General features: G+C 53.5%; 45 protein-coding genes, 2 tRNA genes, 1 pseudogene and 1 CRISPR repeat array (2 of these 49 only partly in view). Of the genes and pseudogenes, 37 read left to right on the top strand and 11 right to left on the bottom strand.

What is annotated here, in order from left to right:
• The 4 genes from WG929_RS05615 to WG929_RS05600 form a co-directional block, all read left to right on the top strand.
• Positions 1-568, top strand: the 3' portion of a protein-coding gene (locus WG929_RS05615) for a TetR/AcrR family transcriptional regulator (RefSeq protein ID WP_369857804.1). 74 nt of this gene lie to the left of the window's left edge; the window shows 568 of its 642 coding nt (coding positions 75-642); the start codon falls outside the window, past its left edge; the stop codon is at positions 566-568.
• Between the two features lie 32 nt (positions 569-600).
• Complete coding sequence (locus WG929_RS05610; RefSeq protein WP_416205237.1) at positions 601-1,152, top strand: L,D-transpeptidase family protein; 552 nt, start codon at positions 601-603, stop codon at positions 1,150-1,152.
• Positions 1,134-2,195, top strand: a complete 1,062-nt coding sequence (nagZ, locus tag WG929_RS05605; RefSeq protein ID WP_416205236.1) for a beta-N-acetylhexosaminidase — start codon at positions 1,134-1,136, stop codon at positions 2,193-2,195. The genes WG929_RS05610 and nagZ overlap by 19 nt, the downstream gene beginning before the upstream one ends.
• Before the next feature lie 74 nt (positions 2,196-2,269).
• On the top strand, positions 2,270-3,016 hold the full coding sequence (locus WG929_RS05600; protein ID WP_416205235.1) for an S-methyl-5'-thioinosine phosphorylase: 747 nt from the start codon (positions 2,270-2,272) through the stop codon (positions 3,014-3,016).
• Between the two features lie 110 nt (positions 3,017-3,126).
• On the opposite strand, the gene WG929_RS05595 is transcribed toward WG929_RS05600, so the two are convergent.
• Positions 3,127-3,972 (bottom strand): CsiV family protein, encoded by an 846-nt coding sequence (locus WG929_RS05595; protein ID WP_416205234.1) that lies wholly within the window; start codon positions 3,970-3,972, stop codon positions 3,127-3,129.
• A gap of 3 nt (positions 3,973-3,975) precedes the next feature.
• Entirely contained in the window at positions 3,976-7,431 is a 3,456-nt protein-coding gene (mfd, locus tag WG929_RS05590; RefSeq protein ID WP_416205233.1) for a transcription-repair coupling factor, read from the bottom strand.
• A 618-nt stretch (positions 7,432-8,049) separates the two neighbouring features.
• Between mfd and WG929_RS05585 the strand changes: the two genes are divergently transcribed.
• From WG929_RS05585 to WG929_RS05490, 20 genes and pseudogenes are all read left to right on the top strand, one after another.
• The gene (locus WG929_RS05585; RefSeq protein WP_416205232.1) at positions 8,050-9,498 is read left to right on the top strand and encodes a glyceraldehyde-3-phosphate dehydrogenase; all 1,449 of its coding nucleotides are present in this window, start codon (positions 8,050-8,052) and stop codon (positions 9,496-9,498) included.
• A 411-nt stretch (positions 9,499-9,909) separates the two neighbouring features.
• Complete coding sequence (locus tag WG929_RS05580; protein ID WP_416205231.1) at positions 9,910-11,244, top strand: Na(+)-translocating NADH-quinone reductase subunit A; 1,335 nt, start codon at positions 9,910-9,912, stop codon at positions 11,242-11,244.
• 2 nt (positions 11,245-11,246) lie between these two features.
• Positions 11,247-12,458 carry an NADH:ubiquinone reductase (Na(+)-transporting) subunit B gene (locus tag WG929_RS05575; protein ID WP_303431980.1) on the top strand — a complete coding sequence of 404 codons (1,212 nt, stop codon included), beginning with the start codon at positions 11,247-11,249 and terminating at the stop codon, positions 12,456-12,458.
• Positions 12,448-13,245 carry a Na(+)-translocating NADH-quinone reductase subunit C gene (locus tag WG929_RS05570; protein ID WP_416205230.1) on the top strand — a complete coding sequence of 266 codons (798 nt, stop codon included), beginning with the start codon at positions 12,448-12,450 and terminating at the stop codon, positions 13,243-13,245. The genes WG929_RS05575 and WG929_RS05570 overlap by 11 nt, the downstream gene beginning before the upstream one ends.
• 1 nt (position 13,246) lies before the next feature.
• Positions 13,247-13,909 carry an NADH:ubiquinone reductase (Na(+)-transporting) subunit D gene (locus WG929_RS05565; RefSeq protein ID WP_416205229.1) on the top strand — a complete coding sequence of 221 codons (663 nt, stop codon included), beginning with the start codon at positions 13,247-13,249 and terminating at the stop codon, positions 13,907-13,909.
• On the top strand, positions 13,909-14,523 hold the full coding sequence (gene nqrE, locus WG929_RS05560; RefSeq protein WP_416205228.1) for an NADH:ubiquinone reductase (Na(+)-transporting) subunit E: 615 nt from the start codon (positions 13,909-13,911) through the stop codon (positions 14,521-14,523). The genes WG929_RS05565 and nqrE overlap by 1 nt, the downstream gene beginning before the upstream one ends.
• A gap of 12 nt (positions 14,524-14,535) precedes the next feature.
• On the top strand, positions 14,536-15,759 hold the full coding sequence (gene nqrF / locus WG929_RS05555) for an NADH:ubiquinone reductase (Na(+)-transporting) subunit F (RefSeq protein ID WP_416205227.1): 1,224 nt from the start codon (positions 14,536-14,538) through the stop codon (positions 15,757-15,759).
• Between the two features lie 256 nt (positions 15,760-16,015).
• Positions 16,016-17,197: an acyl-CoA desaturase gene (locus WG929_RS05550; RefSeq protein ID WP_416205226.1), complete on the top strand. Its 1,182-nt coding sequence runs from the start codon at positions 16,016-16,018 to the stop codon at positions 17,195-17,197.
• A 214-nt stretch (positions 17,198-17,411) separates the two neighbouring features.
• Positions 17,412-18,086, top strand: a complete 675-nt coding sequence (locus WG929_RS05545; RefSeq protein ID WP_416205225.1) for an SDR family oxidoreductase — start codon at positions 17,412-17,414, stop codon at positions 18,084-18,086.
• 79 nt (positions 18,087-18,165) lie between these two features.
• Positions 18,166-18,534 (top strand): hypothetical protein, encoded by a 369-nt coding sequence (locus tag WG929_RS05540; RefSeq protein WP_416205224.1) that lies wholly within the window; start codon positions 18,166-18,168, stop codon positions 18,532-18,534.
• Between the two features lie 836 nt (positions 18,535-19,370).
• Complete coding sequence (locus WG929_RS05535; protein ID WP_416205223.1) at positions 19,371-20,750, top strand: capsular polysaccharide export protein, LipB/KpsS family; 1,380 nt, start codon at positions 19,371-19,373, stop codon at positions 20,748-20,750.
• 166 nt (positions 20,751-20,916) lie between these two features.
• A pseudogene (locus WG929_RS05530) lies at positions 20,917-21,555 on the top strand (methyl-accepting chemotaxis protein); the annotation flags it as partial.
• 117 nt (positions 21,556-21,672) lie between these two features.
• The gene (locus WG929_RS05525; protein WP_416205308.1) at positions 21,673-22,011 is read left to right on the top strand and encodes a CZB domain-containing protein; all 339 of its coding nucleotides are present in this window, start codon (positions 21,673-21,675) and stop codon (positions 22,009-22,011) included.
• Between the two features lie 77 nt (positions 22,012-22,088).
• On the top strand, positions 22,089-23,609 hold the full coding sequence (gene gltX / locus WG929_RS05520) for a glutamate--tRNA ligase (protein ID WP_416205222.1): 1,521 nt from the start codon (positions 22,089-22,091) through the stop codon (positions 23,607-23,609).
• A gap of 108 nt (positions 23,610-23,717) precedes the next feature.
• Positions 23,718-23,793, top strand: a tRNA-Ala gene (locus WG929_RS05515).
• A 15-nt stretch (positions 23,794-23,808) separates the two neighbouring features.
• Positions 23,809-23,884: transfer RNA gene (locus WG929_RS05510), tRNA-Glu, on the top strand.
• 251 nt (positions 23,885-24,135) lie between these two features.
• Positions 24,136-24,702, top strand: coding sequence for a KdsC family phosphatase (locus WG929_RS05505; protein ID WP_416205221.1), 567 nt, complete (start codon positions 24,136-24,138; stop codon positions 24,700-24,702).
• On the top strand, positions 24,702-25,709 hold the full coding sequence (locus WG929_RS05500) for an NAD-dependent epimerase (RefSeq protein ID WP_416205220.1): 1,008 nt from the start codon (positions 24,702-24,704) through the stop codon (positions 25,707-25,709). Before WG929_RS05505 ends, WG929_RS05500 begins: the two co-directional genes overlap by 1 nt.
• An 87-nt stretch (positions 25,710-25,796) precedes the next feature.
• The gene (gene kdsB, locus WG929_RS05495) at positions 25,797-26,573 is read left to right on the top strand and encodes a 3-deoxy-manno-octulosonate cytidylyltransferase (protein WP_416205219.1); all 777 of its coding nucleotides are present in this window, start codon (positions 25,797-25,799) and stop codon (positions 26,571-26,573) included.
• 81 nt (positions 26,574-26,654) lie between these two features.
• Positions 26,655-27,128 carry a DUF3429 domain-containing protein gene (locus WG929_RS05490; protein WP_416205218.1) on the top strand — a complete coding sequence of 158 codons (474 nt, stop codon included), beginning with the start codon at positions 26,655-26,657 and terminating at the stop codon, positions 27,126-27,128.
• 21 nt (positions 27,129-27,149) lie between these two features.
• Here the strand turns inward: WG929_RS05490 and WG929_RS05485 are convergent, their stop codons facing one another.
• Both WG929_RS05485 and WG929_RS05480 read right to left on the bottom strand, forming a co-directional pair.
• Entirely contained in the window at positions 27,150-28,094 is a 945-nt protein-coding gene (locus WG929_RS05485; RefSeq protein ID WP_416205217.1) for a GNAT family N-acetyltransferase, read from the bottom strand.
• A gap of 42 nt (positions 28,095-28,136) precedes the next feature.
• Complete coding sequence (locus WG929_RS05480; RefSeq protein ID WP_416205216.1) at positions 28,137-29,294, bottom strand: cupin domain-containing protein; 1,158 nt, start codon at positions 29,292-29,294, stop codon at positions 28,137-28,139.
• Between the two features lie 246 nt (positions 29,295-29,540).
• On the opposite strand from WG929_RS05480, the gene WG929_RS05475 reads away from it, so the two are divergent.
• Positions 29,541-30,536: a cytochrome-c peroxidase gene (locus WG929_RS05475; RefSeq protein ID WP_416205215.1), complete on the top strand. Its 996-nt coding sequence runs from the start codon at positions 29,541-29,543 to the stop codon at positions 30,534-30,536.
• Positions 30,537-30,651: 115 nt separating this feature from the next.
• Here the strand turns inward: WG929_RS05475 and purB are convergent, their stop codons facing one another.
• Positions 30,652-32,016 carry an adenylosuccinate lyase gene (gene purB / locus WG929_RS05470; protein ID WP_416205214.1) on the bottom strand — a complete coding sequence of 455 codons (1,365 nt, stop codon included), beginning with the start codon at positions 32,014-32,016 and terminating at the stop codon, positions 30,652-30,654.
• Between the two features lie 240 nt (positions 32,017-32,256).
• On the opposite strand from purB, the gene WG929_RS05465 reads away from it, so the two are divergent.
• Positions 32,257-32,844: a DedA family protein gene (locus tag WG929_RS05465; RefSeq protein ID WP_416205213.1), complete on the top strand. Its 588-nt coding sequence runs from the start codon at positions 32,257-32,259 to the stop codon at positions 32,842-32,844.
• A 41-nt stretch (positions 32,845-32,885) separates the two neighbouring features.
• On the opposite strand, the gene WG929_RS05460 is transcribed toward WG929_RS05465, so the two are convergent.
• Together WG929_RS05460 and WG929_RS05455 are read right to left on the bottom strand one after the other, a co-directional pair.
• The gene (locus WG929_RS05460; RefSeq protein WP_369857832.1) at positions 32,886-33,236 is read right to left on the bottom strand and encodes a RidA family protein; all 351 of its coding nucleotides are present in this window, start codon (positions 33,234-33,236) and stop codon (positions 32,886-32,888) included.
• Positions 33,237-33,314: 78 nt separating this feature from the next.
• Positions 33,315-34,175 (bottom strand): 6-pyruvoyl trahydropterin synthase family protein, encoded by an 861-nt coding sequence (locus WG929_RS05455; RefSeq protein ID WP_416205212.1) that lies wholly within the window; start codon positions 34,173-34,175, stop codon positions 33,315-33,317.
• 538 nt (positions 34,176-34,713) lie between these two features.
• Between WG929_RS05455 and WG929_RS05450 the strand changes: the two genes are divergently transcribed.
• The 3 genes from WG929_RS05450 (at position 34,714) to cas3f (ending at position 42,286) form a co-directional block, all read left to right on the top strand.
• Positions 34,714-37,638 carry a hypothetical protein gene (locus WG929_RS05450; protein WP_416205211.1) on the top strand — a complete coding sequence of 975 codons (2,925 nt, stop codon included), beginning with the start codon at positions 34,714-34,716 and terminating at the stop codon, positions 37,636-37,638.
• A 293-nt stretch (positions 37,639-37,931) separates the two neighbouring features.
• The gene (gene cas1f, locus WG929_RS05445; protein ID WP_416205210.1) at positions 37,932-38,912 is read left to right on the top strand and encodes a type I-F CRISPR-associated endonuclease Cas1f; all 981 of its coding nucleotides are present in this window, start codon (positions 37,932-37,934) and stop codon (positions 38,910-38,912) included.
• On the top strand, positions 38,909-42,286 hold the full coding sequence (gene cas3f, locus WG929_RS05440) for a type I-F CRISPR-associated helicase Cas3f (RefSeq protein WP_416205209.1): 3,378 nt from the start codon (positions 38,909-38,911) through the stop codon (positions 42,284-42,286). Before cas1f ends, cas3f begins: the two co-directional genes overlap by 4 nt.
• Positions 42,287-42,300: 14 nt before the next feature.
• Here the strand turns inward: cas3f and WG929_RS05435 are convergent, their stop codons facing one another.
• Positions 42,301-42,603 carry a type II toxin-antitoxin system RelE/ParE family toxin gene (locus WG929_RS05435; RefSeq protein ID WP_416205208.1) on the bottom strand — a complete coding sequence of 101 codons (303 nt, stop codon included), beginning with the start codon at positions 42,601-42,603 and terminating at the stop codon, positions 42,301-42,303.
• Positions 42,600-42,881, bottom strand: coding sequence for a type II toxin-antitoxin system Phd/YefM family antitoxin (locus tag WG929_RS05430; RefSeq protein WP_416205207.1), 282 nt, complete (start codon positions 42,879-42,881; stop codon positions 42,600-42,602). The genes WG929_RS05435 and WG929_RS05430 overlap by 4 nt, the downstream gene beginning before the upstream one ends.
• A gap of 134 nt (positions 42,882-43,015) precedes the next feature.
• Here WG929_RS05430 and csy1 point away from each other — a divergent pair, with 134 nt between their 5' ends.
• Genes csy1 through cas6f form a run of 4 tightly spaced genes read left to right on the top strand, consistent with a single transcriptional unit; the run spans position 43,016 to position 46,941 of the window.
• Entirely contained in the window at positions 43,016-44,323 is a 1,308-nt protein-coding gene (csy1, locus tag WG929_RS05425; protein WP_416205206.1) for a type I-F CRISPR-associated protein Csy1, read from the top strand.
• Positions 44,320-45,333 carry a type I-F CRISPR-associated protein Csy2 gene (gene csy2 / locus WG929_RS05420; RefSeq protein ID WP_416205205.1) on the top strand — a complete coding sequence of 338 codons (1,014 nt, stop codon included), beginning with the start codon at positions 44,320-44,322 and terminating at the stop codon, positions 45,331-45,333. Before csy1 ends, csy2 begins: the two co-directional genes overlap by 4 nt.
• A gap of 15 nt (positions 45,334-45,348) precedes the next feature.
• Positions 45,349-46,377 (top strand): type I-F CRISPR-associated protein Csy3, encoded by a 1,029-nt coding sequence (gene csy3 / locus WG929_RS05415; protein WP_416205204.1) that lies wholly within the window; start codon positions 45,349-45,351, stop codon positions 46,375-46,377.
• Positions 46,378-46,389: 12 nt separating this feature from the next.
• Positions 46,390-46,941, top strand: a complete 552-nt coding sequence (cas6f, locus tag WG929_RS05410; RefSeq protein WP_416205203.1) for a type I-F CRISPR-associated endoribonuclease Cas6/Csy4 — start codon at positions 46,390-46,392, stop codon at positions 46,939-46,941.
• Between the two features lie 129 nt (positions 46,942-47,070).
• A CRISPR array of direct repeats spans positions 47,071-49,969; the repeat unit is 28 nt; unit sequence GCTCACTGCCGAACAGGCAGCTCAGAAA.
• Positions 49,970-50,070: 101 nt separating this feature from the next.
• Here the strand turns inward: cas6f and WG929_RS05405 are convergent.
• Complete coding sequence (locus tag WG929_RS05405; protein ID WP_416205202.1) at positions 50,071-50,832, bottom strand: response regulator transcription factor; 762 nt, start codon at positions 50,830-50,832, stop codon at positions 50,071-50,073.
• Between the two features lie 13 nt (positions 50,833-50,845).
• On the bottom strand, positions 50,846-53,860 hold the full coding sequence (locus tag WG929_RS05400) for a cache domain-containing protein (RefSeq protein ID WP_416205201.1): 3,015 nt from the start codon (positions 53,858-53,860) through the stop codon (positions 50,846-50,848).
• 291 nt (positions 53,861-54,151) lie between these two features.
• On the opposite strand from WG929_RS05400, the gene WG929_RS05395 reads away from it, so the two are divergent.
• The 4 genes from WG929_RS05395 to WG929_RS05380 all read left to right on the top strand — a co-directional run.
• Positions 54,152-55,444: an ABC transporter substrate-binding protein gene (locus WG929_RS05395; RefSeq protein WP_416205200.1), complete on the top strand. Its 1,293-nt coding sequence runs from the start codon at positions 54,152-54,154 to the stop codon at positions 55,442-55,444.
• A gap of 32 nt (positions 55,445-55,476) precedes the next feature.
• The gene (locus WG929_RS05390; protein ID WP_416205199.1) at positions 55,477-55,635 is read left to right on the top strand and encodes a hypothetical protein; all 159 of its coding nucleotides are present in this window, start codon (positions 55,477-55,479) and stop codon (positions 55,633-55,635) included.
• The gene (locus tag WG929_RS05385) at positions 55,632-56,840 is read left to right on the top strand and encodes a DcaP family trimeric outer membrane transporter (RefSeq protein ID WP_369857850.1); all 1,209 of its coding nucleotides are present in this window, start codon (positions 55,632-55,634) and stop codon (positions 56,838-56,840) included. Before WG929_RS05390 ends, WG929_RS05385 begins: the two co-directional genes overlap by 4 nt.
• A gap of 158 nt (positions 56,841-56,998) precedes the next feature.
• Positions 56,999-57,671, top strand: the beginning of a protein-coding gene (locus WG929_RS05380) for a fatty acid--CoA ligase (RefSeq protein WP_416205198.1). Its footprint extends 980 nt past the window's final position; 673 of the gene's 1,653 nt are visible here — the first part of the coding sequence; it begins with the start codon at positions 56,999-57,001; its stop codon lies off the right edge, out of view.

Genomic DNA, 57,671 nt, shown 5'->3' with positions numbered 1-57,671 from the left:
AACATCGTTACGCAATATCACCACTCGGGCGGGTGTGAACCTGGCGGCGGTGAATTATCATTTTGGCTCTAAAAAAGAGCTGATTCAGGCGGTATTTGCCCGTTTTCTGGCGCCGTTTTGTGATGATCTGGGCAAGGCGCTGCGGGGCTACGAACACGGTCTGGCAGGCCAGTCGCCACAACTGGATGCGCTGTTACGCTTGCTGGCCGAAACCTCGATGGCCGCCGGTGGCGGCAATGCGCGCCGCCTGGGAATTTTTATGCGTTTGCTGGGGTTGGCCTATTCCCAGGAGCAGGGGCATTTGCGCAAGTTTTTACGTAACCATTACGGCGCTGTGTTTGAGCGTTATATGCAGCTGGTGACGGCAGCGTCACCGGAGTTGAGTGATGAAGAACGTTTTTGGCGTATCCACTTTATGTTGGGGGCGACCGTGTTTACCCTATCGGGAGTGGAGTCATTGACGGCGATGGCGAAACACGATCTCGGTGTCAGTACCGGGATTGATGGCGTGGTGGACAAACTGGTGCCCTTTTTGTCGTCCGGTTTTCAGGCGCCCCATCAGGAATGATATTCGACCGTTCTAACGCCAGGAGGCCAGTTATGCCACAGCAGTTGCCACCGTCTCAGCCTGTGTATGATGAAACACGGATTGACATTTCAATTGCGGATCAACAGTTACGACTGACAACCGCTCAGGTTTGTATTATCTATCCGGTATCGACAGCCTTGAATGGGGCAGGGGAGCAGCAAAACTCCGGTTGCACCCCACGGGGGTGGCACCGCGTGGCGGCCCGTATCGGTGCTGGTTTACCAGCAAACTCGGTATTTATCGGTCGGCGTTTTACCGGCGAAGTGTACTCCGCTGCGTTGGCCAAGGATTTTCCTGCCCGTGACTGGATTTTAAGCCGTATTCTCTGGTTGCAGGGTCTGGAAATCGGGCGTAATCGCATGGGGCAGGTCGATTCCATGCGCCGCTATATTTATATTCACGGCACTCCGGATTCCGAACCGATGGGCGTGCCCGGCTCCCATGGCTGTATCCGCATGCGTAATCATGATCTGTTGGCGTTGTTTGATCTGATCAGTACCGACACCCTGGTGTGGATTCAGGAGCACAGTTTTGCGAGGATTCCATGTCGCAACCTGTCTTGATGGATACCGCAGCCATTGGGGTGATTGCTGATCTGCTAGGCCCGCAACTGCTAAAAGAAGACTGGCCAGTGCTGGAATCGGAGGCGTTAAGCGGTCTGATTCTGTTTACTCGCAACTATCAGAACCCGCAACAGCTGCAGCAGCTGACGGCGGATGTTCGTCATATTCGGCGTGATATTCCCTTGTTTGTTGATCAGGAAGGCGGGCGTGTACAACGCTTTCGAGAGGGGTTTACCCGCTTGCCGCCGATGGCGCTGCTGGGCGAAATATTCCAGACCCGGCCTGAATCGGCGCTGACACTGGCTCGGGACATCGGCTGGCTGATGGCAACGGAGCTGGTTCGTGGTGGTGTGGATGTCAGCTTCGCACCGGTACTGGATATTGAACGTGGTTGTTCGCAGGTGATTGGCAATCGTGCCTTTGCTACTGATGCGGCTGCGGTCAGCTTGCTGGCTGCTGCCTTTGTTGATGGCATGGCAGCCGCTGGTATGAAAGCGGTGGGCAAACACTTTCCGGGGCATGGTGCGGTCGTCGCCGATTCTCACCGCGAGTTGCCGGTCGATCACCGCAGCCTGGCGCAGCTGGATTACGACATGCGGCCTTTTCACTACCTGATCGCAACGGGGCGAATGGCAGGGGTGATGCCCGCACATGTGGTTTATCCAGCGCTGGATAACGCGCAGACGGCTGGGTTTTCCTGTCACTGGCTGACGCTGTTGCGGCAGCAGCTGGGTTTTACCGGCGTTGTCTTCAGTGATGATCTGACCATGGAAGGTGCCGCCCGCTATGGTAGCTACCGCCACCGGGCAGAACTGGCGATGGCCGCCGGTTGCAACGCGCTGGTGGTGTGTAATCGCCAGTCGGGCGAGTTGGAGGTGTTGCAGCATGTCGAACAGGCCTTGGCCCAAGGACGGCCCCGGCTGGATCTGTCGGGCTGGCAATATCAGCCGCCGCCGATGGCAGCAGAGGCGGCAGCCGTGACAGAGATAAACAAATCACTTGAACGTATTCGCTCCGGGTTAGCGGCGCTGACAGCGTCCTGATGGATATAAGATTTTTTCTGGCGTCCTGAGCTGGGGCGTACTCCCTCTTTTCATTTGTTAGCAGGAGCGCTTGTATGCCTTATCAGCGTATCGGCATTATTGGTGGTACTGGTCTTACCCGTCTGGAGGGGCCAAATATTACGGTGCGTCACGACATCAATACGGTGCTTGGCACACCGTCGGGCAGTATTCATGAAGGTTTCTGGCAGGGACGTGAAGTGCTGTTTATGGCCCGTCACGGCCACCCTCATGCGGTTCCGCCTCACAAGGTGAACTACCGTGCCAACCTGCTGGCATTGCAGGAAGCAGGAGCCGAAGCGATTCTGGCAGTGAATGCGGTAGGGGGGATTCACGCCGACATGGGAGCGGGCGCGCTTGTTATTCCAGATCAGCTGATTGATCTGACCTGGGGGCGAGAAAGCACCTTTTTTGATGGCAGTTACCAACCGCTGGATCACATTGATTTTACCGAGCCATTTGACGCTGGATTACGCCGGGCGCTGGTTGCGGCGGCGGCGGCACTGGCCTTGCCGGTGAGTGATTTTGGTGTGGTCGGAGTGACTCAGGGGCCGCGATTGGAAACCACTGCCGAGGTGAATTATCTCGAGCGTATTGGTTGTGACCTGGTCGGCATGACCAGTATGCCGGAAGCGGTACTGGCACGTGAGTTAGGCATTCCCTATGCCAGCGTGTGCTTGGTGGTGAACCCGGCTGCGGGTCGCAGCGACACCGAAATTACCATGGCAGATATTCAGGCCGTGTTGGATAGTGGTATGGATAAAGTCCGTGACTTGCTGGCGGCAGTACTGCCGTCGCTGTAGTTTTGCAGGAATAATGGCATGTTAGCTGGCTTGCGTGGCATGCTGCGGCCTACCGTTGCATTACCACGCGGAACGTGGGACGAGAAATCTTCTGGCGTCAGGCGGCTGTATCAGCCCTGTGGGTCAAGCGCTGCTTCAGCCGTCAGATCTGGAAATTCAACCGGTGTCAGTATCACCACAATCCCCAGCATGGGGTGGTCTATATAGTGTAATTCCTTGCTGCGCATGCGGCGTTTCTGCCGTACTTCGGTGGCCCGTATCGGGTAGCGGCCGTGAATGGTCAGCGGCGCTTCGGTGGCTTGTATGACGGGGAACGACGTAGTACTGGTGTTGGCGAGGCTACTGTTGAGGGTTTTCAGCTGCGGATCTGTTGGCATTTGGCTGCTGAGATGCTGAACATGCAAATCGGTGGATATATGCAGATAGCGGCTAAGGTAGAGGCTGAAGCCGCCGGTAATCTGTATTTCCGGTTCGCCGCTATCGGTCAGGTTGACTGCATGGACGATGACTCCGGCGTCATCCTGCACCGGTTCAAGCCAGCTCTGGTGCCAGACCACGTCCATATCCGCTTGCGGGTCGATGCGGTTGGCTTCCCGTTTCAGCTGGAGTGTTGACAGCGGTGCCAGTGGTTGCCATAGCTCATCGGACATAACGATTGGCAATTTGAGGGCAGCAAGCCATTGCCTCTGGAGTTGGCGGTAACGGTAGAGAGCGACCACTGGGTTAAATCTTTTGGGTCTGGTGGTTGGCGCTGGAAATATCGATTCGCTGTTGATGATTATTTTGGGCCAGTGTTCCTGGTCGATGTCGCTGGCATTGCGGTAAGCCACCAACATCACTTCTGCCCGGTACCAGTTGTCGCCAAACGGTTGCCGGTTATCGGCGCTGGCGGGGAATGATAATAGTGTGGCGAGGCTCAAAAATAACGCCATTTGGGCGGAGTGAAACAGGTTCAAGGGTCAGAGTTCCTTTTGCAGTTCGGTCAGCACCTGGTCGATGACGTTAAAGCGCCGGTCGATAGTGTCCATGTTGAAGTAGAAACGCAAGGTGTGGCCACCTTCAAGCTTGTAGCTGTGGGATTTGCTTTGTACCAGCTTGACCAGGGTGAAGGGGTTGATTTTGGTGTCGGCGCTGAACTCCAGTCGACCGGAGTCGGGACCTACATCGAGTTTGGCAATACCCAGCGGGTTGAGTTGCAGTTTCAGCGATGTCTGGCGGAACAGGTTTTTTACCGCATCCGGCAGCAGTCCGAAACGATCGATCATTTCTACTTGCAGTTCTTTTAATTCGTTATCATTTTGGCCGTTGGCAATCCGTTTGTAGAGCGTCAGTCGGGTGTTGACGTCGGGCAAGTAGGTGTCAGGAATCAGTGCCGGTATGTGTAAATTGACATCGGCCATCTGTTTTGGGGTCAGGTCGTCAGACGGCATTTTGCCGGAGCGCATGGCATTGACGGCTTGTTCGAGCATTTCCATATAAAGGGTGAAACCGATGGTCTCAATTTGCCCGCTCTGCTCTTCACCCAGGAGTTCACCCGCACCACGGATTTCCAGGTCGTGGGTCGCAAGCATAAAACCGGCACCCAGGTCTTGCGCTGATGCAATGGCTTCCAGACGTTTTTCGGCATCCTTGGTCATGACTTTGGGCGGCGGCGTCAGCAGATAGGCATAGGCTTGATGGTGCGAGCGGCCAACACGACCACGCAGCTGGTGCAGCTGGGCCAGACCAAACTTGTCGGCCCGTTCAATGATGATGGTGTTGGCGGAAGGAATATCGATACCGGTTTCAATAATGGTGGTACAGACCAGCACATTAAAGCGTTTGTGGTAAAAATCGCTCATGACGCTTTCCAGCTCGCGTTCTGACATCTGGCCGTGGGCAAAGACGACCCGGGCTTCCGGCACCAGCTGATCCAGTTCGCGAGTGAGTTTTTCGATGCTTTTGACTTCGTTGTGGAGGTAGTACACCTGACCGCCACGGAGGATTTCCCGCAGAATGGATTCTTTGATGGTGGCTTCGTCGTATTGGCGCACAAAGGTTTTGACGCTCAGGCGTTTCGCCGGTGGTGTAGCAATAATCGACAGGTCGCGAATACTGGCCATGGCCATATTCAGTGTCCGGGGGATCGGCGTTGCCGTGAGAGTAAGGATGTCGACATTGGCCCGCAGGGCCTTGATACGCTCTTTTTGTTGTACGCCAAAGCGGTGTTCCTCGTCGATCACCAGCAGCCCCAGATGCTCAAAGCGGACGTCTTTTTGCAGCAGCTTGTGGGTGCCGACCACGATATCGGTTTTGCCATCCAACATGCGTTCGAGTGCCAGCTGGGTCTCTTTGGCGGATTTGAAACGTGATAATACATCGACCTTGACCGGCCATTCGGCAAAGCGGTCGGCAAAGTTCTGGTAGTGCTGTTGCGCCAGCAGAGTGGTAGGTACGAGTACGGCGACCTGCTTGCCACTCTGAACCGCCATAAAGGCCGCCCGCATAGCCACTTCGGTTTTACCAAAACCGACATCGCCACACACCAGACGGTCCATTGGCCGTGGTGAACACATATCGTTGATTACGGCATCAATGGCGGTTTGCTGGTCGGGGGTTTCTTCGTAGGGGAAACCGGCGGTAAAACGTTCGTATTCTTCGTCCGGGCCATTAAAAGCGAAGCCTTTGCGGGCTTCCCGGCGAGCATAGATTTCCAGTAACTCGGCGGCCGTATCGCGGATTTTCTCAGCGGCCTTGCGTTTGGCAGTGGCCCATTTTTCAGTGCCCAGACGGCTGATGGGGATGGCGCCGTCTTCGGCACCGCCATAACGTGAAATCAGGTGCAGCGAAGAAACCGGTACGTACAACTTGCTGTTGCTGGCGTATTCGAGCACCAGGAATTCATTCAGCTGACCACCGGCATCCAGTGCCTGTAACCCCTGGTAGCGGCCAATGCCGTGATCCAAGTGAACGACCGGGGAGCCGGGCTTCAGCTCAGACAGATCACGAATAATGTTGTCGGCGTCAGTTTTTTGTTTATTGCGACGGCGGGTCTGACGAATACGTTGACCAAACAGTTCATTTTCGGTGATCAGCGCCAGCGCCGGGTTACCGGCGATCACGACCCCTTTACCGAGCGGTGCAATGGTCAGCATCAGGCGATCATTGCTGCCGATGGCTGTTATCCAGTCTGGGTGTTCATTGGCTCGAACCTTGATCCGGTTAAGCAGTTCCTTTAACGCTTCCCGGCGACCAGCTGATTCGGCGCAAAACAGGATACGGGTGTTGGGGTTGGCCTGCAGCCAGGATTGCAGCCGTTGTAACGGTTGTTCCAGCCGTGAGTCAACGCTGATGTCGGCTGCTGGGCTGGTATCAAAATGAATCGCACCGGCACGGGCGGGCATCTCTGTTTCGTACCACTGGATGCGTGGGTAGTCATTGAGGTGACTGAACAGCTGTTCGGTGGCAATAAACAACTCGCCAGGTGTCAGGATCGGGCGGGTGCGATCGTAGCGACGGCTTTCATGGCGTTGCTCCAGATCGCTGCGAAAATGTTTGGCACCTTGTTCGATAGCGGCATCGTGGATGATCAGCGTGTTGCGTGGCAGGTGATCAAAAAAGTTGCCCAGATCATCGGCAAAAAACAACGGCAGGTAGTATTCGACCCCCGCTGGTGCAATACCCTGAGTGATGTCGACGTAAACCGAACAGTCGTTCGGGTTGTGTTCAAAAAAGTCGAACCAGCGCTGCTTGAACATCTTGATCGCCGCTGCATTGAGCGGGAATTCCCGGGCGGGCAGAATCCGGATGCTATCGACTTTATCTAGCGTGCGCTGGTTTTCGGGATCAAAGGTTCGCAGGGTTTCGATTTCGTCATCGAACATGTCGATACGAAACGGTAATTCCTGACCCATTGGATAAATGTCGACAATAGCGCCCCGAACGGCAAATTCGCCGTGTTCATACACAGTGTCAACGCAATGATAGCCAGCTGCCTGTAGCTGTTTGCGGGTGTTCTCGACATTAAAGTGCTGACCGACATCCAGTGCAAAACTTTGGCCCTGATAAAAGCTGGTGGGTGGCAGGCGGTGTAGCAGGGTGGTGACCGGAATAATCAGTACCGCCTGACGAATATCCTGTAACTGGCTGAGCGTGGCAATCCGTTGGGAGACGATGTCCTGGTGCGGGGAAAACACGTCGTAGGGCAGGGTTTCCCAGTCGGGAAATAACAGTACCGTCACGTTGGCTGCAAAAAAACGGATGTCTTCTTCCAGCTGTAGTGCGCTGGTGGTGTCGTTACAAACCACCAGGGTCAATCCCTTGTTTGACGATGCGGCCTGAGCAATGGCCAATGCCAGGCTTGCTCCCTCAAGATTGCCCCAGAAGCGACGTTCGGCAGCTTTGGTTGGCAGGTCGGGAGTCATCGGACTGGTCATGCGTTCTCCGGGCAGGTGTGATTGGCTGAGGATCAACAGGCAGCTAAGTGTAATCAATGGCTTACAGGGTGTCACAGGTTTCCCGCTGGGCCGCTGTGGTTTTGCTGTGAGCGAGGTTGTTGAAACTGAATGTTGGCGTTGGATCCGGGATGGATCGGAATGAGCTGATTTGGTACTGGTCGTTGGCGATTGTTATCCGACTGGCAGGTATTGAGCGATAGCGCACAAATTGAGGGTCTGCTGTTGCCAATGTATTGAAAGTGTCACATCAAACCGGATTTTTCTGTAAAAAATGTCGTAAAACAGCGTGCTTGGGCGTTCCTGTGCTGCAAAAACCAGGCGCTAAAAGGGGATAAAGCCGGTAAATTTTCTAATAAGCATGGTTTTTTGTTGGAAATTTACTACGTTAATCGACTAGCTTGATTTGTTTGGTAGCAGTTTTAGTTATTTTACTGGTGGATGATGGGGCTGGGTTCGTAATATTTCGTAAGTTGTTTTGAGATGTAGGTAGGTTTTCTACAAAGCAGGTTGCTTTTTGGCCGGATTGTGATCTCAGGTCTGCGCGTGCATAATCCGCACCGTAATGATCCCTCGAATAATTGAATGGAAGGTTTGCCTGTGACCCAAGATATGCGCGACACCTGCTTGCAGGAATGGATGGAACGCGAAACGATCGCTGAATCCATGATTCCCCTGATTGGTGGTTTGTACCGCACTCACAATGTGATCACATCCTTGTATGGCCGTGCGATCATCAATCGTTCTGTGATTGATATTCTGAAGGCTCACCGTTTTGTCCGTCATATGGAGAAACAGGAAGTTTCTGTTCAGGATACCTTTCCGATTCTCCAGATCCTGGCGGAGCTGGACGTTAACCGCGTGCACGTCGATATTGGCCGTCTGGCCGTCAAGTTCCGTACCGAAGCGAATGGTCGTGACTTGCGGGCATTTGTAACGGATGAGTTGGGTGATGCGATTGGTCAAAGTACTGAAGATGGCGAAAACCGCGATATCGTATTGTATGGTTTTGGTCGTATTGGACGTTTGCTGGCGCGTATCTTGATTGAAAAATCCGGTGGTGGCCGAGGTTTGCGTTTGCGTGCGATCGTGGTTCGTCGTGGCAAGGGTGATGACCTGGTCAAGCGCGCCAGTCTGCTGCGTCGCGATTCGGTTCACGGTACCTTTCGTGGCAGCCTGTCGGTTGACGAAGAGAATGAATGCCTGATTGCCAATGGTAACGTAATCAAGATTATCTACGCTGGCAGCCCGACTGAGATTGATTATGCCGATTACGGTATCAAGAATGCGCTGGTGATTGATAATACCGGTGTGTGGCGCGATGAAGATGGCCTGAGTCAGCACCTGAAGTGCAACGGTGTTGCCCGTGTGCTGTTGACTGCGCCAGGCAAGGGCGATATCAAGAACATCGTCTATGGCATCAATAACGGTGATATTGCCGAAACCGACAAGATTCTGTCTGCGGCTTCCTGTACCACCAATGCCATCACGCCGGTTCTGAAGGTGATGAACGACCAATACGGTATCGTCAGTGGCCATGTGGAAACCGTTCACTCTTATACCAATGACCAGAACCTGATCGATAACTACCACAGTGGTGATCGTCGTGGCCGTTCCGCGCCGCTGAATATGGTGATTACGGAAACAGGTGCCGCCAAGGCCGTTGCCAAGGCGCTGCCTGAACTCAAGGGCAAGTTGACCGGTAACGCTATCCGGGTTCCGACGCCGAATGTGTCGATGGCGATTCTGTCATTGAATCTGAGCAAAGACGTCAGTGTTGATGATGTTAACGAGTACCTGCGTGAAGCTTCCTTGCGCTCAGACCTGCATCGCCAGATTGACTGGGTAAATTCACCGGAAGTGGTTTCTACTGACTTTGTCGGTAACAGTCATGCCGGTATCGTTGATGCCAAGGCCACCATTGTGAATGGCAACCATGCCAACCTCTATGTCTGGTATGACAATGAATATGGCTACAGCCGTCAGGTGATCCGTATTGCTCATCAGTTGTGTGGTGTGGAATATCCGACCTATCCGGTAAAAAACTGAGTGTTTGCCCGTCGGTTGCTGTTTTGATCGGGCAATCTGACGGGTAATGCCTCTGCGCTGGCCGGGAGAGAAGAATGTTTCTCTTCCGGCTGAGTTGCTTTCGATTGATCCCTGTCATTGTTTCTTGTTGTTGTACCCCGTCAATTTATACTCTTTTGGTATACAGCGTTCCCTCTAAAGCATCGTCTTCAGATCCCCTTGATCGCTAGATTATTCGGGTGCGCATCTTTATACTTACCGCCGATTTTTCACTTAGTAAACTTAGCAAACGAGTATCCAAGTGCTTGTTTCCCAATGCAAATTGCAAGTAATACGGGCCTGCTTCCGATGTCAACGATGATTTTGGCGGCATTTTCGTGTGTTTGTGTTGAGGATCTGGCACGTCGGCACTCATGTGATTAGGCGAGGCATATGATCAAAATTAAAAAAGGTCTCGACTTACCTATCACCGGAATTCCTGAGCAAACCATCACACCGGGCCAGAATGTAACGGAAGTTGCGATACTGGGCGCGGACTATGTTGGTATGAAGCCAACGATGGCTGTTCAGGAAGGTGATTTGGTTAAGAAGGGGCAAGTCCTATTTACAGACAAGAAAACCGAAGGTGTGCAGTTCACCTCACCGGTTGCGGGTGTGGTCCGGGCGATTAATCGCGGAGATCGGCGCAAATTCTTGTCAATTGTTATCAAAATTGAAGGTTCCGCTGAAAAAACCTTTGATAGCTATCCAGTGGATGCTCTGCCATCCCTGTCTGCAGCGGATGTCCAGGCCAATCTGGTAAATTCCGGTCTGTGGACGACTTTGCGTACCCGCCCATATTCTCGGGTGCCGGCGCTGGACAGCACGCCGGAAGCAATCTTTGTTAATGCCATGGATACCAATCCACTGGCGGCCAATCCGGAATTGATCATCGCTGAACAGGCTGACGCGTTCAAAAATGGCATCCAGGTTTTGAATAACCTGACGGCTGGCAAGCTGTATGTGTGCAAGGCTGCGGGTGCCAATATTCCAGCAGCTGGTGTCGAGGTAGTGGAAGAGTTTGCCGGTGTTCATCCCGCAGGTCTGCCGGGTACCCATATCCATTTCCTGCACCCGGTAAATGAACATCGTACCGTCTGGACCATAGGTTATCAGGATGTGATTGCCGTCGGTATTCTGTTTACCACAGGCAAATTGTCTTCCGAACGTGTGGTCGCGCTGGCAGGCCCACAGGTTAAGCAGCCGCGTCTGGTTCGTACTCTGGTGGGTGCCAGCTTGCAGCAGTTGACCGCTGGCGAACTGGTGGATGATGAGAATCGTATTGTTACTGGTTCGGTGTTTGGTGGGCGTACGGCTGAAGGGGATGAAGCCTTTCTGGGCCGTTACCACAATCAGGTCAGTGTACTGCGCGAAGGGCGTGAACGGCCGTTGTTGCATTACCTGACACCGGGCGCCAATCGTTTTTCTGTGATGCCGATTTACCTGTCCAATCTGATGAAGAAAACGTTCCCGTTCTCAACCTCTACCAACGGCAGTGAGCGTGCCATGGTGCCCGTGGGTGCCTATGAACGCATTATGCCGCTGGATATGCTGCCGACTCAGTTGTTGCGCGCATTGATCGTTGAAGATATGGAATCGGCCGTTGCGCTGGGTGCGCTGGAGCTGGATGAAGAAGATCTGGCTCTGTGTTCTTTTGTTTGCCCTGGCAAATATGAGTACGGCCCGATCCTGCGTAAAAATCTTACTCGAATTGAGGCGGAGGGCTGATTATGGGTCTGCGAACTATGCTCGATAACTTGGCGCCTTTGTTTGAGAAGGGCGGCAAGTACGAAAAGATGTACCCGCTGTATGAGGCGGTTGATACCGGTCTGTTTTCTCCCCCGAATGTGACCAACAACACCGCACATGTGCGTGATGGCATTGACCTTAAACGTATCATGATCACGGTATGGGTCTGTACCTTTCCGGCGATGCTGTTTGGTATGTACAACATTGGCTTGCAGGCGAACGAAGCCATGGCAGCCGGTGCCGGTACCGTCATTGAAGGATGGCGCGAGTTTCTGATCGTATTGCTGGGCGGTGGTGCTCACGATGCGGCCAGCTTCTGGGATAACTTTGTTTTTGGCGCTGCTTATTTCCTGCCTGTTTACGCTACGGTCTTTATTGTGGGCGGTTTCTGGGAGGTGTTGTTTGCCACCATTCGTCGCCACGAAGTCAACGAAGGTTTTTTTGTGACTTCCGTGCTGTTTGCTCTGACCTTGCCCCCCAGCATTCCGCTGTGGCAGGTGGCTCTGGGCATTTCGTTTGGTGTTGTGATCGGCAAGGAAGTGTTCGGTGGTACGGGCAAAAACTTCCTCAACCCGGCACTGACGGGTCGTGCTTTCCTGTTTTTTGCTTACCCGGCTAATATGTCAGGTAATGCGGTATGGACGGCAGCCGATGGCTTTACCGGTGCGACAGCATTGAGTAATGCGGCTGAAGGCGGCGTACAAGCTATTATTGATGCGGGTGTTAGCTGGAGTGATGCATTCTTCGGCACTATCCAGGGCTCCATGGGTGAAACCAGTACGCTGGCGATCCTGTTGGGTGGTGTGGTGCTGCTGGTGATGAACATTGCTGCGTGGCGTATTGTCGCGGGTGTGTTTGGCGGCATGGTGGTTTTCAGTCTGTTGCTGAATATGATTGGCTCAGACACCAACTATATGTTTGCCCTGCCGTGGTACTGGCATCTGGTCGTCGGTGGTTTTGCCTTTGGTATGATCTTTATGGCGACCGATCCAGTATCCGCTTCTATGACCGATACCGGCAAATACGCTTTTGGTGCTTTGATCGGTTTTATGGTGGTGATGATTCGGGTGGTTAACCCGGCCTTCCCGGAAGGCATGATGCTGGCCATTTTGTTTGCCAACCTGTTTGCGCCACTGATCGACCATTTCGTAGTGCAGGCAAACATCAAGCGGAGGATCGCCCGTGTCAGCTAATAACGACAGCATTCAAAAAACTCTGACGGTTGCTATTTTGTTGTGCCTGGTGTGCTCGGTGATTGTTGCTGGTGCCGCAGTAGGTTTGCGTGGCAAACAGAATGAAAACAAAGCTAATGACAAAAAAATCGCGGTATTACAAGCTGCTGATTTGTATGTCGAAGGCCAGCCGGTAGCCGATCAGTTCAAACAGATCTCTACCCGTATCGTTAATCTGGAAGCGGGACGTTTTGCGACTGATGCAGAGCTGCAACAAATCCGTGCTGCCGGTTTGACGGTCGAAAACTTCGACCAGAAAAAATCGTCCAAAACGCCAGCGCTGTCTCGAGCCTTGTCTTCTGATGAAGACAAGGCCAGCATCAAGCGGCTGGAAAAATATGCGGCGGTCTTTATTGTCGGTGGTAGCGATCATATCGACAAGATTATCCTGCCGGTTCACGGCTATGGTCTGTGGTCTACCTTGTATGGCTTCCTGGCGCTGGAAGGCGATATGGATACCATCGTTGGTTTGGGTTTCTATTCTCATGCAGAAACCCCGGGACTGGGTGGTGAAGTCGATAACCCCAAGTGGAAATCACTTTGGGTGGGTAAAAAAGTCTTTAATGATCAAGGCGATGTCGGAATCCGTGTCGTAAAAGGTGGTGCCGAAGCCGGCAACCCTTATCAGGTTGATGGCTTGTCCGGTGCTACCTTGACCAGCCGTGGTGTCAGCAATCTGGTACGTTTCTGGGTTGGTGGCAAAGGCTTTGGCGAATTGCTGAACAAACTGAAAGGACAGGGGGCGTAATATGTCTGATCTGAAGAAAGTTCTTACCGAACCGCTTTTCAGCGCAAACCCGATTGCAGTTCAGATTCTGGGTATTTGTTCTGCGCTGGCAGTAACGACCAGCCTGAACGTAACATTGGTTATGTGTCTGGCGCTGACCTCGGTAACAGCGTGTTCCAACTTTGGTATTGCGCTGATCCGTCATCATATTCCAAACAATATTCGAATCATCGTACAGATGATCATTATTGCTTCACTGGTAATCGTGGTGGATCAGATCCTCAAGGCGTACGCCTATGAAGTCAGCAAGCAGTTGTCGGTGTTTGTTGGTCTGATCATTACCAACTGTATCGTGATGGGACGCGCGGAAGCCTTCGCGATGAAAAATGGCCCAGTGCTGAGTTTCTTTGATGGTATCGGGAATGGTCTTGGCTATTCCGTGATTCTGGTATCCGTTGCGACTGTGCGTGAGCTGTTTGGTTCTGGCAAGCTGTTTGGTTTTGAAATCCTGCCGCTGATTCAGGATGGTGGCTGGTATCAGTCCAACGGCCTGCTGCTGCTGCCGCCGTCCGCCTTCTTTATTATTGGTGGTTTCATCTGGATTCTGCGTACTGTGAAGACCGAACAGGTCGAAGCACCAGATTTCAAAATCTTGCCTAACACTGAACACTCAGGAGGTCACTGATGGAACACTATATCAGTTTGTTCGTTAAGTCCGTCTTTGTGGAGAACATGGCGCTGTCGTTCTTCCTCGGAATGTGCACCTTCCTGGCGATCTCCAAGAAAATTCAAACGGCGATTGGTCTGGGTGTTGCGGTTATCGTGGTGCTGGGTATTACCACACCGGTTAACAACCTGATTTATACTTACTTACTTAAAGAAGGTGCGTTGACCTGGATTTCCAGCGATTTTGCTGCGGTTGATCTGAGCTTCCTGGGCTTACTGACCTATATCGGTGTGATTGCCGCTATGGTTCAGATCCTGGAAATGGTGCTGGATAAATATGTACCGGCTTTATATAACGCGTTGGGTGTATTCCTGCCGCTGATCACGGTGAACTGCGCCATCATGGGTGCTGCCTTGTTTATGGTAGAGCGTGACTACAACTTTGGTGAAAGTACCGTATTCGGTATTGGTGCCGGTGCAGGTTGGGCGTTGGCTATTGCTGCTTTGGCAGGCATTCGTGAAAAACTGAAGTACAGCGATGTGCCAGCAGGTCTGCAAGGTCTGGGTATTACCTTTATGACTGTAGGTCTGATGTCTCTTGGCTTCATGTCCTTCTCTGGCGTATCACTGTAAGGAGACGAAGTTTTGGATATTGAAATTATTCTGGGCGTAGTGATGTTCACCGTGATTGTATTGTCACTGGTGTTCATCATTCTAGGCGCTCGCTCTCGGCTGGTTAGCTCGGGTGATGTAACCATCATGATCAACGGCGAGCGGGAAGTAAAAACCGAAGCCGGTGGCAAGCTGTTGCAGACACTGGCGGCCAATAACATCTTCCTGTCGTCGGCTTGTGGTGGTGGTGGTACTTGCGCACAGTGCAAATGCAAGGTGACTGACGGCGGTGGCGAAATGCTGCCAACCGAAGCTGCTCACTTTACCAAGGGTGAAGCCCGTGAAGGCTGGCGCTTGTCGTGCCAAACACCGGTGAAGCAGGACATGGTGGTTGAGGTTCCTGAAGAAGTGTTCGGCGTGAAGAAGTGGGAAACAACCGTTGTTTCCAACCCCAATATGGCGACCTTTATCAAGGAATTGACGCTGGCGTTGCCAGAAGGCGAAAACGTTGACTTCCGTGCCGGTGGTTACGTTCAGCTGGAATGCCCACCGTACGAGATTGACTTCGCTGACTTCGATATTGAAGAACAATATCGTGGTGACTGGGAGCGTTTTGGCTTCTTCGACATCAAGGCAGTGAACAAGGAAGACACTATTCGTGCCTATTCCATGGCTAACTACCCTGAAGAAAAAGGTCTGGTGAAGTTCAATATCCGTATTGCAACACCACCTCCGGGTTCTCAGGGTATTCAGCCTGGCATCATGTCGACCTTCGTCTTTAACCTGAAGCCAGGTGACAAGGTGACGGTATACGGGCCGTTTGGTGAATTCTTCGCTCGTGATACTGACGCCGAAATGGTCTTTATCGGTGGTGGTGCGGGTATGGCACCGATGCGCTCCCATATCTTTGACCAGCTCAAGCGTTTGCATTCCAAGCGCAAGATCAGCTTCTGGTACGGCGCGCGCTCATTACGCGAACTGTTTTACCAGGAAGAGTACGACAAGCTGGCAGAAGAGAATGATAACTTCGAATGGCACGTGGCGATGTCTGATCCACTGCCAGAAGATAACTGGACGGGTCTGACCGGCTTTATCCATAATGTACTGTACGAGCAGTACCTCAAGGATCATGCTGCGCCAGAAGATTGCGAGTACTACATGTGTGGGCCGCCAATCATGAACCAGTCTGTGATTAACATGCTGCTTTCTCTGGGTGTTGAACCTGATAACATCATGCTGGACGACTTCGGTGGTTAATCACTGATACGTTCTGAAAAGCCGTGCAATATGCGCGGCTTTTTTATGCCCGTATTTATGCTGATTATGACTAAAGTTGTATATGATCATGAACGGTGTCCGGTTTGGGCTGTCTTTCAGAGAGTAGAACAGCCGGTCTTTCCGAACCTTTTGAAATTTCTTGCCGTATTCCACCGAAGGCGCATGTCGGATTACGCAATCCTGGTTTAGTATGAATACTTCTGTTACTGCGTCGATTGTCACAAGAAAGAGTACTATGAGCCAAAACGACCAAGCACAATCTGCTGCTGAGCAGCGTAAAAATAACAAGAAACCACCCATTTACTGGACACCCACCATTATGTTCAGTGTCAGCACACTGGGTGTACTGACATTGGTTCCCTGGTACGGATTCACCCATGGTTACGATACTTCGGCCTGGGTTGCCTATGTTGTCATTACCTGGTTAACCGGGATGGCGATCACGGGCGGTTACCACCGGCTCTGGTCACACAATGCCTACGATGCGCATTGGGCGCTACGCATCTGGTACGCCCTGTGGGGGGCATCGGCATTACAGAATACTGTGTTGGAATGGTGTTCTGGTCATCGCAAGCACCATCGCCATGTGGATGATGTTGACCAGGATCCATACTCCGCCAAACGCGGTTTGTGGTTTTCTCATATCGGCTGGATGCTGCGAGAATGGCCAGCGGGTAAAACAGATTACGCCAATGTGAAAAACCTGCTGAAAGATCCGATTGTCATGTGGCAAGACAAGTACTACGTCTGGATCGTGCTGGCCATGAACGTTGGTCTGCCCGTGGTGCTCGGACTGATGTTTGGCGACGTCTGGGGTATGCTGTTGCTGGCGGGGCTGCTGCGTTTGTTTACCACTCATCATGTCACTTTCTTTATTAACTCCATCGCCCATAAATGGGGTTCGCAGCCTTATACCGACGAAAATACCGCGCGAGACAATCCGTTTTTTGCCTTTCTGACTCACGGTGAGGGTTACCACAACTACCACCATATTTTTCAGAACGACTATCGTAACGGCATCCGCTGGTATCACTGGGATCCGACCAAATGGTTTATCCAGGCCTGTTCCTGGGTCGGGCTGGCCTCGAATCTGAGAACCGTGTCCAACTTTAAAATCCAGCGCGCCAAAATCCAGATGCAGTTCAAGCGTGCCAAGGAAGAACTGGCCTTGCGTCAACTTAAAGAGGCCGATCACCAGCGTTGGAGTGAGGTGCTGGAAAAAGAGTATGCCCAGTTCAAGGCCATGCTGAACGACTGGACCAGTCTGCAAGGTGAGCGTTACTCGAATACGCGCCAGTCACTGGCTTGTCGTTGGGAGAAGGCCGCGATCAGAACTCGTTATCAGGAATTGGAATATGCGCTCAGAATGCAACACAAGCGTATGCAGTTATTGATGGTGGAGCTGGCACCAGCCTAATCTGATCAGCCATTGATTAACCGAATAGATCCAGTGTGACTGTGCCAATTCATGCCTGCAGTCAACAGTAAAGCCACCGTCGGGTGGCTTTACTGTTTATAGAGCTCGGGACTGCGGTTCACAGTTATAAACACAGTAGCCATTGCATCCCGGAACAGCCCTTGGTTAGTATGGCGCGCAATGTTCCGATCAACAGTCCAGACAGGAGAAATACATGGCGAATGTACTGATTACCGGTGCCAATCGAGGCATAGGGCTGGAGCTGGTGCGCCATTTTTCCAGCCGTGGAGACCGCGTTATGGCTGTTTGCCGCGAATCATCCGAAGCGCTGGATACGCTCGCGGATCAGATTATTGCCGGTATCGATATGACCGACGCCGAAGCCGTTCAGGGTTTACAAACCATCGTTGCCGAGCTGCTGGATGGCGGGCCATTGGATATTCTGGTCAATAACGCGGGTATTTTTGAAAACGAAACGCTTGGGCAGATGGATTTTGAACAGATTCGCCGTCAATTTGAAGTGAATAGCTTGGCACCCTTGCATCTTGCTCACACCTTGCTGCCACTGATGAGCGCGGGCAGCAAAATTGCCAACATCGCCAGCCGTATGGGTTCCATGGCTGATAATAGTTCCGGTGGTTATTACGGTTACCGGGCATCCAAGGCGGCGCTTAACGCCTTCGGCAAAAGTCTGGCCGAAGACCTCAAGCCTCAAGGTATCGCCGTGGCTCAGCTACACCCCGGATTTGTGCAAACCCGGATGGTGAATTTTGCCGGTGATATCTCGCCACAACAGGCAGCGGAAGGATTGGTTGCCCGCATTGACGAATTGACGATTCATAACAGCGGTGGGTTCTGGCACGCCAATGGCCAGTCTTTGCCCTGGTAACATCCTTTATACAGACAGGCCGCTACAACACACAGCTACAACACACAGCTACAACACACAGTTACAATAGGAAATTTATATGGCAAATGCCCGTATCACCAAAAAATACCACACTCGTTATCTGGCCGATTTTTTTGTGGAGTGCACCCAGGTACAAGAGTGGGAAGAAAAACTCAAGGCGATGGGCCTGGAAGACAAAACAGATACTGCCGTTGACGGCTTTCCGGCCAGCTTTGAGCAGGAATTTCCTGAGATTATTGGCCTTGGATTACACTACTGCATTGAACGTGTAGAGCTGGCCGACATTCCCCGCGCCGCCTCCTGCTGGTGGCCCATCGATGATGCGACCCAGTACTTTATGTGTTATCCCGCCGATTTTCCGCAAAGCGCTGTGTATATGGCCATCGACTTTGATGAAGCGGGCCATGATTGCGGTCACAGTCACTAAGAGAAAACCAGCTTCTTCGCAGTCGAGCAGCCCCAAGCCCGATAGGTTGCGACGTCCTGCTTGATACACTCTCGTCGGCTGACTTGAACGGCCAGCCGTGTGCCTGAATAAGCATTTCATCACGCTCTCTTCATTTATTGAGGAAAGGCTGGCAGAGTTTTCAGCCGCTTGCGGAACTGTTTGGTTCACTGGTCATCAGTTGCAGATGGTCTGTGGTTCTGAATCTGTGGGATGGGTGTTTAAGCCGTTATGGTGTTAATCCAGTGGGAACATCTATTTAATCCGGTGCTCACTCTGGGCTACCGGACGGTTTCGAATCACGAAGCCGACTTGCAGGCCTGACGGGTCTCGTCAAACGGCGGCGACACAGCGTCGAGATCATCCGGCAGTCCCCGCAGGGAGCGGGTTGCGTGAACCTATGTGTCTATTGGTGCCTTTTTGTTTTTGTTGGATCTGGCATTCTCTGTTTTGTCCTGAGTTGCTGTATCGTTTAAGGCAATCTGTTGATGTTTGGCGCAGAAAGAGGCTAAAGAGGCTTCAGGTTTTTTAGTACAAGGGTTCTTGGTGTTGAAAACATTATTTTTGCACGGTAATTGCATCTTACCTGTATGGCTGGATTTGGCCGTTTGGGATGTTGATTTGGATCACAGATAATCCAGCTTGCAGCTGCATTGCCCCATTTTGGGGAGAATGAAGTCGCCAAGTCTGTTGTTTGGTCTAGTCTTGATTCTGGCAGAGTTCGGACTAAGCTGACGTTTACGTCTGGATGTATTTTGTTGGTTCATGCCGTTAAATAGTATTGCAAAGGTGAGATTTATTGGTATGGAGCCAATTCGATGAAAGTTGTTACGGATAACACATCGCAGTTGCGCCAGTCGTTGACGCTACTGGATCAATTGTCCAGTGCGGGGAGTGGCTCCTGTAGCAAAGGTCGTTCTGTTTCGGGCAGGGTCTTGCTGTTGCAGGGGCCTGTTGGGCCATTTTTCAAACGGCTGCAACGTCATTTCGCGGCAGAAGGTATGGATGTGTGGCGGGTGTGTTTCAATCCCGGCGATTTACTGTATTCCTGTCCTGAAAATCGCATTTATTTTCGTGGTGGTTTTGCTGATTGGCGTCGTTGGCTGAGGGAGTTCCTTGGCTCTTCTCGCCCTGACGTCATCGTACTGTTTGGTTCTGAGCGTCCGGCTCATCGTATTGCCAGACAACTGGCAGGGCGCTTGGGTATTCGGGTGCTGTCTCTCGAGGAAGGTTATATTCGTCCAGGTTTCATAACCGTGGAAGAGAGTGGCAATAATGCCAGCTCACCTTTAGCGGGTGTTCTGCCAGAGGTCTCGCTCAAACCTTGCGATGAACCGCCCGAAGTGGGTACACATTACAAAAGTCTGGGACGCATGAGCAGTTATGGCGCGGTGTACTATGGCATCCGTTCATTGCTGAGTATTGGCCGTCAGAAACAGCTCTATCATCGACGGTTTGAGCTGCTGCAGGAGTGTTTTTGCTGGGGTCGGAACGTCTATCGCCGTTTTGCTGGTCAGGGGAAGAATTTTACGATTATCCAGGGCTTGCTGGAGCACTGGGATAGGCGTTTTTTCCTGGTGCCATTACAGGTTTCTGCAGATTCTAATATGCAGGCGGCCGCGCTGGGCTGGAATTCGATACGCCTGATCTCAACATCGATGCGCTCATTTGCGGCGGCGGCTCCATTACATACCCGCCTGGTTTTTAAAATACATCCCCTGGAACGGGGTCACTGTGATTACTTGTCATTCATTCATGAGGAAGCACAGCGGCTGGGTGTTTCGGATCGTGTCGATATTATCGATACCGGTTCCTTGGGTTTATTAGCCCGGCATGCAGCAGGCATGATTACGATAAACAGTACTTCGGGTTTGTCGGCCATTCATCACGGTATCCCCTTGCTGGTTATCGGTAAGGCTGTTTACGCCAACCCGGTGTTGGCGGTCTGTGCCCATGGCCAGCCCGATTTTGATCACTTTTGGGCCTGTCGTCATATTGCTGCGCCAGCGGTTCGGCGTCGCTATCTTGAATGGTTGAAGCGGGAGGCTTTGGTTGCGGGTGATTTTTACGTGGAAGAAGGTATGAAGCAGGCCTGTCAGGGGTTGTCAGAGAAAGTATTGGTGCACTCTCTGGATGAATCTGCAGAGGTGGTTACGATGTCCATAGAACCAGAAACCCGTCGGGCTTCTGTAGTATAGAAGCCTATCTAACCGGTCTTTCAGACCAGTCTTATATTCCTGTGATCTTGTTGTTGCTGCTCCTGCTGTCCGGCAGGGCAGGCCCGTTTGCAAGTGGAATTCCCATCATTTCTGAAACCATGAACTAGACTTCAGTGACGTACGTACCGTTCACAGGAATGCAGCCATGTTTGGAAGTTCTCGTCGTCTGGCAGATGCCAGTGAAGCTATTTTGAAATTGGAGCGGGAGAGGGAAGCCCTGCTCCAACAGGTGCGCCAACTCCAGTCTGAGTCGTCTGCTGCCAAAGCGGCGCTTGCGCAACGTGAAGACGATGTCGCCCGGTTGGGGTGTGTGGATTTATGGTTGGGTGGCAGTACACAGTTTGGTGAAGTAGGTCAAATGATGGCGACTACCGAGCGGGAATTGTTGGACGCTTCAGCTGGTGCGCAATCCTCCCGCATGGCTGGTGGCGGAGTGCGGGCCTCGCTGGACTCTGTAACGGCTGAGCTTGATGATATTCGCAGTCAGTCGATACATGCTGCCGAGTCGGTGTCGGGGCTGAAGCAGGTTGCTGCAGGAATCGCCAATTTTGTGGGTTTGATTCAGGGAATTTCCGAGCAGACCAATTTATTGGCTCTGAATGCTGCCATTGAAGCAGCCCGTGCGGGCGAGCAGGGACGTGGTTTTGCCGTGGTGGCGGATGAAGTCCGGACGCTGGCTGGTAGAACAGCGGAGGCGACTCAGGAAATCGGCACTCTGATCAAGCAGATAAGCAGCGAGGTTGATCAGGTTTCTGTGCAGATATCGTCGGTGGGGGAGCATGGAAATAACCTTGTCAGAGAGGTGGCTTCCCTGGCTGATCAGCTGACTCAGCTGGAAGACAATTCTGCCGTCGCAGTCCGGGTGTTAAAAAATAGCAGTGATGGCGCATTTCTGGAATCGATGGCGCTTGATCACTTGATTTGGAAAAACGATATTTACAAGGCCGTTTTGAAACCGGATGCGGCTCAGCTTGGAAGTCAGGCAGATCCTGTCGAATGTCGCCTAAGTCGCTGGTTGAAAGAGGGTGGCGGGAAACGTCATATGGCCGGGAATGGGCCATCTGACCGTATATCGGTACCGCATCAGGCATTTCATCAAAGTGGGATGGCAGTTCTGGATGCGCTAAAGCGATCGAATGTGACGGAGGTTAAATCCCGGTTGCTGAAAATGGAGCAGTCTTCCGAGCAGCTGATGGGCCATATGAGGTCGTTGTCAGAAACGATCGCTAACGGCCGTTGAATCTGTCAACAATCCGTGCCAGCGGCAGCTGATTTCTCTATAATCCCGGCCGAATTCATCTGGTTTTGAGAGACATCATGACAGTCCGCACCCGAGTTGCGCCTTCTCCAACGGGCGATCCGCACGTTGGTACCGCTTATATTGCACTCTTCAATCTTGCCTTTGCCCGCCAGCATGGCGGTCAGTTCCTGCTGCGTATTGAAGACACCGATCAGCAGCGCAGCACGCCGGAGTCCGAGCAAGCCATCCTGGATAGTTTGCGTTGGTTGGGTCTGGAGTGGGATGAGGGTCCGGATGTGGGTGGCCCGCATGGGCCTTATCGTCAGAGCGAGCGCGGTGATATCTACCTCAGTCATGTGCAGCAGCTGCTGGACAAAGGATGTGCGTTCAAGTGCTACCGCACCACGGCAGAGCTGAATGAATTGCGCATTCGTCGTGAAGCCGAAGGTAAAAATACAGCCTTAAAAGCATCAGACCTGGAATTGCCTGCGGAAGAAGTGGCTCGTCGTGAAGCCGAGGGCGCTCCCTTTGTTATTCGTATGCGGGTGCCGGAAGAGGGTATCTGTGTCGTCAATGATATGCTGCGTGGCCCAATCGAACTGGATCTGGCCCAGGTAGATGCCCAGATTTTGCTGAAGTCTGACGGTATGCCAACCTATCACCTTGCCAATGTGGTGGATGACCACCTGATGGCAATTACCCACGTGATTCGTGGTGAAGAGTGGATCAACTCGGCACCCAAACACAAATTGCTGTATGAATATTTTGGTTGGGAAATGCCGCAGTTATGTCATATGCCACTGTTGCGTAATCCGGATAAAACCAAACTGAGTAAGCGCAAAAACCCGACCTCCATTATGTTTTATGAGCGTATGGGCTTTATGCCGGAGGCTTTGCTCAATTATCTGGGGCGTATGGGCTGGTCGATGCCCGACGAGCGCGAACAGTTCAGTCGTGATGAGATGTTCGCCAACTTTGATATTCAGCGTGTTTCCCTGGGCGGCCCGGTGTTTGATGTCGACAAGCTGCGTTGGCTGAACAGCTTGTGGTTGCGCGCCTTGTCGCCGGAAGCGTTCTGTGAAAAATTCGCCAGTTGGGGTTTGCGTGCCGAAAACATGTTACCGCTGGTGCCCCATGTACAGCCTCGTGTTGACGTGTTCTCGGATGTCGTGCCTTTGGCTGGGCATTTTCTGGCGGGATTGCCAATGGTGACGGCCGAGCAGTTCGAGCATAAGGCCTACGATGAAGAAAAGCGCTTGCAGACCTTGCAGTTCGGTTTATGGCAGTTGGAAGCTATTCGTCATTGGGACAAGCCTGAAATAGAGCAACGTTTGTTTGCGCTGGCAGGGCAGTTGGAACTGAAAGTCCGTGATTTTCTGTTTCCATTTTTTATTGCGATTGCAGGCACCTCGTCAACGATCTCGGTACTGGATTCCATGGCGTTACTGGGGCCGGATATGAGTCGGGCGCGTTTACGGGTGGCGATTGATGTACTGGGTGGTGTTGGCAAGAAGCGGCTGAAGAAAATGGAGAAAGACTACTTCGTAGTGGCTCGTGCTATTGATCAGCAATTGGCAGACAAAATAGCCGGAGAATAAGCCGACCGTTGTGTGAATTTCAGTCTAAGTGGTTGTTTTTGCATTTATTTTAAAAAAGATGTTGACGGGCTTGGGGTCTCTAAGTAAGATGCGCACACGTTTTGAGACGGGGCCTTAGCTCAGCTGGGAGAGCGCAACACTGGCAGTGTTGAGGTCAGCGGTTCGATCCCGCTAGGCTCCACCAAACTCTCAAAAATGTGTCCCCATCGTCTAGAGGCCTAGGACACTGCCCTTTCACGGCGGCAACAGGGGTTCGAATCCCCTTGGGGATACCACTTATCGTGTGGTATCAGAAAAAAGCGGCAGTTAGCCGCTTTTTTTGTGCCTGTCATTTGGCGGATGTCCTTCCGCATGTTGATCGTTTGGATAACCTGTTGCGCTTTGCTTCTGTGGATTACACCGTCCTGGTGGCTGTGTGCGGTTGTTGCGGTTGCAGGGTACAATGCGGTTTGTTTGGCGATCATCTTGATCGCTTGGTCGGGTGTTGTCGCTAGTGAGCGGAAGGCACTTACACAGAGGAGTATTGATGTCCTGGATCAATCCGTTACCGGAAGCCCTTCAACAACGCGCCGCCAGGGTCAAGCTGGTGGTGTTTGATGTGGATGGCGTGTTAACCAATGGTACGCTGACCTACAGCGCCGATGGTGAGCTGGTCAAACACTTTAATGTGAAAGATGGTGTGGGCATCAAGTTGCTCGACAGTTTTGGTATCGCCACCGCGATTATTTCTGCCAAAAGCTCCGATGCGCTGGCAAGGCGTGCCCGTGATCTTGGCATTCGGCATTTTTACCCCGGTAGCAAAGATAAATGGCCCTGCCTGGAAGCCATGATGCAGCCGCTTGGCATTACCCCGGACGAGGTTTGTTACGTTGGTGATGATGTCATCGATCTGAAAGTGATGACCCGAGTCGGCTTTGCGGTAGCACCGGCTGATGCGTTCTGGATGGTGCAGGAACGCGCTGAGTACGTTACCCAGGCTGCTGGTGGCTGTGGGGTGGCGCGGGAAGTGGCAGACTTGGTGTTAGGCAGTCGAATGTTCCTGGAAGACGCCTATATCAAGGCAATGTTGCCCGAATTTGAGGTTCAGAAGTAATGAAGGCTTTGGTTACCGGCGTTGCCGGTTTTATTGGCTCTTACGTCGCCAAGCGACTGATTGCCAAAGGTTATGAAGTGGTCGGTATTGATAATCTGAACGACTACTATGATGTATCGCTAAAGCGCGCCCGTCTGGATTGGGTGCGCGAGCAAGGCAATTTTACCTTCGTTGCAATGGATCTGGCCGACAAGGCAGCGATGACGACGCTGTTTGATCAGCATCCGTTTGATCGGGTGGTGCATCTGGCGGCGCAGGCTGGAGTGCGTTATTCGATTGAGCACCCGGATGTGTATGTTGCCAGTAATCTGGTGGGATTCGTCAATATTCTTGAAGCCTGTCGGCATCAACAAACGCCGCATCTGGTGTTTGCGTCTTCCAGTTCAGTCTATGGGCTGAACAGCAAATTGCCGTTTGCGACCTCGGACAGTGTCGATCATCCTGTTTCCCTGTACGCCGCGACGAAAAAATCCAACGAACTGATGGCTCATACCTATGCCCATCTGTACGGCTTGCCGGTAACCGGTTTGCGCTTTTTTACCGTGTATGGTCCGTGGGGACGTCCGGATATGGCGGCCTGGGGCTTTACCAAAAATATTCTTGCTGGCAAAACCATCAACGTCTATAACCACGGCAAGATGCGTCGGGATTTCACCTATATCGATGATATTGTTGAAGGTGTGGTGCGGGTTATGGAGCGTATACCGGGTGGTGTTGAAGGCTGGACGGTTGAATCGGGCGATAAAAGCCGCAGTACGGCACCGTACAAGATTTACAATATCGGTAACCACAACAGTGTCGAGCTGGGGGAGTTTATCACCACGCTGGAAAGCGCCCTTGCTACCAAAGCCAATATCAATTACATGGATATGCAGCCGGGTGATGTCGTCGCGACGCATGCCAATGTGGATGACCTGATCGACGATGTTGATTTTGCACCGAATACGCGTCTGGTCGATGGGCTGGAGCGGTTTGTCAGCTGGTATCGTCAGTACCACGGTTTGTGACATTGTTCAAGGCTGCCGCTCTTGGTCATAGTCGTGATGGGCGGAAGCGCATGAACGTATTGGATACAGATATTGCGGATTAAGGTTATGAAAAACTACAAAATTGTTATTCCGGCACGCTACGCTTCCAGTCGTCTGCCTGGCAAGCCGCTGATCGAGTTGGCAGGCAAGCCGATGATTCAGCACGTGTACGAACGAGCGCTGGAAGCGGGTGTTGATGAGGTCGTGGTGGCTACGGATGACCAGCGTATTGCCGATGTTGCCTGCAGTTTTGGTGCTGATGTCGTGATGACTTCGGTCGATCATGAAAACGGGACTGAGCGCATCGCCGAAGTGGCCCGCCTGCGTGGCTGGGAAGACCACGACGTGATTGTAAACCTGCAAGGTGATGAGCCACTGATTCCACGGGAACTGATCGAGAAAACCGCTGCCAGTTTGCTGGATCGGCCGGAAGCCGGGATGAGCTCGCTGTGTACGCCGATTCACGACGACCACGATGCTTTCGATACCAATGTCGTCAAGGTGGTGTTGGATCGCGCCGGGTTTGCCATGTATTTCAGTCGCGCCAGCATTCCCTGGGATCGTGACGGCTATAAGACCAATCCCGGTGTGATGACAACCAAGCTGCCGCTCTATCGTCATTTGGGGATGTACGGTTACCGGGTGTCATTCCTGAAGCAGTACACCTCAATGGAACCTTGTGCCTTGGAAGGTGCCGAATCACTGGAGCAGCTCAGGGCACTTTGGTACGGCGTACGTATTCATCTGTCCGTGATTGATCAGCCACCAGGGCATGGTATCGACACGCCGGACGATGTGATGCGGGTAGAAAAGCTATTAGCGGCGATGTCGGTGAGCCAGTAGTCATCAGCGCCAAGTCCAACAGGCTCCTGGGTACAGTCTGTGATTGCGGTCAGGTGCACGGCGCATAACGAGGGTTGGAACATGACAGAACCGGATCAGGCAGGCCAGGCAGAAGAGAACAAACCTGGGTTGGTCAGGTGGCTGGGTTATTCCGGCCTGCTGCCTTTTATTATTGCTGCGGTGTTGTCGTTGTTTGGTATTGCCAGAGCGTTGGAATTTTTTCTGGCGTATTCAGCAATGATTCTGGCTTTTATGGCCGGTGCTTGTTGGGGTGTGGGGCAGGGTTATCACCAGCGGCTGGGCTATTGGCTGCCGGGCGTGTCGATCGCGGTGTTTTTATGGGGGCTGGCGGCCTGGGTTCTGGTTGCGATCATCGGATCAGAGTTTACCCTGATCGCACTGGTTGCCGGTTATCTGGTGCTTTACCTGATGGAGCTGCAACCGCTGTTTCGTGAGGTGTATTCGCCTGTCTATCGCCGTTTGCGGCGTCATCTGACACTGGTGGTTGTGGTTGTGCACCTGCTGTTGATTGGGGTGGCAGAAATCAGTCAGTAAGGTCGTCGTACCCTTTGCTTCTTACAAATACCGGAGACGTAATTCCTCACTGGGAGCGCCACTGTTAAAACGCTCCGTCAGGGCCTGCTGCACCGTTCTGGTACTGCGGGCATCGGCGGCATTGGCGATAAAGTGACCGTTATCCAGACCGGGTCGTGATTTTCCTTCCGCCAACCAACAATTCCTCCCCAATACTCCCTGCGTCATAGCGACCTCGCTGTTGACCATTACGGCCACCCGGCTGTCCAGGCGCCGGGCCATGGTGAACAGCGGCAAGTCGGCAATATGATTGTCGTGACGGATGATCAGGCGCACAAAACGCTGTCGCCCCTGGCGCAGATATTTCACCAGCGCCGAAATCAACAAATGGTGGTGCCAGTCCGGGTTTTCCGGATCATACAGAGCCAGCTCCACGACGGCAGGCTGCTGACACAACTGGGTCAGCAAAAATCCCAGCCGCTCACAAGGCTTGGTGAGTGTATGCAGTTGGCTGTCCTGACCGGCACGGTAGGCATTGCCGTAGCGCGCAGGCAAATCGGCAGCACTGAGTGGCAAGGCAATATCCAGGTGTGGAATACCGGCATCAAGATAAAAGTTGCTGTCATTATAAAAGCCGAGCTGCCAGTAAAAATTCATCGCCGAGCACTGGGCGCTGGCGAGCAGGGCGGGCATGCCCAGCTCTTCCGCCAACGTCTTGATGGCTCCGACCAGCTGGCTACCAATTCCGCTGGCCCGATATTCTGGCAACACTGCCAAGCGCCCGAAGTGACCGTCATTGAACAGCCGGATGCAGCCAATCACGGTGTCTCCTTCCAAGGCGATGACGTAGTGGGCGGCATGATCCGCTGCGTCATCCCATTCTTCGCTGGCGGGGATTTGTTGTTCCTGAATATAGACGCGGTCGCGGACACTCCGAATTCCGTGCTGGTGATCCGTCCAGCGAGTGCGAACGATACGAATAGTCATCTGTGCCTCCAGGGGTGTTTTGTGTGTTCTCGTATGAGGCGATTATTCAACTTCATAAATCAGTTGCTGTAACCAAAGGCGGCGCAGCAGCTCGTAACCCTGTTGCGAGCAAGGCACGTTGGCCAGCATGTCGCGTGGGTACTGATGACGACTACTGAGTAATTGTGCCAGTTCCAGATCCTCAATATCGAGAGTGGACGCTTGCCCCTGGGCATAAAAAACCAGCCCCGCTGCCGTTTGCTGGAAAGCGAAACGACCATGTTCACTCTTGCGTAAATCCGGCAGTTGCTGGTGCTGGCTGCGCCAGAGTTCCCAATCGTCGTCATCCAACCGTTCGGACTGGTGCTCCGGGTACTTGGCTTCGGTCATTAATTTGCCGAGCATATCGCCGAGGTTGTCGGGTTGCATCAAGACCGCTTGTAACAGTTTGGCCAGTCGGGCTTTGGCGGCGGAAGATATTTCGCCGCTGCTGCCTTCATGAGCGCTGTAGTCGGCATCGGTATAACGTTGATCTTCGCTGCTGGTGCTTAAAACCTGATCCAGTGCGGATTGCGCCAGTTCGGCAACACTGGGGGCACGAAAACCGATCGAATAGGTCTGGCATTCGCCCAGGGCGATGCCGTAATGGGCCAGTTGTGGCGGCAGGTACAGCATATCGCCTGGGTTCAGTACCCAACGTTCGGTTTCTTCAAAAGCCGCCAATACCCGGATCATCGGCCCTTTGAGAATAGCGGAGTCTTCATGACACATCTGGCCGATGCGCCATTCCCGCTGACCTTCAGCCTGCAATAAAAAGACATCGTACTGATCGTAATGCGGGCCAACGCTACCGCCATCGACGGCGTAACTGATCATCAGGTCATCGACGCGCCAGCCGGGCAAAAAACGGAAGTGTTCCAACAGGTCGGCAGCTTCCGGAATCCAGTGATCAACTGCTTGTACCAGCAGTGTCCAGTGGCTTTCAGGCAGGTCGGCAAACGCGGACTCATCAAAAGGCCCTTTGCGAATTTCCCATGGGCCCGCGGTGCCGTGCTCCATCACCAGGCGTGACTCAATTTCGCTTTCCAGCGACAGGCCGGCCAGTTCATCGGCCGCCAGCAAGGGTTGAAAATTCGGCCAGGCTTGGCGAATCACCAGCGGCTTTTTTTGCCAGTAATCGCGCAGGAATGCTTCAACAGAGAGATCACCAAGGATAGGCATACGGAGGGTTCCTGACGGGTGCGCAACGCAAAGGCCTCGAGAAGCCTCGTTGATGCAAAATGGCTGATTTGAAAGGCGCGTATTGTTTGGGCTTTGTCGGGCAGATGCAAGGGGGCAGAGGATACTGCCGCACCACTTTGATCCGGCTCAAGTTTCTATTGATAAGGATGTTGCTAATAAATCAGCCATCCATAACTATGCGGGCATGGAGAATATTTGATGCAATACGATCAGAGAGGGAAAGGTATGAAACGACAAATATGGCTGACATCGTTGGTGCTGTTAGGTTGTATCGGAGCTGTTCAGAGTGTGGTGGCGGCGGAGCCGATTCAACCCATTGAGCCAGTAGCAGACGTTAACCTGGCGGAAGTGGAATTGGGTAAAAAGCTGTACTTTGATCCTCGGTTGTCCAAGTCTGGATTTATTTCCTGCAACTCCTGCCACAACCTGAGCATGGGCGGCACCGATAACCTGAAAACATCCATCGGACACAACTGGCAACAGGGGCCGATTAATTCCCCCACGGTGCTGAACTCCAGTATGAATATTGCGCAATTCTGGGATGGCCGTGCCGCTGACCTGAAAGCCCAAGCCGGAGGGCCAATCGCCAATCCGGGAGAAATGGCGTTTACCCACACGCTGGCCGTGGATGTACTGAAGTCGATTCCGCCGTACGTGGCCGAATTCAAACGGGTTTTTGGTACCGATACACTCACCATTGATCAGGTAACCGATGCCATTGCGGCGTTTGAAAAAACACTGGTGACGCCCAATTCCCGTTTTGACCAATGGCTGTTGGGCGATACCGGTGCGATCAGCGCTGATGAAGAGGCCGGCTATGCGCTGTTTAAAAATTCCGGTTGTGTTGCCTGCCATAATGGCCCGGCGGTGGGGGGGAATTCTTTCCAGAAAATGGGGCTGGTTGCTGCGTACGACACCAAAAATCCAGCCAAGGGATTGGCAGGGGTGACAGGCAAAGACGCCGATCGCTTCAAGTTTAAAGTCCCGACCTTGCGTAATGTCGAGCTGACGTACCCGTACTTTCATGATGGCGAAGCAGAAACGCTGACCGAAGCCGTGGATCTGATGGGGCGTCTGCAATTGGGACGTAAATTCAGTGCGGAAGAAAATGCCAGTGTGGTTGCATTCCTGAAAACGCTGACCGGTGAGCAGCCGTCTTTTATGCTGCCAATATTGCCGCCGTCAACGGAGAGGACGCCACAGCCCAAGCCATTTGACTAACTAATAGTAAAGAATAAGGGCTGGTTGTTGCCGTGTTTGCCAGTTCCTGACGGTTACTTAATGTGTCAGGAACTGGTCACCAAAACTCAACAGTAATGGTTTTATGAGCCAGGGATCAAACGGCTCTGGCTTGCGCCTCGGCATTGCCAATATAGCTGGCCGGGGTCATGGCATTAAGTTCGGCCTTGACGCTGTCTGGCAGCTCCAGGCTGGCGATAAAGTCACCCATGGCATCCTGGGTAATCGCCTTGCCACGGGTAAACGCTTTCAGTTTTTCGTACGGCTGTTCGATACCGTAACGACGCATCACGGTCTGGATCGGTTCTGCCAGAACTTCCCAGGCGTTGTCCAGGTCGGCAGCGATACGAGTTGCGTTGACTTCCAGTTTGCTGATGCCTTTCATACTGGCGGCGTAGGCAATCAGGCTGTAGCCCATGCCAACACCCATATTGCGCAATACGGTGGAATCGGTCAGATCGCGCTGCCAGCGGGAAATCGGCAGTTTGGCAGCCAGATGGCCGAAGATGGCGTTGGCGATGCCCAGGTTGCCTTCGGAGTTTTCGAAGTCGATCGGGTTAACCTTGTGTGGCATGGTCGAAGAGCCGACTTCGCCTTCAATCGTGCGCTGCTTGAAGTAGCCCAATGAAATATAACTCCAGATATCGCGATCGAAGTCGATCAGGATGGTATTGAAGCGGGCGATGGTGTCGAACAGTTCGGCGATGTAATCGTGTGGCTCGATCTGGGTGGTGTAGGGGTTGAAGGCCAGCCCCAGAGAGGTGACGAAGGTGTCAGCGTTGGCTTGCCAGTCTACATCCGGATAGGCACTGATGTGGGCGTTGTAGTTACCAACGGCACCGTTGATTTTACCCAGCAGCGGGATCTGGCCCAATTGGGCGATCTGGCGCTCCAGACGAGCGACCACGTTGGCCATTTCCTTGCCCAGGGTGGTTGGGGAGGCGGTTTGACCGTGGGTGCGGGACAGCATCGGCAGAGCGGCATGTTCATGGGCCAGGGCGCGGATGGCGTTGGCAATGGCTTGCATATCGGTACTGATCAGTTCACGACCCGCTTTCAGCATCAGCGCATGCGACAGGTTGTTGATGTCTTCGGAGGTACAGGCGAAGTGCACAAATTCGGTGACAGCATTCAGCTCGGCGTTATCGGCAATCTGTTCCTTGAGGAAGTACTCAACTGCCTTGACGTCATGATTGGTTGTTGCTTCGATCTTTTTGATACGCAGGGCGTGCTCTTCGCTGAAGTCAGCAACAATGTGGTCGAGCAGGGCGTTGGCGGTGGCGCTGAAAGCGGGTACTTCAGTGATAGCTGGGTGAGCTGCCAGGCGCTGCAACCAGCGAATTTCTACCTCGACCCGTGCGCGGATCAGACCAAATTCAGAGAATATCGGCCGCAGTGCCGATGTCTTGCTGCCGTATCGGCCATCGATTGGTGAAATTGCTGTAAGTGCAGACAGTTCCATAGACATTTCCCGCTGGAGTTCAGATTGCTGAAGGTAAGGCGAACGACAGGGCATTGGCTGGCCATGGCCGATCGTTACCTTGTTGTTAAAAAAGGCGCGAAAGTCTACCGGAAAAACCGTTTTTTCTCAGCTGTTGACGGAAGTTTTTACGCACGCCCCCCAAATGTCGTTGTTCATGGTGTTAGAATGCCGCCGCCAACGGCTGTCGGATGGTGGGTCGTTCTGTTTTCCGGCGAATAGATGATTCCCAAGGTATTTTCCCCTATGCTCGATTCCATGCTTGCTATATCGCACAACCCCGCCTGGCTGGTGCTGGTGGTGATTGTCTCCACCTTTATGCTGGAAGATCTGGCCATTATCGGCGCGGCTATGCTGGCAGCCAGCGGCCGGATGCAGCCGGAGCTTGCCTTTGTGGCGACCTGTTGCGGTATGTTTATTGGTGATTCGGCCTTGTATTTGATGGGACGCGGCGCTCTGATCTGGCCGTGGCTGACGCGCAAGTTCCAGCACGATATGATTCAGCGACAGGTAGCGCCGTTACAACAAGCCCCCTGGCACCAGTTGGCGCTGATTCGTTGTATGCCGGGCTTGCGAACCTTCGGTTATATTGCCTGCGGCCTGGCAAGAGTGCCCGGGTTGACCTTTACGGTGGCCAATGTCAGTTCCATCATAGCCTGGGCGGCGGGGCTGTTTGGTGTGGCGTATTGGCTTGGCAGTCAGTACGCAGAGCAAATGCACGAATGGCTCTGGTGGCTGCTGCCGATAGCACTGGTCATCTTTATTGTCGGCCAGCGCAAACTGCGGCAAAATATCGCCAGTACGGCCTGAGCGCTCGCCGCACTGTGACTGAGTACTGTTATCAAAAGCCGCTACTGTGCGGCGATCACACTGAATTCCACCAAAATTTCCGGCCGCGCCATACGGGCTTCAACACAGGCGCGCGCGGGCTTTTCGACGGTGGCGATCCAGCCATCGTACACTTCGTTCATGGCAGCGAAGTCTTTCATATCGCGTACATAAATAGTGACCGATAACAGCCTGTCACGGCCGCTGTCTGCTTCTTTCAGCAGGTTATCCACTTTGGTCAGACAGCGACGAGTCTGCTCCTGAATATCCCAGTCGATTTCTCCTGCGGTTTGGCCACAAAGGTAAATCGTACCGTTGTGCTTGACGATCCGGCTCATTCGTTCTGTGCTTTGAATCCGTTGTATCTCGGACATATATGGCTCCGGTGATGGCAATAATGGCAGCTGAATGCCGTATGTTAAGCGGCCTCAGCCGCTGCAACGAGGCTGATTTCAGGCCAGCTGTTGAGCCAGCGCCCCTTTGTTGATGCCTTCGTAGGCGCGTACCAGAATACTCTGGCCGGGCAGGCTGGCAGCTACGGTGCTGGCGAGGTGTTCGGCAATCAGCTCGACGGTCGTGTCGGTATCGATCAGATAACACTGCGACCGCGGCAGGGTCAGTTCAAAATGTCCTTGAGGCGCATCGTAGGCAAAATGGTAGCGCTCGTCGCTACTGCCTTCGCTACTGTCGTCGGTAGAACACAGGTCGGCTGCGGTGCCGATATAAATATCCTGCCACCGCTGCGCCCAGTGCTGTTCCAATTCGTCTGAACGCTCGCCGTTACGGAAAATCTCGATGCGCGAGCGGTGTCCATGGGCAATCCGCTGGCAATTGCCGTTGTGTTTTTTGAGGCCGTGGCTGTAATGGTAAAACGCCGAGTCGATGTGCTCGGGTGCAAACGTCAGGGTTAGCTGATCGACGTTGACCGGAAAGCTGGCCTTTAATTGTTCGCGACACCAGACCGAAGTACTGACGGCAGTAATGCTGTCGGTTGCGATCAGGGTAACCGCCTCTTGTGGGCAATTCAGCTCGATATCACCCTTGTCGGACTGCCAGGTCAGAATAATACGGCCATCAATACACTGATGCGTGAGGCGCTCGGATTCCGTAGGCACCAGCAGACGGTGATCGAGCTGATCATCGAGCCAGTAACGCAGGGTTTTTTTGACCACACCAAAGTCGCAGACCATACCCTGCTCATCCAGCACACCATCCAGTATCACTGAGGCAAGCCAGGTTTCTCCAACCAGCCCGCGCTGGGCGTCCAGATAGCTGAAATCGACATTGGTTAGCTGGTTGACGAACAGTTGCATAGATGGGGTCACCTCGAATTGGGCGGGCATTTTAGCCGAGTAGAGGGCGCTCTGCATCCTTCGTAGTTGCGGCATTGGTTGCCAGGGGCATTCTCAATTATTTGCCACGGTCTGTCGGGAGGATAAATCCCGTCAGGCAAGGCGTTGGACGCCGAGAATGGCGCGTCCTTTTCAAGTTCAACAACACCGCAGGTGGGATATTGACCCTGATCCCTTGGGGCTGAGGCCAGTAGCTTCCAGCACGGCGTTATTCGTTACTTGTTTAGCTCGCCAAACCAGGCTCCTCATGCCTTGTTCTGAAACCCACAGGCGCTCAGCAGGCTCGGTTTAATCATTGAGACCCCCCTAGCGGTCGCTATTGTCCGTCAATTGCTCAGCAGTTACCGGCAAATACTGACGATTCTGAACTCAGGCGGGTCTGGTGGGTCGATCAAAGCCTGTTATGATAAGCGCCATTTTTCGGTTCGGTCGTTGGGATCGGCAGAGATGGCTGTCGCAATCGCCGGGCTTGACCAGGCAAGTTAGGATCAGTTTACGTATGTACAAGCGTTATAGCGGGATGTTGGCAGGAACTCTGTTGACTGTGGTTGGGTTGGCAGTGGTTGGGCTGACGGGCTGCTCCAATGGCAGTAGCTCAAGTTCAACGGTGTCAGTCAAAGTCTGGGTAAGCCAGGGTGATTTTGATGACGCTTACGTTTGGTCCACGGCAGTGACTGAGGGTGGGCAGCTGTCTGTTGACAGTGAAGGGCGCTTGAGCCACTCAGAATACGACACCGATGAAGACAGCGAGATAAAAGCGACCATTGCATCCGAAGAAGTCCAGCAGTTCACCCTGGTTGGCAAGGTTGAAGATACCGATCTGGATGTCCCAGGCACAACGCGTTTGTGTCAGTGGATGGATGGCTGTATTACGGCAGCTGCGACGGTGGCCTTTGGTGAACGCTATAGCGCTATCGGTAGCCTGTGGCGCACGGTAGCCTACGACTTGCAAAGCGATGAACGGGTTCGCCTGACACCCTTTACCGATCTGGCAGCCACATTGGCGTACGAGCGCTTGTATCTGGAATCCACGGCAGAGTGGGACACAACCGGCTATTACTCGGCCTGGTCAGTAGTGCAGTCTGTTTCCCAGTTATCACGCCTTCTCGGCGTTGAAGACATCCAGACAACCCGTCCGGCTGACCTGACCCATATTGATAACTGGAACGGCAGCCAGGCCAGCACGCTGGATCAGATTCGTTATGGCGCACTGGTCTCGGCCTGGAGCCACCTCGAAGAAAGCTACGCTGGTGATACCACACTCGTTGCCGAGGTCGGTGCCGATATCGTTACCAATGACGGCCAGTGGTTGCAGAGCGGTGACAGCCAAACCGTGAGTCTGGCGCAGTTGTTCCAGCTGGCGCGGGACAACCTGGCCGCACTGGAAGTGACCAACACCACCGCAGCCACCTATGTTGCTACAGTGATCGGAACTTTTGATACCGATATTGCCGCGCTGCAAGACGGCGAACTGACCGCTGTTGTCCCGGAAACCATCGAAAACCTGGTAGGTTCCGGTGACTACGATGACTTTATCCTCGGTTTGCAGCGCACCAAGGCGTTTGTCGATACCTTGCGTACTTATCAGGACAGCTTCTTTGAAGAAGGCTACCGCGAAGAGGTAGACGCCTATCTGGATATGGTCAAAGCCGTGGGCGACGACAATGCCGATGAATTCCAGGCTCTGATCGACGCTTACCTGCAAACCTATGAACTTTATACCAGCTGTTATCTGAATGCTGGCTGCCCGACCCAAGACAGCAGCATGGCCTGGCTGACCAGCATCGACAGCTACAATAGCGCAACTGGCATACTCAAACTTAACGATGGTGCCATTACCGTCAGTCAGCGGGTCGCGGATGTTAACACCACCGATGACGATGACGAGCCAGATGCCTCCCATGCCATCGATGTATTGATTGTCGGCACCTATCAGCAAGGCGATCTGGTTTTTAATATTGACCACTACTACGAAAACGATGACGACGATAACGACATTGAGCGGCCGTCCGCTGTGCGGGTGTATTACACCGACGAAGTTTCCCAGCTGGCAGACAGCAGCAGCAACGAAATTATCGGCTATGAACTGCGTTGGGGAGATTTTGAATTTTACGACCAGACAACCCTGAACACCGCAGACGAGCTGGAATTTGATGGTTACTTCCGCCTGTTCTACCGGGGCGTACGAGACCCGCTGGATGCAACCTCAGCACTGCGATTCAATATCGATACCGTCGTACTGGATAGCCGGGTATCGGACAACGTCAAGGGTGACAATGGCGACGACGATGAATACGCCGACCTGTACGTTGGTGCTGCAGCATCCAACGCTGCCGAGTTTTACCCGGATCAGGAATTTGCTCCCTTCACCGGCTTCTTTACACCAAACAGCAGCGCAGATTTTGCCAAAGGCACTGTCGCCAGCGGTTTGTTGAGCTATGCCACCGGCTCGGAAACCGTCAAGAACCAGGCTGTCGAGTACCTGGATATTCATGTGCCGCTGGGTGAATCATTACGCTATCGACTGTATCCCACCATTGAACGTGAGGATGAAAGCGACGTTGATGGCGATGATGATCTTGATGAACTGGTGAACACCTACGACACCGAAGAATGCTATCTGGTGCAAAACGGCAGCACCTGGGCCGTGGATACTTGCGAGCCAAAGAACCGTTACTACGGCGAAGCGGATTTTACCGACTACGTGAACACCCTGTGGGCCAGTGGCGTATTGTCGCGTATCTCCATTGACGGGCGAGGCACCTATTTTGTTGAATGGGCAGCCAACAGTACCGACAGCAATGGCTGCATGGTACTGGACGACCTGGAGAGCAGCAGTGCCGACCTGGATGGCACCCTCTATGATCCTATGGTACTGGGCCTTAACACACTCAGATTCCAGACCGAAGTGATCCTTGATAATCAGCCGGATACCCTGCTGGATGTGTACATCAATGCCCCGACAGTGGATGACTACCGCATAACAGCAGCCTTGTCCCACGACTACTCTAGCACCTCTACCAGTGGCTATGTGACGATAGGTAGCGGCTCGTCTCTGGATCGAATTATCCTGAATTACCGCACCGACTACACCTTCGAAACCACCGGCAGCCTGGCGATCTACAAAGATGGCGTCTCGCTGTCGCTGGATGATGGCAGCACCGATAAAGTAGACAGCACCCTGACGCTCTACCTGAATGAATCCAATGGTGCTGATCCACTGCCGTACACCTACCTGGTGAACGACGAAGGAGACTACGAACGCTGCGTGACATCCAATCAGGCAGAATGGGATGAAAGCTACAGCCTCGATACCGCCACCTTCTACCTGAACTACCGCGACGTGGTTTACGGCCGTATCACCAAGGAAAACGGCACCTGGGTGGTTCGTTATATCGACGGCACGTTCGAGACCCTGCAATAACTCCTGCTTAAAGCGCTACACCTGGCTCCCACGCTCCTGCGTGGGTAGCCCAGCTCCTGGTCATTCACAACTCTATCTTCCTGCTATCTCCCTCTGGCTTCCTCTGGCTTCCTCTGGCTTTCTCTGGCTCCCTCTGGCTCCTGCGCTCCTGTGCGTGGGTCGCCCAACGGTCGCCACAAGGTCACGCGACGGCTAAGCACCGGAAAACCAAAAGGCATGGATTCTAGCCGATGACAACGTCAGCCGCTGTCGCTATGCTCAAATCAACATATAACCACGGAATGGTATGCCCAATGGACGATTTCTCCCCGTCAGAGCTCAAAACCATCTTGCATTCAAAACGCGCCAACCTCTACTACCTGCAATATTGCCGGGTACTGGTCAACGGCGGTCGGGTTGAATACGTCACCGAAGCCGGAAAAGAATCGCTTTACTGGAACATTCCCATTGCCAACACCACTGTCATCTTGCTCGGTACTGGCACCTCCATTACCCAGGCCGCCGTACGTGAATTTGCCAAAGCAGGCGTACTTCTGGGGTTTTGTGGCGGCGGCGGAACACCCCTGTTTGCCGCCAATGAAATACAAACCGATGTCGAATGGCTGACCTCACAAAGCGAATACCGACCCACCGAATACCTGCAACAGTGGTGCTCTTTCTGGTTCGATGAGCAGAAACGACTGGATGCGGCAATCCATTTTCAACGCTACCGACTCGACAACCTGCGCGAAATCTGGGGCAAACTGGCGCGCCAACGAGAACTGGACTTCCCGGTATCTAACGACCGATTAAACGCCATCATCCAATCCTTTGAACAGCGGCTGGAGCACGCCAGTAACAGTACCGACGTACTGACAACCGAAGCCACCATGACCAAGGCGCTGTACAAACAGGTATGCCTGAATACTGGCTATGGCGACTTCGTACGAGCCAAACAGGGAGGCGGCACCGACATGGCCAACCGTTTTCTTGATCACGGCAACTATCTGGCTTACGGCCTGGCGGCAACCGCTTGCTGGGTGTTGGGCTTGCCCCACGGACTGGCGGTGTTACACGGCAAAACCCGACGCGGAGGGCTGGTGTTTGACGTAGCCGATGTGATCAAAGACGCCGTGGTGCTGCCTTGCGCCTTTATCTCTGCCATGAAAGGGGACTCCGAACAAGAGTTTCGCCAACGGCTGATCACCCTGTTTCAGCAATACGACGTACTCGACCGCATGATCGACGCCATCAAGGCTGTTGCCGAGCAGGCAGGCAAGAAGGAGCCGCTGTGATTGTTATTATCAAATCCCAATGCGGCAAAAAAGCCCTGATCGAAACCCGTCGAGTATTGGATCAGTTTTTTGAACGGGCAGGCGATCGTACATGGGAAGGGCCGGTCACGCAGGAAGGTCTGAAAACCGTACGTATGCTGCTGCGCAAAACTGCTCGCAGAAATACCGCTGTCGTGTGTCATCGAGTACGGGGCAGGCATCAGGTTGAGATGGAATGGATTGTCGGTAACGCCCGTAAATTCAACGCAGAAGGGCGAGTGCCGACTAATGCGACCGGGCGGGATGTGCTGAGGTCGGCCTCCGAGAATCAGTGGCACACTGCCGAAGCCATTGCGCTGATGGCAGGCATTGCCGGGCTGTTTCACGACTTCGGCAAAGCCAATGCGCTGTTTCAGAGAAAGCTGAACGGTCAGGGGCCGGGTTCCGAGCCCCTTCGGCATGAATGGTTATCACTGTTACTGTTTGCCTCTTTTGTTGGACATCGCAGTGATTCCGAATGGTTGCAGGCGCTGGCGCAAGTCACACCAGAAGACGACCAGAGGTTGGCCAAGGCTCTTGCCGAGTGGGCCATTAATCCGGCCAAAGCGCGGCAACATCCTTTTGTCAGTCTGCCAATGCTGGCGCAAAGTATTGGCTGGTTAATTGTCAGCCATCATAAATTGCCTCAATTCAGGGCATTTGAAGGAAGAGCACGCACAGCACCGGAACTGGAGCGTCTGACATTAACCGGCAACAACTGGGAATCCTTCTGGAATTCGCCGCAAGTTGACTATGCCTGGGACGCAGACGACTGGTCTGATCTGTTTACGTTTTCTTACGGCACTCCGGTTTGCAGCCAGATCTGGTGCAGCAAGGCTCGTGACATTGCCAAGCGCGCCTTACGTAATCCAGGATTACATCAACACGACTGGTTGCAAGACGATCTCTTCAGCACTCATCTTGCACGTCTGTCTCTGATGTTGGCTGACCACAGCTATTCTGCCGGGCCTGCCTCAATCAAATGGCAGAGTAAAGACTATCCGGTACACGCCAATACCGACCGGGATCACAATGGCAAACGCGTGCTGAAACAACGTCTGGATGAACATAATATCGGTGTTGGTCAGAATGCCTTGTTACTGGCGCGGCAATTACCCCGGTTGCGCCAGCAGCTACCCTCAATTGGTCGCCATAAAACTCTGCGTCAACGCACCAGCCACAAAGATTACAACTGGCAAAACAAGGCCTTTGAGCTGTCTCAATCCATCGCAGAACGTTCCCGGGAACAAGGTTTCTTTGGAATCAATATGGCTTCTACCGGCAAAGGCAAAACTTTTGCCAACGCTCGTATTATGTACGGGCTGAGTGATGAGCGGAGCGGCTGCCGCTTCAGTGTGGCGCTGGGCTTGCGAACCCTGACCCTGCAAACCGGAGATGCGCTGCGAGAACGCTTGCATCTGGATGATGATGAACTGGCGGTGCTGGTTGGCTCTCAGGCTGTGCAGGTGCTGCACGGTATGCGCAAGGATCAGTCGGGTGAACTTGCTAATCGTGCCGAGCAGCAGGGCAGTGAGTCGGCAAGTGATCTGCTCGAAGAGCACCAGCATGTCAGCTATGAAGGGACACTCAGCGACGGCCCCTTGCGACGCTGGTTGGCGGCCCGCAATCCGCAACGTCTGAATAAATCCCTGCAATTGCTCAGTGCCCCCGTACTGGTCTGTACCATTGATCATTTGATACCAGCCACTGAAGGTGTACGCGGTGGCAAACAGATTACCCCCATGTTGCGGCTGTTAACTTCGGATTTGGTGCTGGATGAACCTGACGATTTTGATGCGGCCGATTTACCTGCACTTTGTCGTCTGGTGAACTGGGCCGGTCTGCTGGGCAGTCGGGTCTTGTTGTCATCCGCGACCTTGCCACCGGTACTGATCAGCAGCCTGTTTGATGCCTACCAGAGTGGCCGCCAGCAATATGACCATGCTTGTGGGCAAGCTGGCAAGATGACCAATATCTGTTGTGCCTGGTTTGATGAATACGATAGCCAGTCATCCGATCATGCAGAGACAGGCAGTTACGCCGAGGCCAGCAATCGTTTTGTTGAAAAACGTATCTCCCGTTTGCGCGAGCAAAATACCGCGACCACAGCCCTGCGCAAGGGGGAGTTGCTGAGTATTGGCAGCACCGGCCGAGACAGGGACTCCGTGATTCAGGCTGTCAGCCAAACTCTGGTTGAGGGCATGATGCGTTTGCACCAACAGCACCATCAAACGGATCCGCTAAGTGGCAAGCAGGTATCTTTGGGGTTACTGCGTATAGCCAATATCAGCCCGTTGGTTGCCATCGCACAGCAATTGATTCGGCATGATTTTCCGGCTGACTACCATGTTCATTTGTGTGTTTATCATAGTCAGCATCCCTTGCTGATACGTTCCCGTATTGAAGCCAGACTGGATGCCACTTTGAGCCGTCAGCAACCGGATGCACTCTGGAGTCAGCCGGAAATTCGTCAGGCGCTGGAGCAATACCCCGAACAGCATCACCTGTTTGTGGTGCTGGGTTCTCCGGTGACGGAGGTTGGGCGCGACCATGATTATGACTGGGCTATTGCCGAACCCAGCTCCATGCGCTCATTAATCCAGCTGGCAGGACGCATTCAGAGACATCGAAAACAAGTCCCGCAACAGCCCAATTTACTGATTCTGAATAGCAATATTCGGTCATTGACCAGCAAAGAAAGCGTTAGCAAAACGCTGGCCTATTGCCGTCCCGGTTTTGAAGCCCGAGTGATTGACAGCAGGGCTGACAAACAGCATCTGATACTCACCAGTAAACACCTGAACGATATTCTCAAGCCGGACGACTATCGCTGTATCAGCGCCATTCCCCGTATTGAATTCCGCAAAGGCAGAACCCCCCAAACCAGTCTGGTCGATCTGGAACATATTCATCTGAAACTGGCATTAAACCTTACGCCAAATCTGAAACTTGCCAGAGGGGAACCCGCAGATCGCTGGTGGTCGTCTGAAAGCCCTCTGACCTGGCATGGCGAAATGCAACGCCGTACGCCGTTCCGGCAATCCTCTCCTGAGGAATGTTTTGTGCTGTATCAGGAAGATGAGACCGAAAAACCCCTGTTTCGCAAGGTTCTCGACAATGGAGAGCTGAGTTCGGCAGAAAAACGTTTTGCGCGTATTGCGGTATCAACAACCCGCAGTATCAGCCCCTGGATTGAAGCCGATCTCGAAACCCTGATTGCGCAAACAGCACAGGCTTTATCGCTAGAGGTGGCAGACGTCAGTCGCCGGTTTTGTGAGATACATTTGCGCCAACCAGCAGACAATAATGTGGAACGCTGGAACTACCATCCATGGCTGGGAGTGTTTGCAGAATGAACCGCTTTATTACATTACTCATCGGAGAGAATATCAGTAGCGCTCAGTCGCTGACGGAAGCGTTTGACCGAAATGATGCGAATTTTCTGCCGATGCAAATGGTAGATAATCCGGAAATTCCCCAGAATCAGCTCCCGAATATTACGCTGCCTTATTTCCGGAACCATACGACCGGATTCCGGAAAGTTCTCCAGTGGTTTAACGGCGTTAAAGACACTTTCTACCCACTCCACGGCGGCGGCCGGTTTGTCGAAGGCAATATAAGAGGCGATATCACGAACTTGTTCTGCTGCTTGTGGAGACCAAACAATCTTCAAAGACTGAGCCCTTTCAGTACAAAAACTTTGGCATCGTCATGGGACAACCCCAGACCTTCATCAATCTGGGCATCAGCACGGTACAAATCTTCCAGTAATTCCAACCGCAATTGCATAGCCTCAAACTCATTTACATCGGCCAGAATAGCGACACCCTTGCCATGCTGGGTAATTACCAGAGGACGTTTGGTGTCATTCACCTGTTGGATAAACGTGCTGACACCGGCGCGAAAATCAGACAATGACTGGATGTCTTCAGTAGGATTTATACGATTCATGATTAGCAACCTTGTACTGAATTTTGTACAAATTAGCACTGACACTAGCGTTGGGCAAGCTTGGTTGATTGTCGCCAGATACAAGCGTTTTGGCGCTCGAAATATGAACAGGAGTTATCAGGAATGGAGGAATCATGAGTAATGAACTGACAGAAAAAATTCGGGAGTACATTGCCAGGCGATGTAGAGACCGCCTGGAAAAACTTGATAAAGAAGCAGAAAAAGCTCGTGGCACGCTGACGTCAGAAGAGGCTGTTGCGGTCTTTAATCTGGACTATGCGGCCAAACGTCAGGCTGAAGTAGAAAAGTACCAGCCTGCTAACTGGTTAAGTGATGCTGCCAGCAGGGCGAAACAAATCAGCCTGGTTTCTCATGCGCTGAAATTCACCCACAGTGATGCCAAAGGCAGCAGCTTGCTGGTCGGTGCCGGTGGCCGTGGCGAGTATTTGTGTACTGCCCGGCTCCAGGATATTTATACCGACGTGGTGGGCAATGCTGCTGCCCTGGATGTGGCCAACCTGCTGTTACTGCAAGTGGGTGAGATGCGGCTGTTGGACTGTATTGCGATAAACAACCCAGAACCTCTGGCTGTTTTGGCTACGGACGAAGGCCAGCTGGCGCAATGGATGGCAGGCTTTGCCGAGGCTTTGAAAATATCTGAACCCGCCAGTCACACCTTGGCCAAACAAGTGTATTTTCCGGTGGGTGAGGGCCGTTATCATCTGTTAGCGCCGCTGGCATCTTCTGCGTTAACCCAGGCGCTTTATGCCCGCATTACCAACAGCCGTTTTGGTGAGGAAGCCAAAATGGTACGGGAGGCCAAGCGCAAATCCCTGTACCACAGCGGCATCGTAATGGACTTTCCGAACCTGGCAACTCAAAGTTTTGGTGGCACCAAACCGCAGAATATCTCCTTGCTGAACAGTCAGCGCCGAGGCCGGGCATTTCTGCTGAGTTGCCAACCTCCCGTTTGGGCCAACCGGCTGACGCCCCCCAAAACCAGTGCCTCTTTTTGGGCTAGGTATCGCTATCAGGTACGCGCCAACATTCGTGAGCTGAAAAGCTTTCTGGAACTGGTTGCTGAGCAGGATTCCACTATTCGTATTCGGCATCATCGAGCCGGACTGGTGCAGCAGCTGGTGGATGAACTGCATCAGTACGCCGCTCGATTCTGGCAATTGCCACCGGGCTGGAGTTGCGACTCTGATCTGTCAATGGATGAAGCCTGTTGGCTTGACCCGGCTCGTACGGATTCCCAGTTTACGGTACGACGTGAAGCCGGTGACTGGCCAAAGAGCATCGGAGATCGTTTTGCAACCTTGATCAGCGGCTCTCTGAATAGTGACAAATTGCCAATGTCTGACGTTGAACACAGTCATTTTAATGACCAGATACAGACCGAGCACAAGCGACTGGTGAGGGATCTGGAGGCACTGATATGACGGCTTACCTGTTGCTGAAAAATATAACGGTCGAAAGTGCCAATGCCATCACTGGTATCACCTGGGGATTTCCCGGCCCGGCGCATTTTTTGGGGTTTACCCACGCATTGTCACGCAAGTTACAGTGTCGGTTGGGAGAGCATATCCAATTGGGTGGTGTGGCGATTATTTGCCACTGGCATCAGGTACAGGCGTACCGGCCTGGAGGATATGAATCCACCTTTGCTCTGACCCGTAATCCCTTGACCAAAGAAGGCAATACGGCTCCCTTTAACGAGGAAGGCCGTTTGCACATGCGGGTGAGTTTACTGCTGGAATGCCGGTTTTATGCAGATCAGCTGGAGGCCTTTGACTCAGAAGAACAGGCCAGTAATCAGGATGACAATATCCGGCACCTGCAAAATCTGGTGATGGAGCTGGCCGCCGGGCAACGGCTGGCTGGTGGCACCATTACGCATATCGAACGGGTGTTATGGCAAGAAACAGACAATAGCGCAGAGGGGGACAAGGCTATGCGGCGATTGATGTTACGCCTGTTGCCAGGTTATGTATTGATGGATCGGCATGACGTGCTTGTCGGCCACCATCAGAGCCGTCTTGAGCAAAACCCGGAAGCTCAGTTACTCGACAGCCTGTTTGATTTTGTGGTGATCAAACATCAGGCTGAACCCGAAGAAACTGCTATCGAACCGATACCGGGAGAAAGCAAAACACAATGGAAACGGCTTAAAAAACCTGCTAACGGCTGGCTGGTGCCGCTGGCGATAGGGTATCAGGGAATTTCTGAACTTTACGAACCGGGTCAGGTTAAACGCAGCCGTGATAACACCACACCATTTCGGTTTGTAGAAAGTACTTACAGTCTGGGTGAATGGCGCAGCCCTCACCGCATTGAAAATATGAACGATATTCTCTGGCGATATACCCACCAGAACGATCTGTATCTTTGCCGTAGCGGCCAGCTGGTTGCTGCTGACGAATCCACCACCGACTCTATTTTTGACTGTTAAACAGGGAGAGACAACATGGCTAACGAAAAACTGAAAACGGCATCAGTACTGGCTTTTGAACGCAAGCATGCCAACTCCGATGCCTTTATGTACGCAGGCAACTGGGATGCACGTGACCAGCCGGATGCCTGGAGCGCGATTGCGATTCAGAGTAAAGACGTACGGGGCACCATTTCCAATCGTCTCAAGGCAGCGGTTGCCAATGATCCGCTCAAACTGGATGCTGAAATTCAAAAGCCCAATTTGCAACGGGTCGATACTGCAGCGCTTCCGGCAAACAGCGACACCTTAAAAGTCAGCTTTACCCTACGCGTACTGGGAGACCTGGCGATACCGTCAGCCTGTAATGATCAGCAATACCAGGCTGCCTTGAGTGCTGTAATTAATGAATACATTGAACGTGAACAGTTTTCCGAGCTGGCCTGCCGGTATGCCGAAAACCTCGCCAATGGCCGTTTTTTGTGGCGTAACCGTATTGGTGCCGAGTCCGTATCCGTGCGGGTCAGCCATATGACCAATAATCAGGCTGTGAACCATTGGGACTTTAATGCCTACGACTTTGATATGCGCAAATTCGGTACTCAACCAGAATTGATTGCTCCACTGGCCAAGCTGATTCAACAGGGGTTGTTGGGTAAATCGTTTGTATTACTCAAGATCGAAGCCTGGGTCAGGCTGGGAGCCGGGCAAGAAATTTTTCCGTCCCAGGAACTGGTTCTGGATGGCGGTCGTGATGCCAGCAAAAGCAAATACCTCTATCAGGTAAATGATGTAGCGGCCATGCACTCGCAAAAAATAGGCAATGCCATTCGCACCATCGACACCTGGTATCCGGATGCTGAAACTTTCGGCCCCATTGCTGTAGAACCCTATGGTTCCGTAACCAGCAGAGGTAGCGCCTACCGTCAGCCCAAGCAGAAAACCGATTTTTATAATTTACTGGATGGATGGGTCATCAAGGGCAATATTCCGGACTCCGGTAATCAGCACTTTGTGATGGCCACCCTGGTTCGTGGTGGTGTATTTGGTGAAAAGGCCGATTAAACGGGAGCAATCATGGATAGTTATCTGGATATTCATCTTTTGCCTGACCCGGAGTTTGAAGAACAGCAACTGATGAACGCGCTGTTTTCAAAACTGCATCGGGCTATCGGTGCAACCAGCCCTGGTCAGGTGGGCATCAGTTTCCCCGGTGTTGCCAAACGACTGGGTAATCATCTGCGCTTGCATGGTACGGCTCAGGTTCTGGATAAACTGATGGCGCAGCCCTGGTTGCAGGGAATGAAAGATTATTGCCGTATCAGCGAACGTCAAATGGTGCCATCGAACGTCCGTTACATGGCCGTGCGTCGTGTGCAAGCCAAAAGTGCACATAACAAACGGCAACGCTCAATACGAAAAGGCTGGTTGAATGCAGAAGAGGCGCTGACCAAAATCCCCGACAGCCGACAGCGACAACTGACATTGCCGTATATCGAAATGAAAAGCCTGTCCAATGGCAACCCCATGCGGGTTTACATCGAACATAGCTCTTTGCGAGAAACCCCAGTAACAGGGTTGTTTAATGCCTACGGACTGAGCGCTACCGCGACCATTCCCTGGTTTTGACCCTTTTTTCTGGTTGATTATCAAGCCCTTGTTTTTCAAGGGCTTTTTCTTGACGCAGAAAAACAGGGTATTTGGGTGAAAATCCACAAAGCTCTTTAAAAAACAGAAACATGGATTTAGTCTGTAACAGCTCACTGCCGAACAGGCAGCTCAGAAAGGCGCGACTGGCTGCGCGAAACATTAGGTGCCGCTCACTGCCGAACAGGCAGCTCAGAAAAGCAACGCCAACCCAGCAATCCGACGAACCGAGCTCACTGCCGAACAGGCAGCTCAGAAAGTATAAGACGTTGCTCTGACGTACGAGGTTGTGCTCACTGCCGAACAGGCAGCTCAGAAAATTACTCATATAAACGCGGCAATCTACAATAGGCTCACTGCCGAACAGGCAGCTCAGAAACGCTGCATAGGCGATAGCTAACAACGCCAACTGCTCACTGCCGAACAGGCAGCTCAGAAACTGTATAGTGTCTCTCATGTTGAACGAATCAAGCTCACTGCCGAACAGGCAGCTCAGAAAAACAAAAAAAGGTGGATTGAAAAACCAGAAAAGCTCACTGCCGAACAGGCAGCTCAGAAAAGAACCCATACCCAGGGGTTTGATTCCCACGAGCTCACTGCCGAACAGGCAGCTCAGAAATAAAAATCATGACAATGCGCGGTTGTCAGATTGCTCACTGCCGAACAGGCAGCTCAGAAACATCCCAAGTGGTGTGTTTTGTTACTACTATTGCTCACTGCCGAACAGGCAGCTCAGAAAGCTTCTAGTTCTGCTCGGTATCGACACCAGCAGCTCACTGCCGAACAGGCAGCTCAGAAATTGCAGCGGGGCGGTATCCTGGTAATTGGCGGGCTCACTGCCGAACAGGCAGCTCAGAAAATTCTCGATTGCACGCTGTGCAGACGTAACTGGCTCACTGCCGAACAGGCAGCTCAGAAAAGGGTTCACCTGGGCACCGGCCATTGACGAACGCTCACTGCCGAACAGGCAGCTCAGAAAGCATTTGAACCACTGGTACTCACCAGCCACGAGCTCACTGCCGAACAGGCAGCTCAGAAAAAAGATGTTCAGCTGTGCGAACTCGAAAGCAGGCTCACTGCCGAACAGGCAGCTCAGAAAACCATGCGCGCCGCCATCACCCTGCCCGACCAGCTCACTGCCGAACAGGCAGCTCAGAAATGGTGACGGCAGCAGAACGCGAACAGATCGGCGCTCACTGCCGAACAGGCAGCTCAGAAATGACCGGCTCCGGTGATTTTGTTGGGTATAACGCTCACTGCCGAACAGGCAGCTCAGAAAGAGCCACTGGGCTGGCTCTTCCTGAATATCTAGCTCACTGCCGAACAGGCAGCTCAGAAAAGAACAGGCAGATAGTCTTCCTCATAGATCACGCTCACTGCCGAACAGGCAGCTCAGAAATTTTTCGAAACAGCCGGTTCGGTCTGTCTTCCGCTCACTGCCGAACAGGCAGCTCAGAAATGGGTATGGGTTCTGGAGTTTGAAGTCATCAAGCCCACTGCCGAACAGGCAGCTCAGAAAAAAGACCTGTGCGAGCGCTTCCAGTGCTCATCGCTCACTGCCGAACAGGCAGCTCAGAAAGGTCGGTGATACGCTGCTCTGGTCTGCCATGCGCTCACTGCCGAACAGGCAGCTCAGAAAAATTATTTCCGACCCAGCAAAAGGCGATATTGGCTCACTGCCGAACAGGCAGCTCAGAAAGCTCGGAACGGTTTTTGTCAATGTGTAACGCTGCTCACTGCCGAACAGGCAGCTCAGAAAAACAAAACCGCGCACGGTTACGTTGGTTTTTTGCTCACTGCCGAACAGGCAGCTCAGAAAAGCACCAGTCGTTGCGTAAGGTCGCCTTCTACGCTCACTGCCGAACAGGCAGCTCAGAAAAAAACGGCGCGTTGGGGATGTCGTCGGTGCTGGCTCACTGCCGAACAGGCAGCTCAGAAAGCCAATCGTGGCTGTTGTTGACAGGCTCATACGCTCACTGCCGAACAGGCAGCTCAGAAACAGCGATTTAACATTTACAGTAAATGATCGGAGCTCACTGCCGAACAGGCAGCTCAGAAATTCTGACTATGCCCTTATTCCGGTTCTCGACAGCTCACTGCCGAACAGGCAGCTCAGAAAGTTCACACTGTCGACCAGCATAAGCGAGTGGAGCTCACTGCCGAACAGGCAGCTCAGAAAGGAGCCGGTCAGGAATCCTCGATTCCGTCTGGGCTCACTGCCGAACAGGCAGCTCAGAAAGCGCGGACAGAAAAAAACTGTGGTATGCCTACGCTCACTGCCGAACAGGCAGCTCAGAAAATTGCGGCCAGTACGTCACCGCTGACGCCGTCGCTCACTGCCGAACAGGCAGCTCAGAAAGTCAGCTCGAACGCCACATTTCACGACTACCAGCTCACTGCCGAACAGGCAGCTCAGAAACGTGCGGTCAACCGCCAGAAATACCACGTTGTGCTCACTGCCGAACAGGCAGCTCAGAAAAAGTGGCTAACTCGGCCATGTGGTTCGGCAACGCTCACTGCCGAACAGGCAGCTCAGAAAAGAACGGCCCAGCGTTTACCAACCACAGCCAAGCTCACTGCCGAACAGGCAGCTCAGAAATGTTTGTACTGGCCCAGTACACACTGGCCGCAGCTCACTGCCGAACAGGCAGCTCAGAAAATGTCGGCATCGGCTGCCAGTCGATACACCGCGCTCACTGCCGAACAGGCAGCTCAGAAACGAAATCATGTGGCTTGGTGGTTTGGACGTGACGCTCACTGCCGAACAGGCAGCTCAGAAATGCTCAACCACATCCGTATCCGGGCTGTCGTCGCTCACTGCCGAACAGGCAGCTCAGAAATTCAGCTGACCGTTAACTTTGGATGAATTCTGGCTCACTGCCGAACAGGCAGCTCAGAAATAAAAGAGGCTGGGGAATTGATCAAGGCTGCCGAACAGGCAGCTCAGAAATACACGTTGATATAGTAGACAGACATTCAGCAGCTCACTGCCGAACAGGCAGCTCAGCAATACTGTTTCAGCGGCAAGCTGCCTCCTATGAATTTACGGCGGTCTGCGAGTTTACGGCGGTTGGTAGCAAGTTCTCTTGTAGTGGTCTCAGGCGAGTGGGTTCAGTCTGGCTGGCTGTCGGTTTGTAGCAGTCGCCATTCGACGCGTCCGGCCAGCATGTAGCCCGCGCCGTAGACGGTTTTGATTAATACTGGCTGGCGCGGGTTTTGTTCCAGTTTTTTGCGCAGGCGTGACATGCGGGAGTCGATGCTGCGGTCGTAGGGGATGGTTTGGTCTGAGATCAGTTGTTCCCGCGATAAGATGCGGTTGGGTGAGCGCAGCAGGCTCATCAGCAGGTTGGCTTCGCCACTGCTGAGGTTGTGGTTGTCGCCGTTGTCGTGGCTGAGCAATAAGGTGGCTGGGTCGAACTGCCAGTGGGCAATCCGGGCGACTTTGCGGCTGCAGGTGCCGGGTTGTGGCTGGATCGCCAGCCGTCGCACCAGTCGTGATATGCGGGCGACCAGTTCCCGGCTGTCAAAGGGTTTGGTGATGTAGTCGTCGGCACCCAGTTCGAGGCCCAGCACTCGGTCTGTCAGGCTGTCCCGGCCGGTCAGTACCACGAGTCCGGTGTCGGTATTGGCCGACAATTCGCGGATGCAGGTGAGGCCGTCCATGTCCGGTAAGCCGAGGTCAATAATGCAGACGTCGGCGGGTTGTTGTTGTATCGCTTGCAGTGCCTGGCGACCGGTCGGGAAGGTGGTTACCCGAAAGCCGAACGCTCGCAGGGCATCTGCAATCAGGGTGGCTATGTCGACTTCGTCTTCGATGACGTAGATCAGTGCCTTGTTGGTATGGCTGCTGTGGGTCGTGGTGTGGTTGGTCATGGTGTGCTTCTTCTTATTGTTCTGTCTGATGATGATCGGGTTGGATCGGTGGTGTCAATTTGCCAGCGGCGGATGGCCCGTTAGTGGATTGGGTGACAGCATGGGTAATGGCCTGGTGGATGGCGTCTCTGGTGAAGGGCTTGGCGAGTAATACGCCATGATCCGTTGGTTGTTCTGGATGCGAGGGGCTGCCACTGATCAGCAGATAGGGCAAGTGGGGGTGTTGCTGGCGGGCTTGTTGGGCCAGTTGCCAGCCGTCCCGGTTGCCGGGCATCGACAGGTCGGTGATGAGTAAATCGAGGGTCGCCAGGCTGTCGATCAGGTCGCTGGCTTCATTGGTGTCGCTGGCTTCTACCACAACGTATCCTAGCGCCAGTAACCAGGGCCGTACCAGGCGGCGGATGGCGGCGTCGTCGTCAACCAGTAAGGCCAGTTGCCAGTGGTTGTTGTCGATGTTGTCGGCGTCTGATTTGGGGTGTGGTGCTGGCTCTGTTGCGGCGCTGGCGGTCGTTTCAGGGGGTGTTGGCGCGCTCAAGGAAAGGCTGTTTAGTGGCAGCAGTAATGAGATAGCGGCACCGTCGGCTGATTTTTCTGGGTCTTTCGATTGACTCTGGCCTTCCCCGTCTGCCCATTCCGGATCCGTCGTTGCCGGGCGAATGCGAATAAAACCGCCAGACTGTTTGACGAAGCCAAATACCATGCTGAGGCCGAGGCCGGAGTTGTTGCTGGCACGGGTTGTAAAAAATGGCTCGAAGGCCCGTTGTTGTACTTCGGCCGGAAATCCGGGGCCGTCGTCGTACACCCCGATATTGATATAGGTGCCAGCGGGTACGTCGTCATCGTAGTGCGAGTCGGTTTGTTGCAGCCCCTGTGGCAAGGTCTGTTGGTGTGCGTAAAAGCCGATACGTCCTGGCCCGGTCGGGCGTTGTTGAAGAATGGCATCGCGTGCGTTCAAGGCCAGATTGATGAGGGCGTTTTCGAGCTGGGCGGCATCAATACACAGCGCCAACGGGGTGTGGCAGACGACCGTCAGTTCCAGCTGATCCGGCAGTGAGCCGCGTAACAACAGGGCGGTTTCTTTCAGCAAGGGACGTACGTCGGTCAGGCTGGGGGAGAGGTGCTGACGTCGGGCAAAAGCGAGCAGACGCTTGGTGATGTCGATGGCGCGGTGGGTGGCGCGGATAGCTGGAGCCAGGTGGTGTTGCAGTGGGGCGTCGGTGTCGGGGCTGCTGGTTGTCGGGTTGACGCCGGGATGGCTGGCTTGCATGGCGCTGAGGTTGCCAAGGATGATGGTCAGCAGATTGTTGAAGTCGTGGGCCAAACCGCCAGCCAGTTGCCCGGTGGCCTGCATGCGTTGGGCTTCCGCCAGGCGGCGTTCTGATTCCTTTTCGTGGCTGATGTCGAGCGACAGTACCAGTACGCCCTGCACCTCGGCAGCGGCTGCCTGGTCTCCGGCGTAATCGGGAATCAGCTGGCGGCGTGTTACCCGTGTGCGGCCCTGGTGATTAAAGCTGTATTCGTAGGTGGTGGGGTGGCCGTTCAGACACTGTTGCAGGGGTTCGGCGATGGCTGCCAGCAGATCAGGAGGTGCAATCTGGCTCATGTGTTGCCCCAGGAGTGCGGCTTTGCTGCTATCGAATTGTTCAGCATAACCCTGGTTGACGAACACGTAGCGCAGTTGCCGGTCGAGGTAGGCAATCTGGGCGGGCAGGGCATCCAGTATCAGGCGTTGGCGTTCTTCCAGTGCCGCCAGTGCGTGGGTGCGCTCTCGCACACTTTGATCCAGCGTCTGGATGTTGCTGTGCAAGCGATACACCATGGAGTCGAAGGTGCGCGCCAGGGTGCCGATTTCATCATGACGATCAATGCCGCTGGTGGCGCTCAGGTCGCCGGTACGTACGCGTTCGGCGGTGCGCGCCAGGGTCTGGATCGGTTGCGAGATCAGGTTGATAAAATACAGCGCCAGTAATAACGCCAACAGAATGGCGATGGCGGTAATGGTGATGATGCGTTGGCTGAGAATCATCGAGCTGTGTTGCAGTTCGGCGACATACACGGTGGCGCAGATGTACCAGTCGAAACTGGCCATGCGACGGACGATGGATATTTTTTCATAGCGATAAACGCCGGGATCATCCGGTTTGTCCCAGCGATAGCTGAGTTCGGTGCCGGTATCGGCCACTTCGATCAGTTCTTCCACGATGCGGCGTCCGCTGGCCGGGTCGATCAGGTCGATGGCATTGGTCTGGTCGATGTTGGTATTCGGGTGGGCAATAATCTGGCCCTGCTGGTCAAAAATAAACAAATAGCCAGTGTCGGCGATACGAATGGTGCTGAGCGCCTTGCGAATTTCTTCAATGGCCTGTTGCTTGCGTTGCGCCACGGCGGCTTCCAGATCATCCAGATAGAGACCCGAACCAATCACCAGCTGCCACTGTGGGTAGTCTTTGACATACGACAGCTTGGCCGTTGGTTGCTGCCCGGCCACTCGCTGCCAGGGGTATTGATAGAAGCCCTCACCGCTGCGGATCGCTGCGGCAATCATCGGGGCGATGACGCCCACTGCCGGAACCTGAAAGCTGGCCAATGTCTTGCCGTTATAACGTGTGTCCGGGTGCGACAACATGCGCGCCTGGTGATCAACCACCCAGATATAACCATCGTTGCCGTAGGTGAAGTGGCGCAGGCTGGCAAACACCTGTTGCCAGGCGTTGGCGGCTGGAATCTGGTTGGCTTCGGCCAGTGCCAGGCTGGATTCAATATGACTGGCGGTCAGTGTGACCACGGCGCGCAGGCTTTCTTTGTTGGCGTCCAGCGCCTGTGCCTTGAACCCTTCCAGATTGGCGTAGGCCTTGTCGGCCAGTTTATAGACGTTATCCAGTGCCAGGCGGGCAGAATTGCGTTCAATTTCATACACCTTGTCTTGCACCAGTGGCACGGAATACAGGTACACCGACACCGCCATGATGGTGATGATCAGTACCACAACCGAGAAAAAACGCCACGCCAGGCGAATGCCGGAAAACATACGAAAACTCTTGTCAGCAGCAACAGGTGGATAAAACGGGTGGGCACGACCGGCGAGCCTTTGGTGCTTTGGCGAATATGTTGGGGTGCCAGTACTCGCGGCAGCATCCATTCCGTGGTGGCAGTGTACTGGCAAAACCCGGCAAAAAACCGGCTTGATACATTTCGGTGGAATTGTGACAAATCTGCGTGCAAGTCGTTGTTCAGTATGGATTCCGCAGCGATCGTCAACACGCTCTGATTCGGAGTGAACGGCGGCACTGACAAAAAATAATAAAAACAGGCTAACCAGATGATGCGTTTTATCTTTGCCCCACCGTCCGTTGTTCCTTTTTGTTTTTTTTCACGTCGTTGGCAGCAAGCGCTGGCTGCGGTGGCCCTGTTGTGGCTGATTGGCACGATGTGCGACGAGGTGCAGGCCAGTCCTGCGGCTATTTCTGATGACGTGGTCAAAATTGGTGTGATGGCGGATATGAGTGGTGTCTACGCCACGGTATGTGGAGAAGGGTGTGTTACCGCCGCGACCATGGCCGTCGAGGACTTTGGCGAAACTGTGTTGGGTAAACCGATTGAGGTGGTCAGTGCCGATGACCATAACAGCCCGGAATCTGCCGCCTTGCAGGCCAAAACCTGGGTCGAGCGGGAGCAGGTGGACGTGATCACCGGGCTGGTGGCCTCGTCCGTTACAGCGGCGGTCACCGCAGTTACCAATGCCGCGCAACGTATTGTGCTGATATCCGGTTCGGGTTCGGACGCATTTACCACCAGTGCCTGTTCGCCCTATATCGCCCACTGGACCTACGACGTGGTGGCGCTGGCGAATGGCACCGTCAAGCCAATGGTCGAGGCGGGTAAGAAGAAATGGTTTTTTATCACCGCAGATTATGCCTTCGGTCTGGCGTTGGAAGAGGTGGCGACCCGAGTGGTCACGACTCAGGGTGGCGTAGTGACTGGCTCGGTGCGGGTGCCCTTTGGGACTGCCGACTTTGCCCCTTACGTGCGTCAGGCGGCTGCGTCCGGGGCCGATGTGGTGGCATTGGCCAACGCTGGTGAAGATTTTGTCAATGCTTTGCGGGCAGCGGCAGATATCGGCCTGACGCAATCGATGGAAGTGGTTGGCTTGCTGGTATTTACCCCCAATGTGAAAGCGCTGGATCCGGCCATCACCGCCAATATGAGGTTAACCACCGGGTTTTACTGGGATCGGGACGACAGTAGCCGTGTCTGGTCGGAACGCTTTTTCGCCCGTGCTGGCGTCATGCCCACCATGGTGCAGGCTGGTGTCTATTCCGCCGTTAGTCATTACCTGAACAGCATTCGCCAGGCGGGCAGCGATACGGCTGATGTGGTGATGAAAGCGATGAAAAGTACTCGCCCGAATGATTTTTTTGCCCAGCGCGCCCGATTGCGGCCAGACGGACGGCTGCTGCACGACATGTATCAGGTGCGTATCAAAACCGCGCGTGAGCGTAAAAACCCGGATGACCTCTACGCCATCGAAAACGTAGTGCACGGCATCGTCGCTTTTGCACCACCGGTGCCGTCGTGTCTGTTTCGAAAGCACCGGGCCACGATCCGCGAGTAACCGTACCTGGCGACGGCGGTGAGGAGAGTGCGTTGTCTGTGGCATACGGCAGCCACTTGGCTGGCAGCACCGATAACAACAGTAATAACAGCAGAAATAACAACGGCAAGACCAACAATAAAAACACCACCAAAACCAATAAAAACACCAATAAAAACAACAAGACTCGACCAAAAAAGGAAACACCATGAAATACCCATGCACTTCCATCGCCCTGATTCTGGCTGGCCAGACACTGACACTGGCGTCACCGTTTGCATTTGCAGACAGTACAGCAACAGACACCCCGGAAGCCTTGCAGCAGCGTTTGACTGCACTGGAACATGACGTTGAAACCTTACGCCAGCGCGCTCTGGTGAGCAGCGACAAGGGTGCTCTGGTTATCGGCGATACTCATCTGACCATTGGTGGTTATGTTCGCGGCGATCTGGTGTACACCGATCATGGCGTTAATGGTAAAAATGCGTTGCTGGGTGCCCCTTATGTCAAGGCGGCCGACGACAGTCAGAGTCAGCGTTTGGACATGACTGCACGGGAATCCCGGTTGTATATCAAAACCCGCACCATGGCGGGCGACAAGCCACTGAGCACGCATCTGGAAGCGGATTTTTACGGCAGTGATGGCACCGAAACCGTGTCCAACAGTCATGGTTTGCGTTTGCGCCACGCTTACGGCAGCTGGGGTAATCTGTTGATTGGCCAGACCTGGTCGACGTTTATGGATCTGGCGGCATTGGGTGACCTGAACGCCTTTGGTCAACATGCCTCAGCTATTTTTGTGCGTCAGACGCAAGTGCGTTATACCCAACCGTTCAGCGGTGGCAGCCTGATGCTGGCGCTGGAAAATCCGGAAGACGGCGGTGACGATAACAAAACGCCCGATCTGGTGGTGCGTATCAATGCCGATGGCCGCTGGGGTCACGCCTCGTTGGGAGCGGTCAGTCGGGAATTGTCCGATGGCGTTGACCACCAACGCGCTTCGGCATTGAGTTTGACCGCCAAATTCCCGCTGGGCAGCAGCGATGATGTCCGGCTGCAATACAATCAGGGTGCGCTGGGCCGTTACATGGGCCTGGGCAGCTACCCGAATGAAGATACCGCTCGCCCGCGTTTGCAGGGTTTTGACAGCTGGGGTGCATCACTGGCATTGCGCCACGTCTGGTCGCCTGCATTGGCATCCACGCTGATGATGTCCCGCACTGGTGCCAACGATGACGCGGCAGAAGGCGGTATTGACACCACCAAGTCATTGCATGCCAACCTGATGTGGACAGCAACGGCCAAGGTGCGCTTTGGTGCAGAATTGGCAAAATGGAACGTCGCCACCATGAGCAGTGGTGAAGCGGTTGAAAAAAGCATGAAAGCGCTGCAATTGTCGACCCGCTTTATGTTCTGAGATGCGCCGTCGGCATGCCCGGCGGTATGACAGAGTTCGATGAAATTGACACTGGGTTCTCCATCGCTTGATCGAGATCCATTTGCCCTGAATTGCGTCAGGGCTTTTTTTGTTTCAGGCAGACAGCCTATCTTGTCTGTCCCACCCGGAGAATAACCATGAAAACAAAAATAGTGGCACCCACCGAGCAGGCGTACCAGTCACCACTGCTGATCAAAAGCCTGCTGCTGTCTGGCAAACGCTACGAACCCACGCGGGAAATTGTTTACCGTGACCTGATACGCTACGACTACACCACGCTGTATCAGCGTATCTGTCGGCTGGCCAATGTCCTCACCACCATGGGTATACAGGCAGGAGACACCGTGGCAGTGATGGATTGGGACAGCCACCGTTACCTGGAAGCCTATTTTGCCGTACCTATGATAGGTGCCGTGTTGCATCACGTGAATGTGCGCCTGAGCCCGGATCAGATCAGTTACACCATGACCCATGCCGAAGACGACCTGTTGTTGGTACACGACGATTTCCTGGCAGTGGCTGAACAGATCGTACCGCAGGTGACGCGCTTGCGCGGCGTGGTACAACTGACCGATGGTGCCAGTGCAACCGAGACCAGCCTGAATACGCTGGGCGAATACGAGCAATTACTGGCCGCTGCCGAAACACAGTATGATTTCCCGGATTTTGACGAAAACTCCGTTGCCACTACGTTTTACACCACCGGCACCACCGGCAATCCCAAAGGTGTTTATTTCAGTCATCGACAGCTGGTATTGCATACCTTGAATAGCGCCATGACGCTGGGCAGCATTGACGGCCTGGGGGCAT

Source organism: Oceanobacter antarcticus (assembly GCF_044962685.1).
GTDB classification, from domain to species: Bacteria; Pseudomonadota; Gammaproteobacteria; order Pseudomonadales; family Oceanobacteraceae; genus Oceanobacter; species Oceanobacter antarcticus.
This window is presented reverse-complemented; position numbering and strand designations above follow the sequence as displayed.

Excerpts from the sequence above, each read along its gene's own strand:
- WG929_RS05610 (WP_416205237.1), top strand. The coding sequence starts at position 601 with ATGCCACAGCAGTTGCCACCGTCTCAGCCTGTGTATGATGAAACACGG.
- nagZ (WP_416205236.1), top strand. The coding sequence starts at position 1,134 with ATGTCGCAACCTGTCTTGATGGATACCGCAGCCATTGGGGTGATTGCT.
- WG929_RS05600 (WP_416205235.1), top strand. The coding sequence starts at position 2,270 with ATGCCTTATCAGCGTATCGGCATTATTGGTGGTACTGGTCTTACCCGT.
- mfd (WP_416205233.1), bottom strand. The coding sequence starts at position 7,431 with ATGACCAGTCCGATGACTCCCGACCTGCCAACCAAAGCTGCCGAACGT.
- WG929_RS05580 (WP_416205231.1), top strand. The coding sequence starts at position 9,910 with ATGATCAAAATTAAAAAAGGTCTCGACTTACCTATCACCGGAATTCCT.
- WG929_RS05575 (WP_303431980.1), top strand. The coding sequence starts at position 11,247 with ATGGGTCTGCGAACTATGCTCGATAACTTGGCGCCTTTGTTTGAGAAG.
- WG929_RS05565 (WP_416205229.1), top strand. The coding sequence starts at position 13,247 with ATGTCTGATCTGAAGAAAGTTCTTACCGAACCGCTTTTCAGCGCAAAC.
- nqrE (WP_416205228.1), top strand. The coding sequence starts at position 13,909 with ATGGAACACTATATCAGTTTGTTCGTTAAGTCCGTCTTTGTGGAGAAC.
- WG929_RS05550 (WP_416205226.1), top strand. The coding sequence starts at position 16,016 with ATGAGCCAAAACGACCAAGCACAATCTGCTGCTGAGCAGCGTAAAAAT.
- WG929_RS05545 (WP_416205225.1), top strand. The coding sequence starts at position 17,412 with ATGGCGAATGTACTGATTACCGGTGCCAATCGAGGCATAGGGCTGGAG.
- WG929_RS05540 (WP_416205224.1), top strand. The coding sequence starts at position 18,166 with ATGGCAAATGCCCGTATCACCAAAAAATACCACACTCGTTATCTGGCC.
- WG929_RS05535 (WP_416205223.1), top strand. The coding sequence starts at position 19,371 with ATGAAAGTTGTTACGGATAACACATCGCAGTTGCGCCAGTCGTTGACG.
- WG929_RS05525 (WP_416205308.1), top strand. The coding sequence starts at position 21,673 with ATGGCGCTTGATCACTTGATTTGGAAAAACGATATTTACAAGGCCGTT.
- gltX (WP_416205222.1), top strand. The coding sequence starts at position 22,089 with ATGACAGTCCGCACCCGAGTTGCGCCTTCTCCAACGGGCGATCCGCAC.
- WG929_RS05505 (WP_416205221.1), top strand. The coding sequence starts at position 24,136 with ATGTCCTGGATCAATCCGTTACCGGAAGCCCTTCAACAACGCGCCGCC.
- WG929_RS05500 (WP_416205220.1), top strand. The coding sequence starts at position 24,702 with ATGAAGGCTTTGGTTACCGGCGTTGCCGGTTTTATTGGCTCTTACGTC.
- kdsB (WP_416205219.1), top strand. The coding sequence starts at position 25,797 with ATGAAAAACTACAAAATTGTTATTCCGGCACGCTACGCTTCCAGTCGT.
- WG929_RS05490 (WP_416205218.1), top strand. The coding sequence starts at position 26,655 with ATGACAGAACCGGATCAGGCAGGCCAGGCAGAAGAGAACAAACCTGGG.
- WG929_RS05485 (WP_416205217.1), bottom strand. The coding sequence starts at position 28,094 with ATGACTATTCGTATCGTTCGCACTCGCTGGACGGATCACCAGCACGGA.
- WG929_RS05480 (WP_416205216.1), bottom strand. The coding sequence starts at position 29,294 with ATGCCTATCCTTGGTGATCTCTCTGTTGAAGCATTCCTGCGCGATTAC.
- WG929_RS05475 (WP_416205215.1), top strand. The coding sequence starts at position 29,541 with ATGAAACGACAAATATGGCTGACATCGTTGGTGCTGTTAGGTTGTATC.
- purB (WP_416205214.1), bottom strand. The coding sequence starts at position 32,016 with ATGGAACTGTCTGCACTTACAGCAATTTCACCAATCGATGGCCGATAC.
- WG929_RS05465 (WP_416205213.1), top strand. The coding sequence starts at position 32,257 with ATGATTCCCAAGGTATTTTCCCCTATGCTCGATTCCATGCTTGCTATA.
- WG929_RS05460 (WP_369857832.1), bottom strand. The coding sequence starts at position 33,236 with ATGTCCGAGATACAACGGATTCAAAGCACAGAACGAATGAGCCGGATC.
- WG929_RS05455 (WP_416205212.1), bottom strand. The coding sequence starts at position 34,175 with ATGCAACTGTTCGTCAACCAGCTAACCAATGTCGATTTCAGCTATCTG.
- WG929_RS05450 (WP_416205211.1), top strand. The coding sequence starts at position 34,714 with ATGTACAAGCGTTATAGCGGGATGTTGGCAGGAACTCTGTTGACTGTG.
- cas1f (WP_416205210.1), top strand. The coding sequence starts at position 37,932 with ATGGACGATTTCTCCCCGTCAGAGCTCAAAACCATCTTGCATTCAAAA.
- WG929_RS05430 (WP_416205207.1), bottom strand. The coding sequence starts at position 42,881 with ATGAATCGTATAAATCCTACTGAAGACATCCAGTCATTGTCTGATTTT.
- csy1 (WP_416205206.1), top strand. The coding sequence starts at position 43,016 with ATGAGTAATGAACTGACAGAAAAAATTCGGGAGTACATTGCCAGGCGA.
- csy2 (WP_416205205.1), top strand. The coding sequence starts at position 44,320 with ATGACGGCTTACCTGTTGCTGAAAAATATAACGGTCGAAAGTGCCAAT.
- csy3 (WP_416205204.1), top strand. The coding sequence starts at position 45,349 with ATGGCTAACGAAAAACTGAAAACGGCATCAGTACTGGCTTTTGAACGC.
- cas6f (WP_416205203.1), top strand. The coding sequence starts at position 46,390 with ATGGATAGTTATCTGGATATTCATCTTTTGCCTGACCCGGAGTTTGAA.
- WG929_RS05405 (WP_416205202.1), bottom strand. The coding sequence starts at position 50,832 with ATGACCAACCACACCACGACCCACAGCAGCCATACCAACAAGGCACTG.
- WG929_RS05400 (WP_416205201.1), bottom strand. The coding sequence starts at position 53,860 with ATGTTTTCCGGCATTCGCCTGGCGTGGCGTTTTTTCTCGGTTGTGGTA.
- WG929_RS05395 (WP_416205200.1), top strand. The coding sequence starts at position 54,152 with ATGATGCGTTTTATCTTTGCCCCACCGTCCGTTGTTCCTTTTTGTTTT.
- WG929_RS05385 (WP_369857850.1), top strand. The coding sequence starts at position 55,632 with ATGAAATACCCATGCACTTCCATCGCCCTGATTCTGGCTGGCCAGACA.